General features: G+C 58.8%; 52 protein-coding genes and 2 pseudogenes (1 of these 54 running past the window's edge). 30 read left to right on the top strand and 24 right to left on the bottom strand.

Features of this window, described 5'->3' with window-relative positions; genetic code table 11:
• Positions 1 to 794: the 3' portion of a cytochrome P450 gene (locus GZH79_RS04375; RefSeq protein WP_211642559.1), read on the top strand. 382 nt of this gene lie to the left of the window's left edge; only the last 794 of its 1,176 coding nucleotides appear in the window; its start codon lies off the left edge, out of view; it ends in the stop codon at positions 792 to 794.
• A gap of 16 nt (positions 795 to 810) precedes the next feature.
• Here GZH79_RS04375 and GZH79_RS04370 read toward each other — a convergent pair whose 3' ends face one another.
• Entirely contained in the window at positions 811 to 1,272 is a 462-nt protein-coding gene (locus GZH79_RS04370; protein WP_211642219.1) for an Lrp/AsnC family transcriptional regulator, read from the bottom strand.
• A 136-nt stretch (positions 1,273 to 1,408) separates the two neighbouring features.
• Between GZH79_RS04370 and cysG the strand changes: the two genes are divergently transcribed.
• The 6 genes from cysG to GZH79_RS04340 all read left to right on the top strand — a co-directional run bounded on the left by cysG (position 1,409) and on the right by GZH79_RS04340 (position 6,858).
• Positions 1,409 to 2,806 carry a siroheme synthase CysG gene (cysG, locus tag GZH79_RS04365; protein WP_211642217.1) on the top strand — a complete coding sequence of 466 codons (1,398 nt, stop codon included), beginning with the start codon at positions 1,409 to 1,411 and terminating at the stop codon, positions 2,804 to 2,806.
• Entirely contained in the window at positions 2,806 to 3,105 is a 300-nt protein-coding gene (locus GZH79_RS04360; RefSeq protein ID WP_211642215.1) for a DUF2849 domain-containing protein, read from the top strand. Before cysG ends, GZH79_RS04360 begins: the two co-directional genes overlap by 1 nt.
• Before the next feature lie 3 nt (positions 3,106 to 3,108).
• Positions 3,109 to 4,782: a nitrite/sulfite reductase gene (locus GZH79_RS04355; protein WP_211642213.1), complete on the top strand. Its 1,674-nt coding sequence runs from the start codon at positions 3,109 to 3,111 to the stop codon at positions 4,780 to 4,782.
• A complete protein-coding gene (locus tag GZH79_RS04350) occupies positions 4,772 to 5,506 on the top strand; it encodes a phosphoadenylyl-sulfate reductase (protein ID WP_211642211.1) in 735 nt (244 codons plus the stop codon). The genes GZH79_RS04355 and GZH79_RS04350 overlap by 11 nt, the downstream gene beginning before the upstream one ends.
• 43 nt (positions 5,507 to 5,549) lie before the next feature.
• Positions 5,550 to 5,945 carry a DUF934 domain-containing protein gene (locus GZH79_RS04345; protein WP_211642209.1) on the top strand — a complete coding sequence of 132 codons (396 nt, stop codon included), beginning with the start codon at positions 5,550 to 5,552 and terminating at the stop codon, positions 5,943 to 5,945.
• Positions 5,946 to 6,006: 61 nt separating this feature from the next.
• On the top strand, positions 6,007 to 6,858 hold the full coding sequence (locus GZH79_RS04340; protein WP_211642206.1) for a ferredoxin--NADP reductase: 852 nt from the start codon (positions 6,007 to 6,009) through the stop codon (positions 6,856 to 6,858).
• Between the two features lie 77 nt (positions 6,859 to 6,935).
• On the opposite strand, the gene GZH79_RS04335 is transcribed toward GZH79_RS04340, so the two are convergent.
• The gene (locus GZH79_RS04335) at positions 6,936 to 7,832 is read right to left on the bottom strand and encodes a hypothetical protein (protein WP_211642204.1); all 897 of its coding nucleotides are present in this window, start codon (positions 7,830 to 7,832) and stop codon (positions 6,936 to 6,938) included.
• A gap of 202 nt (positions 7,833 to 8,034) precedes the next feature.
• On the opposite strand from GZH79_RS04335, the gene infC reads away from it, so the two are divergent.
• On the top strand, positions 8,035 to 8,550 hold the full coding sequence (gene infC, locus GZH79_RS04330; protein WP_349291156.1) for a translation initiation factor IF-3: 516 nt from the start codon (positions 8,035 to 8,037) through the stop codon (positions 8,548 to 8,550).
• A 128-nt stretch (positions 8,551 to 8,678) separates the two neighbouring features.
• Here infC and GZH79_RS04325 read toward each other — a convergent pair whose 3' ends face one another.
• The 8 genes from GZH79_RS04325 to GZH79_RS04290 form a co-directional block, all read right to left on the bottom strand.
• Positions 8,679 to 10,676 (bottom strand): OmpA family protein, encoded by a 1,998-nt coding sequence (locus GZH79_RS04325; protein WP_211642202.1) that lies wholly within the window; start codon positions 10,674 to 10,676, stop codon positions 8,679 to 8,681.
• A 106-nt stretch (positions 10,677 to 10,782) separates the two neighbouring features.
• Positions 10,783 to 11,571 (bottom strand): FAD binding domain-containing protein, encoded by a 789-nt coding sequence (locus GZH79_RS04320; protein WP_211642200.1) that lies wholly within the window; start codon positions 11,569 to 11,571, stop codon positions 10,783 to 10,785.
• Positions 11,572 to 11,667: 96 nt separating this feature from the next.
• The gene (locus tag GZH79_RS04315) at positions 11,668 to 14,112 is read right to left on the bottom strand and encodes a xanthine dehydrogenase family protein molybdopterin-binding subunit (protein ID WP_211642198.1); all 2,445 of its coding nucleotides are present in this window, start codon (positions 14,110 to 14,112) and stop codon (positions 11,668 to 11,670) included.
• Between the two features lie 123 nt (positions 14,113 to 14,235).
• Complete coding sequence (locus GZH79_RS04310; RefSeq protein ID WP_349291155.1) at positions 14,236 to 14,721, bottom strand: (2Fe-2S)-binding protein; 486 nt, start codon at positions 14,719 to 14,721, stop codon at positions 14,236 to 14,238.
• A gap of 80 nt (positions 14,722 to 14,801) precedes the next feature.
• Entirely contained in the window at positions 14,802 to 15,824 is a 1,023-nt protein-coding gene (locus GZH79_RS04305; protein ID WP_211642193.1) for a molybdopterin-binding protein, read from the bottom strand.
• Positions 15,821 to 16,786, bottom strand: a complete 966-nt coding sequence (locus GZH79_RS04300; protein ID WP_211642191.1) for an XdhC family protein — start codon at positions 16,784 to 16,786, stop codon at positions 15,821 to 15,823. The genes GZH79_RS04305 and GZH79_RS04300 overlap by 4 nt, the downstream gene beginning before the upstream one ends.
• A 10-nt stretch (positions 16,787 to 16,796) precedes the next feature.
• The gene (locus tag GZH79_RS04295) at positions 16,797 to 18,113 is read right to left on the bottom strand and encodes a VWA domain-containing protein (RefSeq protein WP_211642189.1); all 1,317 of its coding nucleotides are present in this window, start codon (positions 18,111 to 18,113) and stop codon (positions 16,797 to 16,799) included.
• A 64-nt stretch (positions 18,114 to 18,177) separates the two neighbouring features.
• Entirely contained in the window at positions 18,178 to 19,080 is a 903-nt protein-coding gene (locus GZH79_RS04290; RefSeq protein WP_211642188.1) for a MoxR family ATPase, read from the bottom strand.
• A gap of 121 nt (positions 19,081 to 19,201) precedes the next feature.
• Here GZH79_RS04290 and GZH79_RS04285 point away from each other — a divergent pair, with 121 nt between their 5' ends.
• The 11 genes from GZH79_RS04285 to GZH79_RS04235 all read left to right on the top strand — a co-directional run bounded on the left by GZH79_RS04285 (position 19,202) and on the right by GZH79_RS04235 (position 31,741).
• Positions 19,202 to 20,428, top strand: coding sequence for an acyl-CoA dehydrogenase (locus GZH79_RS04285; RefSeq protein ID WP_211642186.1), 1,227 nt, complete (start codon positions 19,202 to 19,204; stop codon positions 20,426 to 20,428).
• Between the two features lie 94 nt (positions 20,429 to 20,522).
• Complete coding sequence (locus tag GZH79_RS04280) at positions 20,523 to 21,476, top strand: hypothetical protein (protein ID WP_211642184.1); 954 nt, start codon at positions 20,523 to 20,525, stop codon at positions 21,474 to 21,476.
• Positions 21,477 to 21,525: 49 nt separating this feature from the next.
• A complete protein-coding gene (gene pyrC, locus GZH79_RS04275; protein ID WP_211642182.1) occupies positions 21,526 to 22,578 on the top strand; it encodes a dihydroorotase in 1,053 nt (350 codons plus the stop codon).
• 218 nt (positions 22,579 to 22,796) lie between these two features.
• Positions 22,797 to 23,474: an orotate phosphoribosyltransferase gene (locus GZH79_RS04270; protein ID WP_211642175.1), complete on the top strand. Its 678-nt coding sequence runs from the start codon at positions 22,797 to 22,799 to the stop codon at positions 23,472 to 23,474.
• Between the two features lie 188 nt (positions 23,475 to 23,662).
• A complete protein-coding gene (locus GZH79_RS04265; protein WP_211642172.1) occupies positions 23,663 to 25,162 on the top strand; it encodes a replicative DNA helicase in 1,500 nt (499 codons plus the stop codon).
• 251 nt (positions 25,163 to 25,413) lie between these two features.
• Positions 25,414 to 26,697 carry a hypothetical protein gene (locus tag GZH79_RS04260; protein ID WP_211642169.1) on the top strand — a complete coding sequence of 428 codons (1,284 nt, stop codon included), beginning with the start codon at positions 25,414 to 25,416 and terminating at the stop codon, positions 26,695 to 26,697.
• Positions 26,694 to 27,473 carry a hypothetical protein gene (locus GZH79_RS04255; protein WP_211642166.1) on the top strand — a complete coding sequence of 260 codons (780 nt, stop codon included), beginning with the start codon at positions 26,694 to 26,696 and terminating at the stop codon, positions 27,471 to 27,473. The genes GZH79_RS04260 and GZH79_RS04255 overlap by 4 nt, the downstream gene beginning before the upstream one ends.
• A gap of 52 nt (positions 27,474 to 27,525) precedes the next feature.
• Positions 27,526 to 28,581: an alanine racemase gene (alr, locus tag GZH79_RS04250; RefSeq protein WP_211642164.1), complete on the top strand. Its 1,056-nt coding sequence runs from the start codon at positions 27,526 to 27,528 to the stop codon at positions 28,579 to 28,581.
• A gap of 323 nt (positions 28,582 to 28,904) precedes the next feature.
• Entirely contained in the window at positions 28,905 to 29,696 is a 792-nt protein-coding gene (locus tag GZH79_RS04245; RefSeq protein ID WP_211642157.1) for a DNA repair protein, read from the top strand.
• A 76-nt stretch (positions 29,697 to 29,772) separates the two neighbouring features.
• On the top strand, positions 29,773 to 31,137 hold the full coding sequence (gene radA / locus GZH79_RS04240) for a DNA repair protein RadA (protein ID WP_211642155.1): 1,365 nt from the start codon (positions 29,773 to 29,775) through the stop codon (positions 31,135 to 31,137).
• A gap of 28 nt (positions 31,138 to 31,165) precedes the next feature.
• Positions 31,166 to 31,741, top strand: a complete 576-nt coding sequence (locus GZH79_RS04235) for a CvpA family protein (RefSeq protein ID WP_211642153.1) — start codon at positions 31,166 to 31,168, stop codon at positions 31,739 to 31,741.
• 12 nt (positions 31,742 to 31,753) lie between these two features.
• Here the strand turns inward: GZH79_RS04235 and GZH79_RS04230 are convergent, their stop codons facing one another.
• Positions 31,754 to 32,887 carry an AI-2E family transporter gene (locus tag GZH79_RS04230; protein ID WP_211642151.1) on the bottom strand — a complete coding sequence of 378 codons (1,134 nt, stop codon included), beginning with the start codon at positions 32,885 to 32,887 and terminating at the stop codon, positions 31,754 to 31,756.
• Positions 32,888 to 33,120: 233 nt separating this feature from the next.
• On the opposite strand from GZH79_RS04230, the gene purF reads away from it, so the two are divergent.
• The 7 genes from purF to GZH79_RS04195 all read left to right on the top strand — a co-directional run bounded on the left by purF (position 33,121) and on the right by GZH79_RS04195 (position 39,256).
• Complete coding sequence (gene purF / locus GZH79_RS04225) at positions 33,121 to 34,605, top strand: amidophosphoribosyltransferase (protein WP_211642550.1); 1,485 nt, start codon at positions 33,121 to 33,123, stop codon at positions 34,603 to 34,605.
• Between the two features lie 159 nt (positions 34,606 to 34,764).
• Positions 34,765 to 35,541 carry a mechanosensitive ion channel domain-containing protein gene (locus GZH79_RS04220; RefSeq protein ID WP_249218976.1) on the top strand — a complete coding sequence of 259 codons (777 nt, stop codon included), beginning with the start codon at positions 34,765 to 34,767 and terminating at the stop codon, positions 35,539 to 35,541.
• Positions 35,538 to 35,810: a hypothetical protein gene (locus tag GZH79_RS04215; RefSeq protein WP_211642149.1), complete on the top strand. Its 273-nt coding sequence runs from the start codon at positions 35,538 to 35,540 to the stop codon at positions 35,808 to 35,810. The genes GZH79_RS04220 and GZH79_RS04215 overlap by 4 nt, the downstream gene beginning before the upstream one ends.
• A 39-nt stretch (positions 35,811 to 35,849) precedes the next feature.
• Positions 35,850 to 36,500 (top strand): SDR family oxidoreductase, encoded by a 651-nt coding sequence (locus tag GZH79_RS04210; RefSeq protein WP_211642147.1) that lies wholly within the window; start codon positions 35,850 to 35,852, stop codon positions 36,498 to 36,500.
• Positions 36,501 to 36,569: 69 nt separating this feature from the next.
• Positions 36,570 to 37,352, top strand: coding sequence for a 5'/3'-nucleotidase SurE (gene surE / locus GZH79_RS04205; RefSeq protein ID WP_211642145.1), 783 nt, complete (start codon positions 36,570 to 36,572; stop codon positions 37,350 to 37,352).
• A 17-nt stretch (positions 37,353 to 37,369) separates the two neighbouring features.
• Positions 37,370 to 37,990 carry a protein-L-isoaspartate(D-aspartate) O-methyltransferase gene (locus tag GZH79_RS04200; RefSeq protein WP_211642548.1) on the top strand — a complete coding sequence of 207 codons (621 nt, stop codon included), beginning with the start codon at positions 37,370 to 37,372 and terminating at the stop codon, positions 37,988 to 37,990.
• A gap of 51 nt (positions 37,991 to 38,041) precedes the next feature.
• Positions 38,042 to 39,256 (top strand): peptidoglycan DD-metalloendopeptidase family protein, encoded by a 1,215-nt coding sequence (locus tag GZH79_RS04195; protein WP_211642143.1) that lies wholly within the window; start codon positions 38,042 to 38,044, stop codon positions 39,254 to 39,256.
• A 9-nt stretch (positions 39,257 to 39,265) separates the two neighbouring features.
• On the opposite strand, the gene GZH79_RS04190 is transcribed toward GZH79_RS04195, so the two are convergent.
• The 4 genes from GZH79_RS04190 to GZH79_RS04175 are packed head-to-tail and all read right to left on the bottom strand — an operon-like array spanning position 39,266 to position 41,741.
• Positions 39,266 to 40,108 carry an ATP-binding protein gene (locus tag GZH79_RS04190; protein WP_211642140.1) on the bottom strand — a complete coding sequence of 281 codons (843 nt, stop codon included), beginning with the start codon at positions 40,106 to 40,108 and terminating at the stop codon, positions 39,266 to 39,268.
• Complete coding sequence (gene tatC, locus GZH79_RS04185) at positions 40,105 to 40,977, bottom strand: twin-arginine translocase subunit TatC (protein WP_211642137.1); 873 nt, start codon at positions 40,975 to 40,977, stop codon at positions 40,105 to 40,107. Before tatC ends, GZH79_RS04190 begins: the two co-directional genes overlap by 4 nt.
• Entirely contained in the window at positions 40,974 to 41,498 is a 525-nt protein-coding gene (locus tag GZH79_RS04180; RefSeq protein ID WP_211642135.1) for a twin-arginine translocase TatA/TatE family subunit, read from the bottom strand. Before GZH79_RS04180 ends, tatC begins: the two co-directional genes overlap by 4 nt.
• 24 nt (positions 41,499 to 41,522) lie before the next feature.
• Positions 41,523 to 41,741 carry a twin-arginine translocase TatA/TatE family subunit gene (locus tag GZH79_RS04175; RefSeq protein ID WP_211642546.1) on the bottom strand — a complete coding sequence of 73 codons (219 nt, stop codon included), beginning with the start codon at positions 41,739 to 41,741 and terminating at the stop codon, positions 41,523 to 41,525.
• A gap of 177 nt (positions 41,742 to 41,918) precedes the next feature.
• On the opposite strand from GZH79_RS04175, the gene GZH79_RS04170 reads away from it, so the two are divergent.
• Complete coding sequence (locus tag GZH79_RS04170; protein ID WP_211642128.1) at positions 41,919 to 42,587, top strand: HTH domain-containing protein; 669 nt, start codon at positions 41,919 to 41,921, stop codon at positions 42,585 to 42,587.
• A 6-nt stretch (positions 42,588 to 42,593) separates the two neighbouring features.
• Here the strand turns inward: GZH79_RS04170 and GZH79_RS04165 are convergent, their stop codons facing one another.
• The gene (locus GZH79_RS04165; protein WP_211642112.1) at positions 42,594 to 43,406 is read right to left on the bottom strand and encodes a sulfite exporter TauE/SafE family protein; all 813 of its coding nucleotides are present in this window, start codon (positions 43,404 to 43,406) and stop codon (positions 42,594 to 42,596) included.
• Positions 43,407 to 43,421: 15 nt separating this feature from the next.
• Positions 43,422 to 44,432, bottom strand: coding sequence for a tRNA dihydrouridine(20/20a) synthase DusA (gene dusA / locus GZH79_RS04160; RefSeq protein ID WP_211642110.1), 1,011 nt, complete (start codon positions 44,430 to 44,432; stop codon positions 43,422 to 43,424).
• A gap of 108 nt (positions 44,433 to 44,540) precedes the next feature.
• Here dusA and GZH79_RS04155 point away from each other — a divergent pair, with 108 nt between their 5' ends.
• The 3 genes from GZH79_RS04155 to GZH79_RS04145 all read left to right on the top strand — a co-directional run bounded on the left by GZH79_RS04155 (position 44,541) and on the right by GZH79_RS04145 (position 47,943).
• Entirely contained in the window at positions 44,541 to 45,719 is a 1,179-nt protein-coding gene (locus GZH79_RS04155) for a site-specific integrase (protein WP_211642108.1), read from the top strand.
• A gap of 836 nt (positions 45,720 to 46,555) precedes the next feature.
• Positions 46,556 to 47,209 (top strand): aspartyl/asparaginyl beta-hydroxylase domain-containing protein, encoded by a 654-nt coding sequence (locus tag GZH79_RS04150; RefSeq protein ID WP_211642107.1) that lies wholly within the window; start codon positions 46,556 to 46,558, stop codon positions 47,207 to 47,209.
• Positions 47,210 to 47,337: 128 nt separating this feature from the next.
• A complete protein-coding gene (locus GZH79_RS04145) occupies positions 47,338 to 47,943 on the top strand; it encodes a hypothetical protein (RefSeq protein ID WP_211642105.1) in 606 nt (201 codons plus the stop codon).
• Between the two features lie 39 nt (positions 47,944 to 47,982).
• On the opposite strand, the gene GZH79_RS04140 is transcribed toward GZH79_RS04145, so the two are convergent.
• The 7 genes and pseudogenes from GZH79_RS04140 to GZH79_RS04110 all read right to left on the bottom strand — a co-directional run.
• Entirely contained in the window at positions 47,983 to 48,183 is a 201-nt protein-coding gene (locus GZH79_RS04140; RefSeq protein ID WP_211642103.1) for a DUF397 domain-containing protein, read from the bottom strand.
• A 188-nt stretch (positions 48,184 to 48,371) separates the two neighbouring features.
• On the bottom strand, positions 48,372 to 52,748 hold the full coding sequence (locus GZH79_RS04135; protein WP_211642101.1) for a DEAD/DEAH box helicase: 4,377 nt from the start codon (positions 52,746 to 52,748) through the stop codon (positions 48,372 to 48,374).
• 377 nt (positions 52,749 to 53,125) lie between these two features.
• Complete coding sequence (locus GZH79_RS04130; protein WP_211642099.1) at positions 53,126 to 54,160, bottom strand: hypothetical protein; 1,035 nt, start codon at positions 54,158 to 54,160, stop codon at positions 53,126 to 53,128.
• Positions 54,157 to 55,659: a hypothetical protein gene (locus GZH79_RS04125; RefSeq protein ID WP_211642097.1), complete on the bottom strand. Its 1,503-nt coding sequence runs from the start codon at positions 55,657 to 55,659 to the stop codon at positions 54,157 to 54,159. The genes GZH79_RS04130 and GZH79_RS04125 overlap by 4 nt, the downstream gene beginning before the upstream one ends.
• Entirely contained in the window at positions 55,656 to 56,741 is a 1,086-nt protein-coding gene (locus tag GZH79_RS04120) for a hypothetical protein (protein ID WP_211642092.1), read from the bottom strand. The genes GZH79_RS04125 and GZH79_RS04120 overlap by 4 nt, the downstream gene beginning before the upstream one ends.
• A 326-nt stretch (positions 56,742 to 57,067) precedes the next feature.
• A pseudogene (locus GZH79_RS04115) lies at positions 57,068 to 57,160 on the bottom strand (DUF2274 domain-containing protein); the annotation flags it as partial.
• A gap of 1 nt (position 57,161) precedes the next feature.
• Positions 57,162 to 57,584 (bottom strand): annotated as a pseudogene (locus tag GZH79_RS04110) (TrbI/VirB10 family protein); the annotation flags it as partial.
• Between the last annotated feature and the right edge of the window lie 87 nt (positions 57,585 to 57,671).

Here is a 57,671-nt window from a genome sequence, read left to right as displayed (position 1 = left end):
TCGATTTGCTGACCGCCTATGCGCAGCCGGTGCCGGTGATCACCATCGCGCGCCTGCTGGGCGTGCCCGAACAGGCCGCAGACAATCTGCTGCGCTGGTCCAACGCCATGGTCGCGATGTATCAGGCCCGTCTGACCCCGCAGATCATCGCCAACGCCGACCATGCGACACGGGCATTCACAGCGTTTCTGCAGCACCAGATCGCAGAAAAGCGCAACAGGCCGGGCACTGATCTTTTGTCGACCCTGATCGCGGCCCGCGATGGCGATGCGCGGCTTTCGGAACCCGAATTGATATCAACCGTGATCCTGCTGCTGAATGCGGGACACGAGGCAACGGTGCATACGCTGGGCAACGGCGTGCGCGCGATGCTGGACACCGGTCTGCGGCGGTCCGACCCCGCCGCGGTCGAAGAAATCATGCGCTACGACCCGCCGCTGCACATGTTCACGCGCTGGGTCTATGAACCCTGCACGGTACTGGGACAGGATTTCGCGCGCGGGGACCGGATTGCCTGCCTGTTGGGGGCCGCAAACCGCGACCCCGGCATCTGGTCCGATCCCAACACATTCATCCCCGATCGTGATGGCCCTGCACATGTCGCATTCGGCGGCGGCATTCATTTCTGCGTCGGCGCACCGCTGGCCCGGTTGGAACTGTGCATCGCACTTGAGGTGCTGTGGGAGCGCTGTCCGCAACTGGTACCGGCGTCGGCCCCAAGCTATGCGGACGTCTATCATTTCCACGGGCTGGACCGGTTGATGGTGCGGGATGCCTCCGGCGGGAGTATTTAGGGCAAGATGATGCCTGTCAGAGCGGCAGGGCAATCGTCGATTTGATTTCTTCCATCGACAACAAGGCGGTGACGGTGTGGACTTTCACCTCTGATATCAAGGCCTGATAGAAGATATCGTAGGCGCGGGCGTTGGCGACCCGGACCTTGAGAATATAGTCGATATCACCTGCGAGCCGGTGCGCCTCTTGCACCTCTGGTCGGGCGGTCAGCGCATTCAGAAACCGGGCCTGCCATGCCGCATCGTGTTCACTCGTGCGGATCAGAACGAAGAAACACGCCTCGAACCCCAGCGCGTCCGCGTCCAGAACCACGGTCTGCGATTTGATCACGCCCGCGTCGCGCAGTTTGCGGATCCGATTCCAGACCGGCGTTTTGGAAGAGCCTATTTCGGTGGCGATTTCATCAAGCGACCGCGAGGCGTCACGCTGAAGCGCTGCAAGGATTTTCCGGTCTGTGTCGTCAATGCGGATCGTCATTCGGGATTTACAGCCTTATCAGAATGAATGCCCATTTCAGCCCGCCGGTCAGAACACTTGTTCTTAACTACCGGCCCACCTGTCCAAATGCCAGAAAAATGTTCTATATCGAGCATCAGAACCGAAAGGACGCACAATGGATCATTTTCCCGTCTTCATGGCCGTCGCAGGACGCCGTATCGTGCTGTCCGGTGGCGGAGAGGCCGCGCTGGCCAAACTGCGGCTGATCCTGAAGACGCGCGCCCATGTCACCGTGTTTGCCAAAGACGCGCATCCTGACCTGCACCGGTTGGCGCTGGATAGCAAACTGAAGCTGGTATCGCGCGCGATGGAACCCGGCGATGCGATGTGCGCCGTGCTGTTCTATGCCGCCAACGAAGACGCCGCAGAGGACGCCCGTGTGGCGGCACTTGCGCATGCGGACGGCGCACGGGTGAACATCGTCGACAATCTGGCCGACAGCCAGTTCATCACCCCTGCCATCGTGGATCGTGATCCCGTCGTCATCGCCATCGGGACCGAAGGTGCGGCGCCCGTTCTGGCGCGCAAGATCAAGGCCGATCTGGAAGAACGGCTGCCCGCATCACTGGGGCTGCTGGCACGGATCGGCAAATCGTTCCGCGCCGCCGTCGATGTGTTGCCGATGGGTCGGAAGCGGCGCGATTTCTGGTCGTCCTATTATTTCGACGCAGGCCCCAAGGCGCTGGAAACCGGGGGCGAAGACGCGATCCTGCCCACCCTGCGCAATCTGCTGGACCGGACCATCGCGGCCCCGGCAAAGGTCGGCCATGTCGATTTGGTCGGTGCGGGTCCCGGCGATCCCGATCTGCTGACACTGCGCGCGCGCAAGGCGCTCGATACCGCAGATGTGGTCATCTACGACCGGCTGGTCACGCCCGAGATTCTGGAACTCGCCCGGCGCGAGGCGCTGATGATCGACGCGGGCAAGGAAGGATTCGGCAGCGCCATGGCGCAGGACGACATCGATGCGCTGATCGTGGAACATGCGCAGCAAGGTCATCATGTCGTGCGGCTGAAATCCGGTGATCCCACTGTCTTTGGCCGTCTGGATGAAGAAATCGACGCCTGCGAGGCTGCCGGGATCAGCTGGCGCATCGTGCCCGGAATTACCGCGGCCAGCGCCGCTGTCGCAGGGATTGGCCAAAGCCTGACGAAACGCGGGCGCAATTCGTCGATCCGTTACATGACCGGCCACGATACAAAAGGGTTCGCCGACCATGACTGGCGTGCGCTTGCCCGCCCCGGAGAGGTCGCCGCGATCTACATGGGCAAACGCGCGGCGCGGTTCATTCAGGGCCGGTTACTGATGCACGGGGCAGATCCAGCCACCCCCGTCACGGTTATCGAAAACGTCAGTCGCGCCGATCAGCGGATTTTGTCCACGACATTGGCACAACTGGAACCGACCCTGACAAAGGCACGTTTGACCGGCCCCGCACTGACGTTTCTTGGCCTTGCACCGCGTGATGCGCTGGACGCAAGCCAATCTATCCCCGCAGAGGAATTCGCATAATGCCAAAGGCTTTTACACCCAAGGTCATCACCGCCAACGCGCTGCTCGAAGGCGACGCCGTCTGGCTGACCGAAGACGACCGCTGGTCGCGGGATATCGCGGACGCCGAACTGCTGACGAACGAAGCCCACGCCGAACTGCGCCTGATCGAAGCCAGCGCGCGGCAATCCGAAATTGCGGGGGCCTATCTGGCCGATGCCAAGCCGGGCGACGCGGGCCCGAAGCCTGTGCATTTCCGCGAAGCGTTCCGCACGCGCGGTCCGTCCAATTATCCCCACGGCAAACAGACGAGGGCCTGATACATGTATAAATACAACGATTTCGACGCCGCATTCGTGCGCGAACGCGTGGCCCAGTTCCGCGGTCAGGTCGAACGCCGCATCGACGGCTCGCTGACAGAGGATGAATTCAAGCCGCTGCGCCTGATGAATGGCCTGTATCTGCAACTGCATGCCTATATGCTGCGCGTGGCTGTGCCCTATGGCACACTGAACAGCCGCCAGATGCGCCAGCTTGCAATGATCGCGGACCGCTGGGACAAGGGTTATGGCCATTTCACCACGCGCCAGAACATCCAGTACAACTGGCCCGAATTGCGTGACGTGCCCGATATTCTTGGTGCGTTGGCCGATGTGGAAATGCACGCCATCCAGACCAGCGGCAACACGATCCGCAACGTGACGGCTGACCATTTCGCAGGGGCCGCCGCGGACGAAGTCGCGGACCCCCGTCCCTATGCGGAACTGCTGCGTCAGTGGTCCACGGACCACCCCGAATTTCAGTTCCTGCCGCGCAAGTTCAAGATCGCCGTGACCGGCGCCGAAGCGGACCGCGCCGTGATCCGCGCCCATGACATCGGGTTGCAGGTCGTGCGCACCGATCTGGGCCAGATCGGGTTCCGCGTGCTGGTCGGCGGCGGTCTGGGCCGCACGCCGATGATCGGCAAGGTGCTGACGGACTTTCTGCCCGTCGACGATCTGCTGCCCTATTGCGAAGCGATTGTCAGCGTTTACAACCTGCTGGGACGGCGCGACAACAAGTATAAGGCCCGGATCAAGATTACCGTGCATGAAAACGGAATTGATCAGATCCGTGCACTGGTGGACGAACGTTTTGCCCGCATCCGCGACGATTTTTCCGGCGTCGATCAGGCGCTGCTGGCTGACATCGAACAGGCCTTTGCCGCGCCGGCGTTCAAGACAGCCGATACCGACGGGTACGAAGCCGCACGTTTGGCAAACCCCGCGTTCCGGTCGTGGTCCGATACCAACCTGACCGCGCACAAGGCCGATGGCTATGCCATCGTCAGCGTTTCGATCAAAAAGCATGGCGCGACGCCGGGCGATGCGACGTCCGACCAGATGCGCGCGCTGGCCGATCTGGCCGAACGCTATGGCCATGACGAATTGCGGATCAGCCACGAACAGAACGTGATCCTGCCGCATGTCCATAAATCCGACCTGCCGGCGGTCTATGCCGCCCTGCGCGATGCGGATCTGGCGACGGCGAACATCGGGCTGGTGTCCGATATCATCGCCTGCCCCGGCATGGATTACTGCGCACTGGCGACCGCACGGTCGATCCCGATTGCCCAGCAGATCGCCACCCGTTTCGACGAGCTGAAGCTGGAACACGAAATCGGGCCGCTCAAGATCAAGATTTCGGGCTGCATCAACGCTTGCGGGCACCACCATGTCGGCCATATCGGCATTCTGGGTCTGGATCGCGCGGGCGTCGAAAACTACCAGATCACGCTGGGCGGTGACGGGTCCGAAGATGCTGCCATCGGTGAACGTGCCGGCCCCGGTTTCAGTGCGGATGACATCATCCCCGCGATGGAACGTCTGGTGCTGGGCTATCTGGATCTGCGCGAAGATGCGTCGGAAACGTTCCTGCAAGCTTACCGCAGGCTTGGGGCCGGACCATTCAAGGCCGTGCTCTATCCCGACAAGGAAGGCGAAAAAGATGCCGCTTGATGATCTAGGCGATCGCGTCGCGTCGCTGAACGATGCCTACAAGCATCATTCAGCGCGGGCCGTGCTGGAACGCGCGTTGACCGACGACCAGACCGGACGACTGACGCTTGTCAGTTCGTTCGGCGCGGAATCGGTCGCACTTTTGCACATGGTGTCGGTGCTGGATCGCAATCTGCCGATCCTGTTTCTGGATACTGAAATGCTGTTCGCGGAAACCCTGACCTACCAGATGGAGGTCGCGGAACGCCTGCGTCTGACCGGGCTGCGCGTGCTGCATCCGGACCGTGATGCGCTGCTGGCCCGCGACAACGAAGGGCTTTTGCACCTGTCGGACCCCGATGGCTGCTGTGCGCTGCGCAAGACCGAACCGCTGTTGCGCGCCCTGTCTGAATTCGACGGCTGGATTACCGGGCGCAAGCAGTATCAGGGCGGCCAGCGCACAGCACTGCCGTTCTTTGAAGCGGATGGCGACCTGCTCAAGGTCAATCCGCTGGCGCATTGGACCCGCGACGACGTGCAGGATTACATGACCGAAAACCGCCTGCCCCGGCATCCGCTGGTGGCACAGGGGTATCCGTCAATCGGCTGCGCACCCTGCACCACCAAGGTTGCACCGGGCGAAGACCCACGCGCAGGCCGCTGGCGCAACCGCGAAAAGACCGAATGCGGCATCCATTTCGTCGATGGCAAGATGGTCCGCATCCCGGCCAACGCCAACGTTTGAGTATTTTGAAAAAGCGGGGGCACATGTCCCGCAGGAGACACCGATGAGCGTGATTGTAACCGACACAGGCTTTGGCACCGATGATTTCGACGGCACTTTTGTGCCACTGGGCGAAGACGGTCCAGCGATCGACGTGCCATCCGACGCCGACCCAGACGCCATGCGCGCACTGACCAATGCGCAGGCTGTGCGCATCGCCTTTCCCAGCTTTTCGGACGGGCGCGGCTTTACCCTTGCCGCAATCCTGCGCCGGGCGGGGTTCACTGGACGCCTGCGCGCCTATGGTCACGTGCTGGCCGACCAATACGCGATGGCCCGACGCAACGGTTTCGACGAAGTCGAAATCGACGACGCGCTTGCCGCGCGTCAACCGCAGGACCAATGGCTTGCCCGCGCCGACTGGACCGCGCATGCCTATCAGTCGCGCCTGCGCGGCTGACTTTCACCCGCCACGTTTTTCCCTTAGACGGAGGGCGGCGCCCGACGCCGCTGATGCAATTATGACAGAGCAACGCCCCGTGACAGATACCGCCACCGCGACCCCCGTACCGACATTGCCGGATGCACAGACCGTCACATCGGTCACGCATTATTCGGACCGGCTGTTCGCCTTTCGCGTGACACGCCCCGCGTCGCTGCGTTTTCGGTCGGGTGAATTCGTGATGATCGGGCTGATGGGCGATCCACACCCCGAAACCGGCAAGCAGAAACCGCTGTTGCGCGCCTATTCCATTGCATCCCCTGCATGGGACGACGAGTTGGAGTTTTATTCGATCAAGGTCGAAAACGGCCCACTGACATCGCGGTTGCAGCACATCCAGCCCGGCGACCAGATCATCCTGCGACCCAAACCCGTCGGCACGCTGGTCCATGACGCCCTGCTGCCCGGCAAGCGTCTGTATATGTTCGCGACCGGCACGGGGTTTGCGCCGTTTGCGTCGTTGCTGCGCGAACCCGAAACGTTCGAGCGGTTTGAAGAAATCATCATTACCCATACCTGCCGCGACGTGGCCGAACTGACCTATGGTGCGGAACTGATCGCCAAGCTGAAGCGGGACGACATGATGATCGAACTGCTGGGGCAGGAAAATCTGGATAAAATCCGCTACTACCCCACCACAACACGCGAAAGCAGCGTAAAGATGGGCCGGATCACCACACTGATCGAAAACGGAGAGTTGTTCACGGATCTGGGTGTGCCGCCGCTGGACCCGGCCACCGACCGCGCAATGGTCTGCGGCAGTCTTGCGTTCAACAAAGACATCGCCGCCCTGATGGAAGCCGCTGGCCTGAACGAAGGCGCCAATTCCGAACCCGGTCAATTCGTGATCGAAAAGGCATTTGTCGGCTGACCCTTACACGTCACCGCGCATGAAAAAGGGCCGCATCCGGATGGATGCGGCCCTTTCTGCGTCGTGTCCCTGTCCGATCAGTTGGTGCCGAATGCATCCTGCAACTGTTCGATCACGATATTCAGGATGTCCGGGTTTTCGCTGACGCGCTGCGTCGCGGTGACCAGAACCGTCTTGCGCATTGCGGGCAGATCGGATTCTTCGATACGGGCGATGATCGCGTCGGCGTCAAACCCTTCGGGTGTCAGCAGTTCGGACAACGGCACCTCTGCCGCGTCATCGGCCGCAACAGTGTCGGTTTCCACGGCTGCATCTGCCTGCGGCGTGTCGATTGTCACGTCAGACTCTGCCGCAGCGTCCAGTTCCGTCGCCGCATCGTCAAGCAATGCAGCCCCCGCGTCGGCCGCGTCGCTTGCTGCGTCCTGTGTGGCATCGACTGCGTCGCTGGTGGCGGCAGCAGCATCGTCTGCCAAGGCATCGATCTCTGCCGCCACGTCGGCAGTGGCAGCTTCAGCTTCGGCGGCGGCGTCAGATGCGGCGGCTTCAGCTTCAGCGGCGGCGTCGGTCGCAGCGGCCTCAGCGTCAGCGGCGGCGTCGGTCGCGGCAGCTTCTGCATCGGCGGCGGCGTCGGTCGCAGCGGCTTCTGCGTCAGCGACGGCGTCAGATGCGGCAACCTCAGCTTCGGCAGCCAGTGCATCAGCTTCTTCAGCGGCGGCGGCGGCAGCATCAGCGACGTCGTCGGCTGCATTTTCGGTCGCAACGGCAGCATCATCCACCGCCTGCTCTGTTGCGGCAGCCGCATCTTCTGCGGTGGCCTCGACCTCGGCAGCGGCGTCTTCAGCGGCATCTTGCGCTGTGTCGGTTTCTTCCACGGTGCCGGTCACGACAGCCTGGGGGTCTTGTCCGTCGACAAAATATTGGTAGCCGAAAAAGCCAAGAACAGCCACGACAACGATAATAACAAGTGCTTGCATGAGAGGTATCCTTCTAAGCGATGCTCACCCTTTGGTGATCAGTTGTCTATCTGGTGGCAGGTCTGGCAAAAGAAAACCCCAAAACGCCGCTGCGGATTGCGGCTTGAAGCGAAACGTGCGGCGCATTACCTATCTAGGCAACCATAACGCAAACGATCGAAGGATAAAGATCATAGGACGCAGACCCCATAACGCACCTCCCGTGCGTGATACCGGCCCCCGCATCAACGACCGCATCCGGGGCGGTGACATCAGACTGATCGGCGCCGAAGGCGAAAACGTGGGCGTCGTGTCGCCCGATCGTGCGCTGGCCATGGCTGAAGAGGCCGGTCTGGATCTGGTCGAGATTTCCCCAAACGCCAGCCCGCCCGTCTGCAAGATCATGGATTTCGGCAAGTACAAGTACGAGACCCAGAAAAAAGAAGCAGAAGCGCGCAAGAAGCAGAAGATCATCGAGATCAAGGAAATCAAGTTCCGTCCGAACACCGATGATCACGACTACGGCGTGAAGATGAAAAACGTCTACAAGTTTTTGGAAAATGGCGACAAGGTGAAGATCACCCTGCGCTTTCGTGGCCGCGAAATGGCCCACCAGGAACTGGGCCGTCAACTGCTGGAACGCGTGGCAGAAGACACCAAAGAACATGGCAAGGTCGAAAACTTTCCAAAGATGGAAGGCCGTCAGATGGTCATGTTGATCGGACCACTGCAAAAGTAAGACTTCTGTTACGACCCGATCATAACGAAAAAAGGGGTCAGCGCATCAGCGATGACCCCTTTTGCTATTGTGTGCCAAACGACCGTCAGCGGTCGGTAGCGCGGGACCGATCCCGCGCCACGCCTTGTTCAGCTATCGCGCAGCAAGTCAGTGATGTTGCGAACCGCCGCACGGCGATTTTCACGTTCATCCTGTAGTGTCTGGACCTTCAGATAGGCTTCACCATAACCCTGCGTGACCAGATTTTCCGGCGGAACGCCAAAATACTGCGTCAGCGCCAGTGCCACCGTTTCTGCACGGCGGTCAGACAGACCCAGATTATAGGCGGCATCGCCAACCGCATCGGTGTGCCCCTCGATCAGGAAGATCGCGGACGGATCGTCCTGAACAATCTGCACGATGGCGCGTCCCAAATCGCTCAGCTCCTCGGCCTGGCTGGGTTGGATGGCTGCCGAACCGCTGGCAAACGTAATCGTGTCCAATTCGATCTGCGGCGCCAGCGCCCGGACCTGTTGCACATCACGCACCTGTTCCAGCGAATAGAACCGGCCCGTCTGCGCCAACAAATCAGCAGTCAGGGCGGCGCGCAGCGCCTCGTCACTTGCGTTGCTCAACTGCGTGTCTGTCCGCTGTTGCAGCGCTGGCAGTTCGGACACCTCGATCGGTGCGACCTGCTCCAGATCGTTGATCAGGTTGACCTGCGTGCCATCCACACGTGTCAGTGTGCGGCGCAGCACGGTCCCGTCTGCTGCCCGGATCGTCGTGACAAAGCTTCCGTCGTCGCGCGTGACAGTCGTCAGCGTCGATCCATCGTCAAAGGTCTGCGTCGCGACCTGCGTTCCGGCCTGACGCAACAAGGTGTTGTCGTCTTTCAGCACCCGCAATTCACCATCGCGTTCCACGATCACGCGATCACCGGAATTCGATACCACCTGGTCACCGTTGTTAAGCACGGCACCGACAGCAGCCGCACCAAGCCCCAGCAGGATCGCCTGCTCGAAACGCGACAGACCGTCATCGTCATCGTCGGATGTGGCCGTATCGCTCAGCACCTGGGTATCAAAATCTTCGTCAGCGGCGCGCACATCATCGGCCTCGACCTCCTCGGTGACGACCTCTGCGTCGCTGGCATCGGCGGTTGCGGCTTCGGATTGCTGACGCGCGGCGGCCCGTTCCGCACGACGCGCATCACGCGCTGCGCGTTCTTCTTCTGTCAACTCTGGCGGGCTGCTGGTTTCGGCCTGCGTTTCCGCTTCGATCTGCGCACCAAGGTCGGCGTCCTCATCAGCCGGCGGCGTGCTCGTCTCGGCGCTCGTCTCTGCCTCGATCTCGCTTTCATCCGGCGCTGTCTGTGTGGTCGGCGCGGATTCGTCTGTCACCTCATCGGTGGCCTGCGGCTGCGCATCCGTCTCTGACTGGGGATCACTGGCCGCGTCATCCACGGCAGGGTCGGTCACGGCGTCGACAGCAGGGGCATCGTCAGGGTCCGTCGCCATGTCAGGCGTGTCTGTTTCTGCCGCGGCCGCAGGTTCGCCCGCGGGCTGGGGGTCTGCCTCCGCTTCTGGCGCCACATCGGTCACCGGGGCAGGTTCTTCAGCCGCAGCAGGTTCTTCAGTTACCACTGGTTCTTCGGTTGCCGCAGGTTCTTCGGCAACAGGAGCTTCTTCAGTCGCAACCGGCTCTTCGGCAACGGGAGCCTCTTCAGCCACGGCAGGTGCTTCCTCTACTTCGTCGTCAACCTCTGCATCCGGCGTTTCGGCAGGCGCGGATTCCGGGGCCGCTACATCGTCAGCATCGACGGGTTCATCCGCCGCCTCGACCGTTGCATCGGTTTCTTCACTCGTCGCCGCTTCCGGATCGGCGGGGGCAGCAGCATCAGCGGGTTGGTCGGGCATCAATACCCGCGCTTCGGTCAGCGCGGCAGGACCACAGATCGCAGGATCGTCATTGCTCATCAGCGCAGCGACACTGGCTTCCTGCGCCAGCACATCCGCAAGATCCTGTGCGGTCTCGATGGTCGTGCCATCGGGCAGCGCGCAGGGAAAGGTCGAATCCTGCGCATGAGCGGGCGAAAGTGACAGCCCCAGCATCAGGGCAGTCGTCGAAGTCAGTGTCAGTCGGGTCATAACGGTCCTCATCAAAAAAGGTGCCCCGGCACACGCCGGGACACCCATTCAACCATTATTGTTCCCCTGCCGTTCCTGCGATTTGCAGCTGGTGGCGACCTTCCGCCTAGCTTGCGTGCTGGACGGCGCGTTTTGTCATGATGTTGCACAGATGGGCGCGGTATTCTTTGGTGCCGTGCAGGTCACCGATCATGCCATCAGGGTCGACCTGCAGGCCCGCCACGGCATCGGGGCTAAAGGTGGCGGTCAGCGCCTCTTCGGCGGCGGTCCAGCGAAAGACGCCGGATTCCGATGCACCGGTGATGGCCACGCGGACGCCATCGGCAAAGCGCGCGACAAACACCGCGACCAGCGGGAACCGGGATGCGGGCTGGATAAATTTCTCATAGGCCGCGGCTTGCGGCACGGGGAACTTCACCTCCGTGACGATTTCGCCCTCGTCCAGCGCTGTGGTGAACATACCCTGAAAATAATCGTCTGCCGCGATGTCGCGGCGGTCGGTACAGATCGTGGCCCCGGTCGCAAGTGCCACCGCAGGATAGCAGGCGGACGGGTCGTTGTTCGCCAGACTGCCACCGATGGTGCCGCGATTGCGCACCGCCGGGTCACCGATCCGGCTGGCCAGATAGCTCAATGCAGGAAAGCGTTCAGCGGTCTCGTCCGCGACAGTCTTGTGCACGGTCGCGCCCTTCACGCAGATGCGGCCCGCACCGTCGGTGCCGATCCCTTTCAAATCCGCGATGCCATGCAGGCTGACCAGCGTTTCCGGCATGGCCAGCCGTGCTTTCAGCGTCGGGATCAGCGTCTGCCCCCCGCTCAGCGCTTGCCCGCCTGCTGCGATGGCGGCTTTCGCCGCGTCCAGCGTTGTTGGCCGTTCAATCTCGAATGCGTACATATGTCTCTCCTTGGGCGATGATCCACAGGTCTCCCTGCTTCTTCTTGCCAGAAATATCCCGGGGTCCGGGGCAGCGCCCCGGTCCCGCATTTTGCATCAGGCGGCGCCGCCGATGGATCGCGCATGCGCCGTGTCCGACGATCCGGCCGCTGGCTGTGCGGCACCGGCATTGGTGCGCGCGCCGTGCATTGCGGCCCAGACCCGCGACGGCGTCAACGGCATGTCGATATGTGCGACGTTCATTCCCCCCGACTGGATCGCATCGATCACCGCGTTCACGACCGACGGCGGGCTGCCGATGGCACCGGCCTCGCCGCAGCCCTTCACGCCAAGCGGGTTATGGGTGCAGGGCGTCTGGCACGAATGGTCCACGCTATAGAAGGGAAGATCGTCAGCCCGGGGCATCGCGTAATCCATATAGGACGCACTGATCAACTGGCCGTCGGCGTCATAGGCGCAGTTTTCCAGCAGCGCCTGACCGATCCCCTGCGCGATCCCGCCGTGCACCTGTCCCGACACGATCATCGGGTTGATGATGTTGCCAAAATCATCCGCCGCAGAAAACCGTTCGATCTTCACATGGCCCGTTTCGGGGTCCAGCTCGATCTCGCAGGCATAGGCCCCCGCCGGGTAGGTAAAGTTGGCCGGGTCGTAGAACGCAGTTTCTTCCAGCCCCGGTTCGATGTCGGTCAGCGGATAGTTGTGCGGCACATAAGCCGCCAATGTCACATCCCCCCAGGCCACGGATTTGTCAGTGCCCGCGACGCTGAAACTGCCGTCCTTCAGTTCGATATCGCCCTCTGATGCTTCCAGCAGGTGGGCCGCGATCTTCTTGGCCTTGTTGATCACCTTTTCCGCCGCGCGCACCATGGCCGATCCGCACACCGCCAGCGACCGCGACCCATAGGTGCCCATCCCGAACGGAATTTTCGACGTGTCGCCGTGCACGATGTGGATCTGGTCTTCGGGAATGCCGATCATCTCGGAAATCACCTGCGGGAACGCGGTTTCATGTCCCTGGCCATGGCTGTGTGCACCGACCATGACACTGATGCTGCCTGTGGCATTCACCCGTACCGTTGCGGCGTCATACAGACCCGCACGCGCGCCCAACTGCCCCACAAGGTTACTTGGTGCGATGCCGCAGGCCTCGATATAGGAATTGATGCCAAGGCCGCGCAACTTCCCGGCCTTTTCGCTGTCGGCCCGCCGTGCGGCAAAACCCGCGATGTCCGCAATCTCGATCAGCTTGTCCATCGTCGCGTGGTAATCGCCGGTGTCGTATTCCACAGCCACCGGCGTGGCATAGGGGAATTCGGTAATATAGTTCTGGCGCCGCAACGCAATCGGGTCGACCCCCAGTTCGCGTGCCGCCATGTCGACGACCCGTTCCAGCTGATACGTGGCCTCTGGTCGGCCCGCACCACGGTAGGCATCGACCGGCACGGTGTTGGTGAACACCGCCTTTACGTTCACATAGACCAGCGGCGTCTTGTAATTGCCGGCCATCAACGTGCCATGCAGCCAGGTCGGCACCGACGGCGCAAAGGTCGACAGATAAGCCCCCATGTTGGCATAGGTTTCCGTGCGCAGCGCGGTAAAGTTGTTGTCGGCATCCAACGCCAGCTGGATCTTGCTGACGTGATCGCGTCCGTGGGCATCCGACATGAATGCTTCTGACCGGGTGGACGTCCATTTGACCGGGCGGTTCAGCGCCTTTGCTGCAAAGGTGCAGAACGCCTCTTCCTGATAGTGAAATATCTTGGTGCCGAATCCGCCGCCCACGTCAGGGGCCACGACCCGCAGCTTGTGTTCGGGAATGCCCAGCACAAAAGCCCCCATCAGCAGCCGGATCACATGCGGGTTCTGGCTGGTGGTGTGCAGTGTATGCATGTCGTCGGCACGATCGTATTCGCCCACCGCAACCCGGGGTTCCATCGGGTTGGCGACCAGCCGGTTGTTCACCAGTTCCAGTGTGGTCACATGCGCCGCCGCCTCAAACGCGGCATCGGTCGCGGCCTTGTTTTCTTCGACAAAACCCCAGTCGTAGCACAGGTTGCCCGTCAGTTCCTCGTGAACCTTTGGCGCACCTTCCGCGATGGCCTTTTTCATGTCCATGACAGCGGGCAGTTCGTCGTAATCCAGCACGATCGCCTCGGCAGCGTCGCGCGCCTGTTCGCGGGTTTCGGCCACGACAGCGGCCACCGGTTCGCCCACGTGGCGGATCTTGCCATGCGCCAGCACCGGATGGCGCGGCTCCTGCATCGGCTGGCCGTGCTTGTCCGTGATCTGCCAGCCGCAGGGGATCGACCCCACCGCTTCGAAATCGGCCCCGGTAAACACCCGCAGCACGCCCGGCATGGCCGCCGCTTGCGTGGTATCGACCCCGTTCAGCACCGCATGCGCCACGTCAGCGCGTAGGAAATGCACGTAGGTCTGACCAAAAATATTGATGTCGTCGGTATATTTACCGGTTCCGGTCAAAAACCGGATGTCCTCGCGCCGTTTCGTGCTGGCGCCAATTCCACTGTCCTTGGGCATCGCTCTCTCCCTGATCGGCGCACCGGAACGAAAAACGGCCCCCTGCGCATCATCTTGCCAAAAATACTCAAATCCCTCCGGCCCGCCCTGATGGCGCACCAGTCAGCGCATCACGTCAGCGCATCATTCCGCAGCCATCGCCGGCATCTCTTGGCCGGATGCGGCCATGATCGCCTTGACGATGTTGTGGTAGCCCGTGCAGCGGCAGATATTACCTTCCAGATACTGGCGCACCTCGTGCTCGGTCGGTTTGGGATTCTCGCGCAACAGGCTTGCCGCTGTCATCACCATCCCCGGCGTACAATATCCGCACTGCAATCCGTGATGGTCCTGAAACGCCTGCTGGATCACTGACAACGTGCCGTCCGGTGCGGCGGCGCCTTCGATGGTCGCGACCTCTGCACCATCGGCCTCGACTGCGAACATTGTGCAGGATTTGACCAGCTTGCCGTCCACATGCACCGTGCAGGCGCCGCACTGCGATGTGTCACATCCCACGTGCGTCCCCGTCAGGCGCAGGTCGTTGCGCAGGAAATCAACCAGCAACGTCCGTCCCTCGACGTCACCGGTCACATCACGGCCATTCACTCTCAAAGATAACTTCATCACGTCCTCCCAAATACGCCTTGGTCAGAGTAAAGCATTCTATATCGCACCTGAGAAGGTATCTTTCCCGCCGCGCCGCAGCATCAGGCCGTGTCGGTGGCACGTCTGCGGGGCAAAGGCCGGGATGGAATCTCCTTGAGCAATCCACCCACCCCCATGGCCGCGATCTGGGACGGCCCGACCGGCAGACCGCAAATCACCCGTTCCAGCACCCAGTCCGCCCCGTTCAACGCAGGCGACCGGGCACAGCCCGGCAACCCGATCACGGGCTTGTCGCCCAGCGCCCCGATGAAAAGCAGGTTGCCGGGATCAACAGGCATCCCATAGTGGATCAGCCACCCGCCCGCGTCCGTCACGGCAGTCGGCGCTGTATCGGCGACATCGGACGTGGCTGACGCTGTCAGAATGAACACAACAGCACCCGGCGCATCATGCAGCGCCGCAGCAATTTCGGGGGCCTTGTGCGACACCACGACGCGTTCGGACAGGGTCAGACCCAGGCGTGACAGACGCGCGGCCAGCGCCCTGCGGCCTTTGGGGTTCGGGGTCGTGCCATCGGTGGTGGTTTCGATCAGCGTGGCACTGGTCATACGGGGTGCATGCAGGCGAAAGGGCATATCCCCCGCCAAATCACAGGCCCGTGCGATGTCACGGTCGGGCACGCCGAATGCGATGATCTTGATCGTGGCGACCAGCGTGTCGGGATCGACCCGCGTCAGCGGCGGCAGGGTTGCCACGGTGATCATGGGACTGACCGCGTTGACCGCGTTGACGATGGCCGCATCGATGCCGATAACACCGGGCCCATCAGCCATGATATTGACCCGGCCCGTGGTGGCCGGTGTCAGGCGCAGGCCCGTCACAGCCGCAGGCACCAGCGCACGGGCCAACCGCAGCGCTGCAGTGTTTTCATCCAGATCGTCAGGATCAAGGCGCGCTACTGTGATCACGTCATGCCCGGCACGACCAAGATCGCCCAGATGCCGGGCGGTCAACACGGTGCCCTTGCGCACACGGTAGTCGCGCCCGGCGTCACCCTGCGCGTCCAGTGAATGCGCAAGGATCGTGCCCAGCGCGTCCGCCACATCGACCGGCCCGAACCTCATGCGGGTTTTCGCAAGGTGGCGATGATCTGCGCCATCACGCTGACCGCGATTTCAGCCGGTGCCCGCCCACCCAGATCAAGACCGACGGGCGCGTTGATCCGCGCGATATCGGATGCGGCGAACCCCGCGTCCTGCAGCCGGGTGACCCGTTTGGCGTGGGTCCGGGTGGACCCCAGACAGCCCAGATAAAAGGCATCCGACCGCAGCGTCTGCATGATCGCGGGATCGTCCAGTTTCGGATCATGGGTCAGGGTCACGACGGCGGTGCGTGTATCGGGCCCAAGTGCCGTCATCGCCTCGTCCGGCCAGTCCTCGATGATGGTCTCGCCCGGAAACCGCTGGGCAGAGCCGAAAACGCCGCGCGGATCGATCAGGACAGGATCAAAGCCGCAGGCGCGCGCCATGGGCAACAGCGCCTGCGCGATGTGCACGGCGCCCACCACGATCATCCGCAACGGCGGGTTGTGCACCGCGACAAATGTGCGGTCGTCGTCTTCGACACCGGACCGGTCCAGCCGGAACCGGTCCGGAAATGCCTCGCGCCGTGCCGTCCGCCGTGTGTCGCCGTCCAGATCGATCACATAGGCCACGGGCCTGCGTGCCGCGATTGCATCGCACAGGGTTTCCAGCAGCGCGACAGGCATTGCGGGGCCGACCGGTTCCACCAGCACCCGGATACGCCCGCCACAGGCCAACCCGACGGCAAACGCTTCGTCATCGCTGACGCCGTAATCCAGCAGGCGCGGTCGACCGTCCTGCACCGCGTCCAGCGCTTCGATGATGACGGCACCTTCGACGCAGCCGCCCGATACCGAACCTTCCATATTGCCGTCGCCGTCGATCACCAGCAGCGATCCGACAGCGCGCGGCGCACTGCCCCATGTTTCGATGACCGTGGCGACAGCGACGGTGCGGCCCGCGCGGTGCCAGTCCAGTGCAAGGGTCAAAAGATGCGGTGTCATGGTGAACCTATCATTGGGTATTGGTCGCGCCGGTAAAGGCAAAAGGGTGGTCGGGCTTGGCCAAACCGGTGTCGGTCATCGCTTTCATCAGGCGGTTCTTTTCGCCCGTATCGTCGGGGCGTGACAAGGCCGCTGCCAGACCTGCAAGCGACGCGATGTTGTGACCGGATCGGAAACTGGACACATGCGGCAGCATCGCGGCGATCCCCTTTGCCTTGGGTGCGAAGCCATCCCAGCGCAACAACGGGTTCAGCCAGATCAACTGCCGGGCCGTCAGTGACAGGCGCTGCATTTCACGGCCCAGATCGGCCGTCGGGTCGCGGTCCAGTCCATCGGTGATCAGCAGCACGACCGCCCCCTGCCCCATGACGCGGCGCGACCAGTCACGGTTGAAATCATGCAGGCAGGCGGCAATGCGTGTGCCGCCTTCCCAATCCTGCGCTTCTGCGCCTGCAGCGGCAAGGGCGGCATCCACGTCACGGGTGCGCAGATGCCGGGTAATGTTCGTCAGCCGCGTGCCGAACGTAAAGGCATGGACCTGCGCCCACCCCTGCCCCTGTGCGTTGGCGACACCATGGACGAAATGCAGCACGGCGCGGGAATATTGCGACATCGACCCCGAAATATCGCACAACACCACCAGATTGGGATAGCGTAGGCGGCGACGTTTGGTGGCGAAATCCATGATTTCCCCGCCCCGCCGCATCGCCAGCCGCTGGGTGCCGCGCCAATCCGGAATGCGCCCCGGCAGGTTCTGCGTGCGCCGCGACTGCAACGGCTGCACCGGCAGCGACATCCGCGCAAGGATACGGCGCGCATCGGCCATTTCCGACAGGCTCATCTGCTCAAAATCCAACGTGCGCAGCCTTTCCTGCGCGCTGATCGTCTGGCTGGCGTCGATATCCAGCAGGATTTCATCTTCCTTTGCATCGTCTTCGCGTGCGGGGATGTCGCGTTCTTCGCCATCCAGCAACGCCTCTGCCGCGCGTTTTTCAGCGGCCTGCGCCTTGCGGTCTTCGGCCACGCCGCGCACCATTGGCTGCATGAAGGACATCATCTGTTCCAGAAAGCGCGGATCACGCCAATACAATCGGAAAATCTGGCCAAAGATTGCCTGTTCTTCGCGTTTGGACACGAAACTGGCGTGCAGGGTCCAGTAGAAATCCATCCGGTCGGTAAATCCCGCCACCTGCACCGCGCGCACGGCATCGATCACCCGGCCCGGCCCGATGGGCAATCCGGCACGGCGCAGCGCCCGCGCGAAATGCGCGATGTTCTGGGCCAGTTTGGGGTTATCTGGCAGTTCAAGGTCGGCGAGTTCTACCATCCGCCGCAGACCGGGGGTTTCACACCCCCGGATCCCCGTGGAGTATTTCGGGCAAGATGATGCATCACGCGGGAATCGCGGCGCGCGCCTCGTCCAGGATCTGCTTGGCCTTGGAGCCTTCGATTTTCTGGATGTCGTCCTGATATTTCAGAATCGCACCCAGCGTGTCGGCGATGACCGCAGGTGACAGGTCGATCACATCCAGCGCCAGCAGGCATTTGGCCCAGTCGATGGTTTCAGCGACACCGGGTTTTTTGAACAGGTCTTCTGTGCGCAGCCGCTGGACGAAAGCCACGACTTCACGCGATAGTGCTGCCGAGGCTTCGGGCGCGCGGGCGTTCAGAATGGCGATTTCGCGGTCGAATTCCGGGTAATCGACCCAGTGATACAGGCAGCGGCGTTTGAGCGCGTCATGGACTTCGCGGGTGCGGTTCGATGTCAGGATCACGATGGGCGGTTCGGGCGCTTTGATCGTGCCCAGTTCCGGTATCGTCACCTGAAAATCGGACAGCGCTTCCAGCAAGAACGCCTCGAAGGGGGCGTCGGTGCGGTCAAGCTCGTCGATCAGCAGCACCGGTGCGCCACCGGGCTGGGGGCGCATCGCCTGCAAGAGCGGACGTTCGATCAGATAGTCTTTGGTAAAGAGTTCGGATTTTAACGCGTCGCGATCCGCACCGCCCGTGGCTTCTGCCGTGCGGATGGCGATCATCTGTTCGGCAAAGTTCCATTCGTAAACCGCAGCGGCGGCGTCCAGACCTTCGTAGCATTGCAGACGGATCAGGCGCCGCCCCAATGCAGCTGCGATGGCCTTGGCAATTTCGGTCTTGCCGGTGCCGGCCTCGCCTTCGAGAAACAGGGGACGGCCAAGTTTCAGCGCAAGGAACGTGACCGTCGCAAGGCTGCGCCCGCAGATATAGTCCTGTTCGGCCAGCCCGGCCTGCACGGCGTTGATGGTATCGAATTGCATTTGAACCCTCCCCGGTCTGGTCACAGACCAACACTGCACCGTGACGGCGTCAAGCGCCCCGTGGACTGTGCGCGCCGAAGGTCGTAATGTACGATAAATGCCGCAAACAGGGATTGATCCGATGAAAGACCAGACACCGCAGGATAGCGCGACAGGATTCGGACCGGATCTGGGCCCGTTTGTATGGGACGATCCACTGCGGCTGGAAGACCAACTGACGCAGGACGAACGGATGCTGCGTGATGCGGCGCGCGCCTTTGCCGACCAGTCGCTGATGCCCGTCGTGACCGCAGCAAACCGCGATGCCACCGTCACACCCGAAATTTTCCGCGCGATGGGCGACGCGGGCCTGCTGGGCATCACGATTCCCGAAGAATTTGGCGGTCTGGGTGCCGGTTACGTGACCTATGGTCTGGTCGCGCGCGAAATCGAACGCGTGGATTCGGGCTATCGGTCGATGATGTCGGTGCAGTCCTCGCTGGTGATGTATCCGATCCATGCCTATGGATCAGAGGCGCAAAAGCAGAAATATCTGCCCGGTTTGGCCGCGGGCACATTGATCGGTTGTTTCGGCCTGACCGAACCCGATGCCGGATCGGACCCCGGCGGGATGAAGACAACGGCCCGCAAGGACGGCGACGGCTATATCCTGAACGGGTCAAAGATGTGGATTTCCAACGCACCCATCGCGGATGTTTTCGTGGTCTGGGCCAAATCCGATGCCCACGACGGCAAGATCCGCGGTTTCGTGCTGGACCGGGACACCCCGGGGCTGACCGCGCCGAAAATCGGCGGCAAGCTGTCGCTGCGCGCATCGGTCACCGGCGAGATCGTGATGAAAGATGTGCGCGTCGGCGCGTCGGCGCTGTTACCGGGCGTTCAGGGGCTGAAAGGACCGTTCGGCTGCCTGAACAGGGCGCGGTACGGCATCAGTTGGGGCGTCATGGGTGCGGCAGAAGCCTGCTGGCACGCCGCGCGCCAATACGGGCTGGACCGCAGGCAATTTGGCCGCCCGCTGGCGCAGACACAGTTGTTCCAGAAAAAACTGGCAGACATGCAGACCGAAATCGCGCTGGGTCTGCAAGCGTCGTTGCAGGTGGGGCGCCTGATGGAAACCGGGCAGGCCGCGCCTGAAATGATCAGCCTGATCAAGCGCAACAACTGCGGCAAGGCACTGGATATCGCCCGGCACGCCCGCGACATGCACGGCGGCAACGGCATCGCAGAGGATTTTCACGTGATGCGCCACATGATCAATCTCGAAACGGTGAACACCTACGAAGGCACCCATGACGTGCATGCGCTTATTCTGGGGCGGGCGCAGACCGGGTTGCAGGCATTTTTTTAACCATGCCAGGCACCGTCCCAAAAGCGGCGCGTAGGAAGCCCAATTTCGCCCCAATGGTCCCGCATGGATCATAAGAGAACTGCGGAGAACTGCCATGACCGATCACAAGCTGGCCTTTGAAACGGACCTTCGGGGTCTGGACATCGACGATTGGCTTCAGGCTTTGGAAGACCTGGTCGAAGAACATGGCTCCTTTGTCCCACTGGGAGAGCAGCACGTGGCCGCTTTTCTGGACGCGGGACCAAAACTGCTGGTCACGTTTGAAAACGCCGCAGAGGTCATGAACCTGTCGGATGCGGCGCCACGCGGCTTTGCCTTTGCGCGGAACGAAGGGTGGTCGCATCTGGCGATCATCAGCAAGGGCGAAAGCTGGTTCCGCGAAGAGCGTATCTACCGCCATTTCGACCGGCTGATCGACGACGGGTTTTTTGAAGACTTTGAAGACGTGCTGTTCTTCGGCGCGCAGTCGGGCGGTTATGCAGCGGCAGCTTATGCAGTTGCGGCACCGGGCGCGCGCGTGCTGGCCCTGCGTCCGCAGGCCACGCTGGACCCCGCCGTTACCGGCTGGGACATGCGGTTCGTGAAAAACCGGGGGCAAAACTTTACCTCTCGCTACGGGTATGCGCCCGACATGATCGATGCGGTGGAACGCGCTTATCTGGTTTTTTCGCCGCAACAGCGGCTGGACGCGATGCACGCGGCCCTGTTTACCAAACCTAATGCGACGATGCTGCGGGTGACCGGGCTGGGCGGACGTCTGGACGTGATGTTCGACACGCTGGGCGTGCTGGACGATCTGATCTACGGCGCGATGGACGGCACCCTGAACCACGCAAAGTTCGGCGCCTTGATGCAAAAGCGCAAGCGATCCGGCCCCTATCTGAAAAACCTGCTGAAACGTTTGCTGGATTCAGGCCATGACCGGCTGGCGGTCATGATGTGCCGTGCCGTGCTGGCGCGCGGCCCCAACGGCTATATTGCAAAGCAGTTGCAGGATATGGGCGAACCGCTGCCCGCCGCGGCCCAGCAGGATGCAGAAACCGCCTGATCAATCAGATCATCTGGTCAGGCCGCGCTGTTCGGTGTAATGGGCTGCCATGCCTGACAAACACCTGACCGACCTGACTATCCGCCGCCCCGACGACTGGCACCTTCACTTGCGTGACGGTGCGATGTTGCAGGCCGTGCTGCCTGAAACCACCCGCCATTTCGGTCGGGCGATCATCATGCCGAACCTTGTGCCACCGGTGGTGACCGCGTCGGATGCCAGCGGCTACCGTGACCGCATCCTGGCCGCGATGCCGCCGGGTGCGTCTTTTACCCCGCTGATGACGCTGTATCTGACCGAAGATACCGACCCTGACGATGTGGAACGTGCCCATCGGGACGGGATCGCCACGGCGGTAAAATTGTATCCGGCGGGGGCCACAACCAATTCCGCATCCGGCGTGCGCGATTTCGACAAGGTACGCCCGGTGCTGGACCGGATGGCCGCCATCGGCATGCCGCTGTGCGTCCACGGTGAAGTCACCGACCCGGCTGTCGATATCTTTGACCGCGAGGCGGTGTTCATCGACAAGGTGCTCAAACCGATCCGCAAGAAAAACCCCGATCTGCGGATCATCATGGAACACGTCACCACCGAAGACGCGGTCGATTATGTGCGCGACACGCCCAAGAATCTGGCCGCGACGATCACGACACATCACCTGATCATCAACCGCAACCACATCCTTGCTGGCGGTATCCGGCCACATTATTACTGCCTGCCGGTGGCCAAACGCGAAAAGCACCGCATCGCGCTGGTGCAGGCGGCGGTATCGGGTGACACGCGGTTTTTCCTCGGCACCGACAGCGCACCGCACACCGATGCGCGCAAATTGCAGGAATGCGGATGTGCGGGCGTGTTCAGCGCCCCCAACACGATATCCTGCCTTGCCGAAGTCTTTGACGTAGCAGGAAAACTGGGCAAGCTAGAGGCGTTTACCTCCCTGAACGGCCCGGCGTTCTATGGCCTGCCCCCGAACACTAACACGATCCGTTTGGTAAAGGGTGATCCGGTCAGCTACCCCAGCCACATCCAGACCAAAGACGGCCCCGTGACCGTGTTCGATCCCGGGTTCGCGCTGCACTGGCGGGTTGAAAGCTAAGCTGTGCTAAATCCATCGTCGCGGGAACATGGGGAAATTAGAACTGATCCCGCGCCAAATCTGACCGCGAAAATCGCTGCACTTTGCCCCAGCAGTTATCAACCCCACGGGGCCGGGTCGGTTGATGCAGCTGTATCGCGGTGGATGCGCAGACATACCCTTAACAACGGGCTACAAACGCCCTAAACCCGCGCCAGCCAAACAGCAGGAGCCGCGCCATGATTCCTTCGTCCTTTCCCGATAAAGCCGAAATGGCGCGCCTGACCGCATCGATGCTGCTGGAAATCGGGGCCATCGATTTCAACGCGACGACGCCGTTCACCCATGCATCGGGCAAACAGGCGCCGACCTATGTGGATTGCCGCAAACTGATTTCCTATCCCCGCATCCGGTCCACGCTGATGGATTTCCTGACCGTCAGCGTGATGCGCGACTGCGGCTTTGAAGCGTTCGACAACATCGCGGGCGGTGAAACCGCAGGGATCCCGTTTTCCGCGCTGGTCGCAGAACGCATGGCCCTGCCGATGACCTATGTGCGCAAAAAGCCCAAGGGCTATGGCCGCAACGCCCGGATCGAAGGCGTCATGACCGAAGGTCAGCGCGTCCTGTTGGTCGAGGATCTGACCACCGACGGGGGATCGAAACTGTCCTTTGTCGATGCGATCCGCGACACGGGCGCGACCTGCAACGCAACTGCGGTGATCTTTTTCTACGGGATCTTTGCCGGGGTCGAGGAATCGCTGGCGGCACACGGGGTCAAGCTGATTTCCCTTTGTACCTGGTGGGATGTGCTGGAAGCCGCGCGCGCCAAAGACAGCTTTGACGCAGCGACACTGGATACCGTCGAATCCTATCTGCGCGATCCCAACGGCTGGCAGCCCGGCGTCATGGTCTGATCGCGCGCGACAGTGTAACGCCGGACCGGGTGCGCTGCCCCCGGACCCCCGGGATATTTTTGGCAAGAAGAAGGACAGGCCGCCCGCGTCCATGGCCTGCGCCACTTATCCACAAAAACATACAATTTGAGACGGCAGCACTGTTAAGTTAGACGCGGCACAAGCGTCAGGGGATCAGGGGACAGCACATGAACGACAGCACGGTATTCAATCCCAATGGCGCCCAAGAAGCACCCGCAGACCAGATGCCCCATTCGATCGAGGCTGAACAACAGCTGTTGGGCGCGATCCTGACCAACAACGACATCTTTGACCGCATCGCGTCCATTGTCGGGCCGCAGCATTTTTATGACCCCGTGCACGCCCGGATTTTCGAATGTGCCGCCGCCCGTCTGGCCAAGAATGCGCTGGCCAGCCCCGTCACGCTGAAAAGCTACATGGAAGACGACGAAGGCCTGAAGGAATTGGGCGGCGGGGCATATCTGGTGCGTCTAGCGGCCGCTGCCATTTCGGCATTTGCGGCGCGCGACTATGCGCAGATGATCTATGATTTTGCGATCCGGCGGCAGTTGATCAAGGTTGGTCAGGACATATCGGCAAAAGCCGGCAAGGTCGAAGTGTCATCTGAACCGAAAGACCAGATCGTCGAGGCGGAACAGGCTCTTTATGCACTGGCCGAAAGCGGGACAGCAGACAGCGGGTTCCAGTCGTTCCTGCGTGCGGTCACCGATGCGGTCAACGTGGCCAACGCCGCGTATCAGCGCGACGGCGGGCTGGCGGGCGTATCCACCGGCCTGCACGATCTGGACAAGAAGCTGGGCGGATTGCATAAATCCGACCTTTTGATCCTGGCCGGTCGTCCGTCGATGGGCAAGACATCGCTTGCGACCAACATCGCCTACAATATTGCCAAGGCCTATAAAAAAGGCACCCTGCCCGATGGCAGCGAAGGTGCGGTGAACGGCGGTGTCGTCGGGTTCTACAGTCTGGAAATGTCGGCCGAACAATTGGCCGCCCGTATCCTGTCCGAGGCGGCAGAGGTGCCGTCGGAACAGATCCGGCGCGGCGATATGTCAGAGGTCGAGTTCCGCCGCTTTGTTGATGCCGCCAAGCAGTTGGAATCCTGCCCGCTGTTTATCGACGACACGCCTGCCCTGCCGATTTCGCAGCTTGCCGCCCGTGCCCGCCGCCTGAAGCGGACGCATGGTCTGGACGTGCTGGTGGTCGATTACCTGCAACTGGTGCGCGGCACCGGCAAGGGTGAAAACCGGGTCAATGAAATTTCGGAAATCACGATGGGGCTCAAGGCGATCGCCAAAGAGCTGAACATCCCCGTGATCGCGCTGTCGCAGCTGTCGCGTCAGGTCGAAAGCCGCGAGGACAAGCGCCCGCAATTGTCCGACCTGCGCGAATCCGGATCAATCGAGCAGGACGCCGATGTGGTGATGTTCGTGTTCCGCGAAGAGTATTATAAAGAACGCGAAAAACCCGGCGATCACGAGATGGAAAAGATCGCCATGTGGCAAGAAGAAATGGAACGCCTGCGTGGTAAGGCCGAAGTCGTCATCGGCAAACAGCGCCACGGCCCCATCGGCACCGTTGAGTTGTCGTTCGAGGGCCGGTTTACCCGCTTTGGCAACCTTGTGAAGCCGTGGCAGGAAAACGGCGGCGGCGACGTCGGATTTTGATATCCGGCCGGTGGCGCTGCGCGGCCAGCGCGATCTCGTCATGCTTTCCCGTTAAGCGCAGGGCGTACTATTGTAGCGCTTAAGAGCGAGAGCCCCAATCTTCCGTTTTCGAATAACACCCCAAAGCGAACCGATAAAACTTCGCGAAATGACGGTTACATAGTCATCACCCAAAACAGTCCCCTACGCCCATGTCAGTTGCATCCCTGACCCCGCTGCCTATCTTGATCTGAACCAGCAGGAGCGACCCGATGCCCGACGACGACCCCCGCCTGTCACGCGCACAGGCGCGCGGCATCCGCAACGCCCGCGACCTGCAATCCCATGTCGACTGGCTGGACAGCATCACAGGCACCGCGCTGGGTGTACTGGCCGTCGCATCCGGCATCTACACTTATCTGGGCGTGTTGTCCCTGCTGGATGACAACGGGGCGCTGTCGGTTTTTGCAGCCCTTGCCTATTCCGTCGCCGTGTCGGTCGGCATTTTTGTGTTCTGGTCCTACATGATGCGCCTGCTGCCCGCTGTACGGACCGGCGCCGCGCGGATCGGGCTGATGTTGTCGATGGCGCTGGGGTCGCTTGCGATCGTGGCCATGTCGTCCTGGCTGAATGCGGCGGCACTGGCGGGTGCAGCGGCTGTGGAACAGCATCTGGCCGAAACGGTGCAGGACTATCAGACCGCACTGGAACGGGCGGACGAGATTACGCAATCCGCCCAATCACTGGCGCGTGACGTTGCCCGCGTCCGTCAGTCATTTGACGATCTGTCCGAACAGGAAGCCACCGGGCAACTGTCAGGTTTTGCCGGTCAGGGTGCCGTTTTCCGCCTGCTGCGCCAGAAATCCGACGAGCTGACCGCCCTCGAAGCGCAGATTACGGCGCAGCAGCCGCTGGTCGAACAGGCCTTTGTCGAAGGGAACGCCATCCTGAGCCGGATGCGCGCACTGACCGTCGAACAAGGCCCGGTCGAGGCACGTTCCGTGCCTTTTTCAGAAGAGGCCGTGCGTCTGGCAAACGTCATCACGCAATTGCGCCAGCTTTCTGTTGCCCCGTTGGTCAGCCGCGCGGCCACAGATCTGGCCGACGCGGTCGTTCTGCCACAACTGGACGGCAGCAACGCCGACACGCGACAGGGACAACAGGCGACCATCGAATCCGTTTTGACCGTGCTGCGCCAGCGGGCGGAAACACTGCAAGCGGCGGCGCAGGACGTTCTGAACATGACGCCCCCTGCCGACATCAGCTATACCCCGATTTCTGCGGCGGATGCCGTCATTTTATATGCGGGTAATTTCGTGCCGAGCTGGGCAGGGGCAATCGCTATCGACCTTTTGCCGGCCGTGCTGGTGCTGATTTTGGCCGTGACCCAGGCCGCGATCCGCCATGGCCGTGAAGGCAGTGCGACCGAAGACAGCATGACGCTGGCAGAGTTGCGCGCCGCGATTTCAGCGCTGCGAGACATGGATACCTCTCTGGACCGGACCCCGCCCAGCGAAAGCCCCGCCAGACCACCCGTGCCGGACCCCGCCGAATGACCACACCACAGGCAAAACCGCATGGCACGCGGCGTTGGCTGGTCTGGATACTGGTGTTGCAGGTCGTGTTCGCCGGCATGATGCTTAGTTCTGATCTGGCCCGTATCCTGCCGCAGATTGCCACGCCATCGAACGCCCCTGCGCTGACGCAACCACTGGGACCGGGCGACCAGACCCGCCGTTACACGCCTGACCGCGTGACACCCCGCGAACCGCGTCCCGGCACCCGGCCCATTCCAGCGACGAACGACATGCCGTCCCGGCTGGATTTCGTCGATACCGTCTGGGACGGCGCACCTGTCATGACCCTGACAGGCTCCATCGCACCGGGCGATGCTGTGCGATTTGTGGATTTTCTGGAACGGATCGACCCTGCACCGGAACAGGCGTTTCTGAACAGCCCCGGCGGATCGGTCGGTGATGCATTGGCAATCGGGCGCGCGCTGCGTGACGCGGGTATCGGCACGCGCATGACGGCCACCGATATCTGCCTGTCCGCCTGCCCCTACATTCTGGCCGCGGGCACCAGTCGCACGGTCGAAGACGGCGCACTGGTCGGTGTGCACCAGCACTACTTTGGCGAAAACGTTGCCCTGCCCGCATTTCTGGCGGTCGAGGATATCCAGCGCGGTCAGGGAGAGGTCATGACCTTTTTGCAAGACATGGGAATCGATCCGCTGGTGATGCAGCACGCCCTGGTCACGCCACCCGATGAGATCTATCTGCTGACACCCGCAGAAATGGAACGTTACCGCGTCACCACGGCGCCGCAATAGCCCGGCAGCACACCGATTGCCCAGCCCGTGAAACAGTGGCACAAGATGCGCCATGAGCACCGGACACCTGACCATCGACCTTGGCGCGATCGCCGCAAACTGGCGCAGCCTGAATGCGCTGACATCTTGCGAAACTGCAGCCGTGATCAAGGCTGACGGATATGGCTTGGGTGCAGGCCGCGTTGCCGCGGCTTTGGCAAAGCAGGGCGCGCGCATTTTCTACGTGGCTGTGGCCGAAGAAGGCGCTGTCGTGCGTGACGCCCTGGGTGAACGGGCGCAGATCCGCGTGCTGACCGGGCACATGAAAGGCGACACAAAACTTCTGGCCGACCACAACCTGACCCCGATCCTAAGCAGTATCGATCAGATCGACCGTCATTTTCAGGAGCTGCCCGACCATCCCTTTGGTCTGCAACTGGACACAGGCATGAATCGGTTGGGTCTGGAATGGGATGACTGGGCCAAGGTTGCGGAACCTGCCCTGCGCCGCAAACCCGTCATCGTCATGAGTCACATGGCCTGTGCCGACGAAGCTGACCACCCGATGAACCCCTATCAGCTGGACGTCTTTCACCAGATGACCGACGGGATCACCACGCCGCGCAGTCTGGCGGCAACGGGCGGCATGTTGCTGGGGGCGGATTACCATTTTGACGAATGCCGCCCCGGCATCGGCCTGTATGGCGGCCTGCCGTTTCAGGGCGCGCGCCCCGTCGCACGTCTGGATCTGCCCGTCGTGCAGATCCGCGACCTGACCGAAGGCGAGGTCGTGGGATATGGCAACAGCTGGCAGGCCGAACGCCCGACACGGCTGGCCACGCTGTCGGCAGGCTATGCCGACGGTTTGCTGCGCAGCGCGTCGAACCGTGCATCGCTTTGGGCCGGAAACAGACCCTGCCCCTTGGTCGGGCGCGTGTCGATGGACCTGATTACTGTCGATATCACCGATTTGCGCGACGATCCTGCGTCGTTGGCATTACTGTCCCCCGAACAGACGGTTGACGATCTGGCGCGCGCTGCAGGCACCATCGGATACGAAATTCTGACCGGCCTGGGCGCACGATACACACGGCGCTATGCCGGTGAAGCCAGTCGATTCGGCGGCTGATCTGGTATTGGGCGGCGGAAATTTGCGGATGCGGTAGCGATACCTTGCCGTTTTTGGCGCAAATCACGAAAAAATTTTCGACGCCGTTCAAATCTATCCACAGATGATCGGTCGTTGGCAAATTTTCGCCTATGGCCTTGAAACCATTCAGTGTTCCGTCGCTTGTTCAGCGCGACTTTCAGGGCAACCGAAACAGTTACAGCCAAATTGTTCCACAGACGGAAACAATCGGCGAAGTCTTGCGCGAAGAACCATAGGATTGGCGGAACTCTATAGCTTAATTTGTCGTTTAGCATTGAGTTGTCTTTACGGGAAACAGTCAGATGTCGCTTTCGATTCGCCTTGTTGTTCAGACATTGCACGCCGTTTCTTTGTTCGTTGTCGCCGTCGTTGCCGTGGCCGCCGTCACCTTTACCATGATGAGCGCGCTGGGTTTTGCGGGCTGGTTGGCAATCGATGCGACAATCGGCGGGGTTGCCTATCCGCAGGCCGGCTTGTGGTTGCAGATCGCAGTGACCGCCATTTTGGTGGCGATGGCATTTTTTCTGCCGACCAACGCGCGTTTGCTGCAGCTTGAACGCAGCCACCGCGATTTTCAGATCAGCATGGATGACGTCAAAATCGCCTATAACGAGGTGCACCACGCAGATCGCAAGGGCGTCTTTACCCTAAGTTCCGAATTCGACGCCGTGCGCGAACGGCTTGCCTATCTGCGGGACCATCCTGATCTGACGCGACTGGAACCCCAAGTGCTGGAAGTCGCAGCGCAGATGGGACAGACATCGCGGCATCTGGCAGAAGTGTATTCCGAAGAACGCATCGCCCGCGCCAAGGCATTTCTGACCGCCCGTCAGAAAGAAGCCGAAGACCAGCAGGAACAAATCCTTGAAGCGTTGCACATCTGCGAACAAATCCGCAGTTGGTCCGCGCAGGTCGAAATGGAAGAATCCCGCGTGGCCAGCCAATTGGCGCATCTGGACGAATCCCTGCAGAATGTTCTGCCGTTGCTGGGCTACGCCCTTGAACATGACACGTCGCTTGACCGTGACGATGGCGACAGCGCGGGCCATGTCAGCAATATTGTCCCACTTGCCCAGAAACCCGCCGCAGAATAACGCCTGCCTGCCCTGACCCTGCCTGCCCTGACATTGTAGCGTTGCCAGCGACGCCGCTTTGGGGCAAAAGGTGAACATGGCAAAGGATCTGACATTCAACTGCACCGCCTGTGGCGCAAGCACGGCAAAATGGTCGGGGCGGTGCGACGCCTGCGGTGCGTGGAACAGCATTGTCGAGGACGCAGGCCTGACCTCTGGCCCGAAAAAGCACGGGCTGGGCAAACAGCGTGGCAAATCCATTCCGCTGACCGATCTGGCCACGCAGGAAGCCGAACCGCCACGCACGCAATCGGGGGTCACCGAACTTGATCGCGTGCTGGGGGGCGGCCTGACAAAAGGGTCGGCCCTGCTGGTGGGTGGCGATCCCGGCATCGGCAAATCCACACTGTTGCTGCAAGCGGCGGCACGTTTTGCGCGTAACGGCTTGCGTGTCGTCTATATCTCGGGCGAAGAATCGAATGCGCAGGTGCAAATGCGCGCGCGGCGTCTGGGTCTGGAAAAATCCCCCGTACAATTGGCCGCCGAAACCAACCTGCGCGATATCATGACGACCTTGGACAACGACACACCGGACCTGTGCGTGATCGATTCGATCCAGACCATGTGGTCCGACAGCGTCGAAAGCGCGCCGGGCAGCGTCAGTCAGGTCCGGTCCTGCGCCCATGACCTGACCAGTTTTGCCAAAAAGCGCGGCATGTCGGTCATCATGGTGGGTCACGTCACCAAAGAAGGCGCGATCGCCGGCCCCCGTGTCGTCGAACACATGGTCGACACCGTGCTTTATTTCGAAGGCGAACGCGGCCACCAGTTCCGCATCCTGCGGTCTGTCAAAAACCGTTTCGGTCCCGCCGACGAAATCGGCGTGTTCGAAATGACAGGCAGGGGTCTGGCAGAGGTCAAGAATCCCTCTGCCCTTTTCTTGTCGGAACGGGGCGAGCCTGCGCCGGGGTCGGTCGTTTTTGCGGGCATCGAAGGCACGCGGCCTGTTTTGTGCGAAATTCAGGCACTTGTCGCACCGTCACCCCACAGCCAGCCGCGCCGGTCCGTGGTCGGCTGGGATGGTGGGCGACTGGCGATGATCATGGCCGTGCTTGAATCGCGCTGCGATGTGCCATTCACCGGCTTGGACGTCTATTTGAACGTCGCAGGCGGTCTGCGGATCAACGAACCCGCCGCCGATCTGGCGGTCGCCGCAGCGCTTGTGTCGGCCCGTGAAGACGCCGCATTGCCAAAAGAAGCCGTCATTTTCGGTGAAATAAGTCTGTCCGGCGCGTTGCGGCCCGTGATCCAGACCGAAAATAGATTGAAAGAGGCGCAGAAACTTGGTTTTACCTCGGCGATCATGCCGCGCGCGCCCAAGGGTACGCAAGGCGCCGGGCTGGATCTGCGCGAAATGCAGGACTTGGCCGGTTTCGTTGAACAGGTCTTTGGCGCCCGCTAGGTCGCACCGGACCGGCGGGGGACGCTAAATGGACGGCTTTACCATCATCGACGGCATCGTGGCCGCCACCATCGTGATATCGGCCCTGCTGGCCTATTCCCGCGGCCTGGTGCGCGAGGCGATGGCGATCGCAGGCTGGATCGGCGCCACAATCCTTGCGTTTATCTTTGCCGATCAGGCTGAACCGCTGGTCCGTCAGATTCCGGTGCTGGGCGATTTCATCGGCGATAGCTGCGAATTGTCGATCATCGCGGCCTTTGGTGTAGTCTTTGCCGTGGCGCTGGTGATCGTGTCGATCTTTACGCCGCTGTTTTCCAGTGTCGTCCAGCGGTCGGCGCTGAACGGCGTGGATCAGGGACTTGGGTTTTTGTTCGGCGTTCTGCGCGGCATGCTTTTGGTGGGTGTGGCATTCTTTTTGTATCAGACGGTGCTGTCCGCACAGGATATCGCCATGGTCGAAGACAGCCGGTCCGCACGTATTTTCAACCAGTTCGGCGGCGCATTCGAAAACCGCAACCCCGAAGACGCGCTGGGCTGGATCACGATGCAATACAGCCAGCTTGTCGGTGAATGTGGCGCGGCAACGCCCGTCGTCGTCGAATAACGAGTCGATTGGTCAATCGTCCGCAACAGACCCCGTGTCGTCGAATGCGGCAGGGGCCTGTCGCAGTTCGCGCATTTCCGATTTTTCGGTCGACCCGGACAGAAAGTTGCTGACGATCGACAGGCTGTCGATGTTTTCGGCGACGACCTTGAACACCACCAGAAACGGCACCGCGACGAGTGCGCCGGGGATGCCCCACAACCAGGCCCACAGCACGACGGTCAGGAACACCGCCACGGTATTCATCTTGAGTGATCGACCCAGCAATGACGGCGTGACAAAATTGCCTTCGATCGTGGTGCAGGTGAAATAGATCAGGGGCGACAGCAGCGCAAAGCCGATATCGTCAAACGTGATGATGGAAAAAGCCCCGACCAGCACCACGCCAGCCACGGCACCCAGATAGGGCAGAAAGTTAAACAGGAACGCAACGATCCCCCAGATCCAGCCATAGGGCAGCCCCAGCAGCGTTAGGGCAATCCCGATGGTCAGTCCCAGCCCAGCGTTGATCAGGGCAATCGTCAAAAGATAATTCGATACCTGCCGTTCAATATCGTAAACCATTTGCAAGGCGCGTTTCTTGCCGCTCATGGTTTCGAATGATTGCACCAGCTTGATGTAGAACAAATTGCCCGACGACAGCAGAAATACTGCCAACACCAGCGACACCGCGACCGTCGTGCCAAGCGTGCCAAGCGCGTCAAATGCACTGTTCAGCATGGTGGGCTGTTGCACGACCACCTCTTGCGTGCCGGGATCGTCGTCTCCATCGGCCATGTCGGCGACGTTTTCGCCCGCCTCGCGGACCGATTCAAGCTGTCGGAACAAATCGCCCATCTTGTATTGCAGCTCTGCCGCCATCTGATCCGCGCTTGACATCCAGTTGCCCACGGTGCCCGCACCGAAAAAGACGATCAGCGCAATTAAAACCGCAACGATTGAAATCAGCCCCACACCAGACACCCAATGCGGCACGCCAAGGCGCGCCATCCCGCGCGACAGCGGCGACAGTGTCAGCGCGATCAGGAAACCCAGAAGCACCGGCAGGATCAGGTCACGTGCAAAATAGCAGGTCACGAAGATCGATATCAGCATCATGACGTTTACACTGCGCCGGATCGCTTCAAGGTGGGTGGATGCTTTCATAGAAGACTTCTTTTCGGACAAGCGGAAATAGCCGGCGCGATGCACCGGCGGTGCTCACTAACACGTGACTTTGTATTTGGTTCCCATTGGCCACGGCCCTGCTGCGTCGAAAGCGAACATAAAACTGTTACATGGCCTCGTATCGGTGACAGCCACGTGACTCTGCCTGCGGGATTGGGTAGACGCAGGCGCAATCGCCCCCGGAACCGGAGCTGCTTGTGCGCAATCCCATCCTGCCCGCCCCCGCTAAATCGCTGCCATCGCATCCGTTTGATCCCGACGACGACAAGCTGCGTGAAGAATGCGGCGTTTTCGGCGTGGTGGGGGTGTCGCAGGCATCGAACTTTATCGCGCTTGGCCTGCATGCCCTGCAACACCGCGGACAAGAAGCTGGCGGCATCGTCACCTATGACACCACCAGCGGGTTCAATCAGGCCCGCCGCATGGGTCTGGTGCGCGACAATTTCACCAGCGCCGAAACGCTGGAACTGCTGCCCGGTGGCATCGGCATCGGGCATGTGCGCTATTCCACCGCCGGATCGAAAGGCCAGACCGCGATCCGTGACGTGCAGCCGTTCTTTGGCGAATTTTCGATGGGCGGCGCGGCCATCGCGCATAACGGCAACATCACGAACGCCGTCGCCCTGCGGCGTGAACTGATTGAACGCGGTTCGATCTTTCAGTCGTCATCAGACAGCGAATGCATCATTCACCTGATGGCCCGCAGCATGGGCCGCACCATCCCCGACCGCATGGAAGAAGCGCTGCGCAAGGTCGAAGGTGCGTTTTCGGTCGTCGCCATGACCCGCACAAAACTGGTTGGCTGCCGCGATCCGCTGGGCGTGCGCCCGCTGGTGCTAGGGCAGTTGGGCGATGGCTGGGTGCTGGCGTCTGAAACCTGCGCGCTGGACATTGTCGGCGCGGATTTCATCCGCGAAATCGATCCGGGCGAAATGGTCGTGATCAGTGCCGAAAACGGGGTGCAAAGCCATTTCCCGTTCCGTCCGCAGAAATCCCGCTTTTGCATCTTTGAACACGTCTATTTCAGCCGCCCTGATTCGTCGCTGGGCGGCCGGTCGGTGTATGAGACACGCGAAGCCATTGGCCGCGAACTGGCGAAAGAAGCGCCAGTCGATGCCGATCTGGTCTGCCCGGTCCCTGATTCCGGCACCCCCGCCGCCATCGGCTACAGTCTGGAATCGGGCATTCCGTTTGCGATGGGAATTGTGCGGAACCAGTACATGGGCCGCACGTTCATCGAACCCAGCGAACAGATCCGCAACATGGGCGTTCGGCTGAAACTGAATGTGAACCGCGCGCTGATCCGGGGGAAACGCGTGATTCTGGTCGATGACAGCGTCGTGCGCGGCACCACCAGCCAGAAGATCAAGGAAATGATCCTCGAAGCCGGCGCAGCAGAGGTCCACTTTCGCATCGCCTCTCCGCCGACCATGTGGCCATGCTTTTACGGGGTCGATACGCCAGAGCGCGAAAAATTGCTGGCTGCCCGCATGACAGAGGCAGAGATGACGGCACATCTGGGCGTCGATTCACTGAAATTCATCACGATTGACGGGCTTTATCGCGCGGTCGGGGAACCCGGTGGCCGCAACGCCAGCGCGCCGCAGTATTGTGACGCGTGTTTTTCCGGCGACTACCCGATTGCGCCAACCGACAAACTGGTCGCGGGCTTCAAAACCAAAGTCGCGGCGGAATAAAATCCGCCGCGCATTGTTCCATGTCAGGTTCGGGTCATATCCGGCCGGAATTTATAGCATGGGATTAAAAGACAGAAGGAAGACATCGACGCCAATCCAGGCCTCATTTTTGCAAAACTAGACGCCTGGATCGACGGTCTCAAAGATATCCTGCAAAGCATGCTAGCGGGTATCCTGATCCTGTTGCGCCAACCGTTTGAAGTGGGCGACCAGATCGTCAGCGGCGGCCACGAAGGCACGGTCGAACGCATCGAAACCCGCGCCACGCTGATCAAAACCTATGACGGTCGCCGCGTCGTGATCCCCAATGCCGTGATCTACACTGACAGCGTCGTCGTGCTGACCGCCTATGCCACGCTGCGCAGCGAACTTGATATCGGGATTGGCTGTAACGACGATTGGAAAGCGGCGCGCAAGATTCTGGAAGAGGTCTGCGCCGGAATCGCAGGTGTGATGACCGACCCGGTCCCCGAAACCATCCCCGTGGCACAGGGCGATTTCGCAAACATCATCCGACTGCGCTGGTGGACCAAATCCCCGAAAAAGACCGCATCCACATCCGTGGTGAGGTCATTCAGGAAACCTATATCGCGCTTGATAAGGCCGGGATCAACCTGCCCTATCCAACGCAGGTGCATCTGTTTCACGACCAGACCGAAGCCAGTGACGGCATCCGGTCGCAACAACGCGAAGGCTGGCCCACAAACGGCGACGATCCCGAACCGCGCCGTATCGCGGACGCAATCCGCGAACGGCCAGCCCAAACCTGACATCACGGCATGGGACGGCGTGGGGCGCTGCGCAGATTTCCGCGCAACGGCAATCGTGTTTCGGCAAGAAACGGCGCGGTTGCCGCAGTGCGGCGATCACCCCTGTTATCCCGCCGCAAACACGCGCAAAGCCCCGTTGTCTTTTGATCAGGAGCCTTGCAAATGACCGATGCCAGCACCGATGCCCCCCTGCCCGCAGAAGTGGCTGAAATCGCCAAAGCCAAAGAAACGCTTGATCTGAACCGTCTGGCGTTGATCGGGCTAAGACTGGCGCCCGACGGCAATCGCGCGCTGGTGCGCACGGCGGCAGGCGAAATTGCCAGCCTGTCGGTCGGTGATCAGGCCGATAACCTGACAGTTACCGCCGTCACGGAAACCGGGTTGCACCTGATCGACCGCAAAGGCTTTGCCCGGACGTTGACGATGCCCGGCTGACACTGGACAGCGCACGCGCGCTGCGGCAAACGGGTGCGCATGACTGACCAGAAAATTGCCCTTGTCACCGGTGCCTCTCGCGGGCTTGGCGCGGCGCTTGCCACCGCTCTTGCCCCGACCCACCATATCGTCGCCGTCGCCCGCACCGTGGGCGCGCTCGAAGAGCTTGACGACGCCGTGCGCGCCGCAGGTGGCCAAGCAACACTTGCGCCCATGGATATCTGTGTCGATGCGGCGATGCAGCAGTTGTGCCGTGGGATTCACGACCGCTGGGGCAAGCTCGACCTGTGGGTGCATACAGCGATCCATGCCGCCCCGCTGGCGCCCGCAGGCCATATCGGGCCAAAGGATCTGCAAAACTCTATCGACGTCAACGTGACGGCAGTCGCCCGCTTGATTGGCTATGTGAACCCGTTGCTGGGCGCGCAGGGACATGCGGTGTTCTGCGACGATACCCGCGCCGGGCAGAAATTCTTTGGCACCTACGGCGCAACAAAGGCGGCACAACTGGCCTTGGTCCATAGCTGGGCTGCCGAAACAGTGAAAACCGGTCCGCAAGTGCGCCTGATCGCACCCGCGCCGATGCCCACAGCCCTGCGCGCCCGTTTTTACCCCGGCGAAGACCGCAGCGCCCTGACACAGCCCGCCGCCGAAGCCGCGCGTCTGCTGCCCGAAATCCTGGCGCCGTGACGCGGGGCCATCGCTTGCCCCGTCTGCGCACGTAACCTAGTGTGCAGCCAAGTGTTTCAGGGGAACGGCATGCGGATATTGATCACCAACGATGACGGCATCAATGCGCCCGGCCTTGCCGTGCTGCATGCCATCGCCACCGACATCGCCGGACCCGACGGGGACGTCTGGACCGTCGCACCCACACAGGAACAATCGGGCGTCGGGCATTGCATCAGCTACGTCCAGCCCACGATGATCACCCAGTTCGACCCACGCCGCTTTGCCGCGCAGGGATCGCCTGCCGATTGCGTGATGGCGGCGCTGTTCGATCTGATGCCCGAACCGCCCGACCTGATCCTGTCGGGTGTGAACCGGGGCAACAATGCCGCCGAAAACGTGCTGTATTCAGGCACCGTCGGTGCCGCCATGGAAGGCGCATTGCAAGGCCACCGCGCCATCGCGCTGTCACAGTATTACGGCCCGCGCAATTTCGACGAAGAACGCCCCTTTTCAGCCGCCATCGACCACGGTGTCGCCACCGTCCGCCGCCTGCTGGATGCCGATGTCTGGGATGACGCGGATTACCGCCTGTTCTGGAACGTGAATTTCCCCCCCGTACCTGCCGCCGACGTGGCGGGGTTTACGGTGACGTCACAAGGGTTCCGCAGGGGCGGTCATCATCACGTCGTCCGCGCCGAAACCCCCGGACACCGGCATTTCCTGTGGGTCAAGGGTGGCGACCAGCAGCGCCCGACCGGCGCTGGCACCGATGCGCAGGCCAATATCGACGGCTATATTTCTGCCACGCCGATGCGGGCCGATCTGACGGCGCATGACGTGCTGGACCGCATGCGGGACCGGCTGGCTTGACCGATCCACAGACCCAGATGCAGTTTTTGTTCGCGCTCCGATCCAAGGGGGTCACGGATGGCCGCGTGCTGACGGCAATGGAACGTATCGACCGGTCGCGGTTCATCAACAAGGGCCTGTTCGCCGCCCGCGCGTTCGAAGACATGCCCTTGCCCATCGCCTGCGGGCAGACCATCAGCCAGCCATCGGTCGTCGGGATCATGACGCAGGCGCTGAACGTGCAACCCCGCGACAAGGTGCTGGAGGTCGGCACCGGCTCTGGCTATCAGGCGGCGATCCTCAGCCAGCTTGCGCGCAGGGTTTATACCATTGACCGGTTCCGGCGGCTGGTAAACGAAGCGCAGGCCGTCTTTGACGCGCTTAACCTGCATAACATCACGTCGGTCATCGCTGACGGCAGCTTTGGCCTGCCAGAACAGGCCCCGTTCGACCGGATCCTGTTGACAGCCGCCGCAGAAGACCCGCCCGGCCCCCTGCTGGCCCAGCTACGTGTCGGCGGGATCATGGTTCTGCCGGTCGGTCAGTCGGACACGGTGCAGACCCTAATCCGTGTCACCCGCCAACAAACCGGCTTTGATTACGAGGAATTGCGCGACGTGCGCTTTGTTCCCTTGATCGAAGGCCTTGGAGAGGACTAAAACCATGCCCAAGCCGCACAAGACGGACCCCGCAGTGGACAGGAGCCTTCCATGACGCAGATACCCCGCACCACCGCCGTGCGTTTGACCCTGACCTGCGCCGGTTTCGCATTACTGGCCGCCTGCGAAGGTGGGCTGCCCGACATTGATCTGCGTGACCGCGCGGGCGGGTTCGACACCTCTCCGGCGTCGGCGGCTCTGCCGGACAGACCCTCTCCGGATCAGCGGGGCATCATCACTTATGCGGATTATCAGGTGGCTGTCGCACAGCGCGGCGATACCGTCGGCAGCGTGGCGTCACGCGTCGGCGTGGATGCCGCCGCGCTTGCCAGTTTTAACGGGATCGAACAGGGCGTGACCTTGCGCGATGGCGAAGTGCTCGCACTTCCCACCCGTGTGCCCGGCGCGCAGACGACCGTGCCGCTGGATGTGACCGCTGTGGCCACCACGGCACTTGACCGGGTCGATGCGACGTCGGGCGGGCTTGCCCCGCTGCCCGGCAGCACGCCGGCCACGACCACGGCAACACAACCGATCCGGCACAAGGTCCAGCGCGGCGAAACCGCGTTTTCGATCAGCCGTCTTTACAATGTGCCCGTCGGCACGTTGGCCGAATGGAACGGGTTGGACGGCAGCCTGGGCGTGCGCGAAGGCCAGTTTCTGCTGGTGCCGCAGGGCGGAATGCCTGCGGACCCTGCAGGTGGTCCGCTGGTCGCCCCAGGCGCCGGTAGCCTGTCGCCAGTGCCGCCCTCTGCCGCAGCGCCCTTGCCTGCCGTCAGCGCGCCGGTTGCCGCCCCCGTGGCCATACCGCCGGCACCGGATCTGACCACCGCGCCACCACGGGTCGAAGAAGTCGCAGCCGCGACACCACCGCCCCCGGCCCCAGCAACGCCCCCCGTGCCCTCAGCGCAAAGCGATGCGCGATTTGTCCGGCCCGTCGCCGGGTCCGTCATCCGCGATTATAACCCAGGCAAGAACGAAGGCATCGACATCGCAGCCGACGCAGGAACCACGGTCCGGGCCGCTGACGGCGGAACGGTCGCTGCCGTGACCGAAGATACATCCGGCACGGCCATCGTGGTGATCAAACATCCCGACAACCTGCTGACGGTCTATACAAACCTTGATAACCTCAGCGTCGCCAAAGGTGACAGCGTCGCAAAAGGCGGCAATCTGGGCAAGGTCAGCGCAGGCAACCCGTCGTTTGTCCATTTCGAAGTGCGCCGTGGTCTGAATTCCGTCGATCCAAACGACTTTTTGCCGTAACACGGGCGATCAGTCGATACGGACACCCCGGCGACCCGCCAGATCGGTGAAAAACTGCCACGCCACGCGGCCCGACCGGCTACCGCGTGTCGCCTGCCATTCGATTGCTTCGGCGCGCAATGTCGCGTCGTCGATATCGATGCTGGCAGCGTCGCAGTAGCCCCGGATCATGCGCAGATAATCGTCCTGATCGCAGGGGTGGAACCCCAACCACAGACCGAACCGATCCGACAATGATACCTTTTCCTCGACCGCTTCGCCCGGCGTGATCGCGGTGGCGCGTTCATTTTCGATCATGTCACGCGGCATCAGATGGCGGCGGTTCGATGTGGCATAGAGCACCACGTTTTCAGGCCGTCCTTCGATTCCACCATCCAACACCGCCTTGAGCGATTTGTAATGCGCGTCGTCATGGCTGAACGACAGATCGTCGCAATACAGCACAAATCGCGCATCGGCGTCGCGCAAAAGATGCAGGCAGCGCCCGATGCTGGGCAGATCCTCGCGCTGGATTTCGATGATCTTGAGCTGCGGATAAGTCTGGTGAAGTTTACCATGCACCGCTTTGACAAGGCTGGATTTTCCCATGCCCCGCGCGCCCCACAACAGCGCGTTGTTGGCTGGCAATCCGCGCGCGAAACGGGTCGTGTTATCCATCAGCGTATCGCGGGCGCGGTCGATGCCGACCAGCAAATCCACATCCACCCGTGACACCCGCGTAACGGGGTCAAGCCGGTCGGGATCGACATGCCAGACAAATGCCCCCGCTGCATCGAAATCAGGGGCCGTCGCCGGACCGGGGCGCAGCCGTTCAAGCGCAGCCGCGATCCGTTCCAATGCTGCGTCGGTCATGTGCGATCGTCGCCGTCAATCGGATTGCCGTCCAGATCCTCATCTTCGCCCACGATGCCTTCGGCCCGCATCTGCGCCAGGCGCTGCCGTTCAACACGCGCAACCAGCTGGATCGACACTTCATACAGCCCGTAAACCACGATAAACAGGATCACCTGGCTGACAACATCCGGCGGTGTGGCCAATGCCGCCACCAGCAGGATACCGACGACGGCATATTTGCGCGTGTTCCGCAGACCTGCAGCACTGACCAGACCGGCCTTTCCCATCAGGGTCAGCAGGACAGGCAGTTGGAAACACAGACCAAAAGCCACGATGAATTTGATCGTCAGGTTCAGATATGCCTTCGCAGAACCCTGAAACAGCAGACCTGCGGCCTGCGTGCTCGGGCCTTCGGGTCCGTCGGTCAGGGTGTTGCCCTGCTGAAAGCCAAGGAAGAAATCGAACGCCAGTGGCGTGATCACATAGTAGGCAAAAGCAGCGCCCAGAAAGAACATGAAAGGCGACGCGATCAGGAACGGCAGGAACGCGCCCTTTTCGGTTTTGTATAGTCCCGGCGCCACGAACCGCCACATCTGGTAACTGATGACCGGAAACGCAAGCAGCAGCCCACCCAGCAATGAGATCTGGATCGCGACAAAGAAACCTTCTTCCAGTGCGATAAAGATCAGGCCGCAATCCTGCCCTTCGAGTTCAAGCGCGCGGCACAGCGGGCGCGTCAGAAAATCAAAGATCGGGTTCCAGATGGTGAAACAGATCACCATGGCGATGATGAACGCGACCAACGACCGGATCAGCCGGTCGCGCAATTCGGTCAGGTGTTCAATCAGCGGTGCCGCGCTGTCGTCCAGATTGTCAGACGCGCTCATGCCTTGGCCTCATCCTTGGATTTTGGGTCTGGGGTTGCATCAACATCATCCTGCAACGCTTTGGCGCGCGGGGGTTTTTGCGGCGTCGGGGCAGGTTCGTCCATCGTATCCGCTATGTCGTCATCCATTTCCGCCTGCATCTCTACGGCCGCTTCGCGGGCGCGGCGTTCTTCTGCGACCTTGGCGGTGGCGGCGCTGATCTTGTCCTTGGCGGCCTGACGTTCAGCAGACAGTTTCGCGGTCGCGGGCCCGGATTTCGATGTCAGGCCAGCGGCCTCACGCGCCTTGTCCAACCCGAAGGACGACGGGTTCGCCGCCGCCTTGATCGACTTGGAAATATCCTTGACCCCGGAATCATCTGCCGCCGCTTCCATGGCGCGGGAAAACTCTGCGGCCATCGCCTTGGCCTTGCCCGTAAACTGCCCCACAGAGCGGAACAGGTTTGGCAGATCCTTTGGCCCGATCACGATCAGGGCCACGACCCCCAAAAGGATCATTTCGCTCGCACCGAGGCCGAACATGGGCAGCGCCCCCTATCAAGTGGCTTAGGTTTTGTCTTTGTCGACCGTCGATTCGGGCGTCACGTCGCGCGCGTCGGCAAAGCTGTCGTCCAGCTCTTTCTTGCCGTCGTCGACCCCGCGTTTGAACGCGGTGATGCCCTTGCCGACTTCGCCCATCAGCGACGAAATCTTGCCACGCCCAAACAGGACGAGGACCACGACCGCGATCAGCAGAAGGCCGGGCAGTCCGATGTTGTTCAGCATTTCAATTCCCCTTTGCGGTGTCGGAATGGTCACATCCCGCTTGACTGTCACGTTCGACATAAAGCGCGCCGCCCCCGTTGGGAAGGGGGATCACGTGATTGCCAACTGGCAATCAGCCTATTTTTGCTGGACTTTCGGCAACTTGCGACAGAAACCTGTCAGGAGGAGGTTTCGCCCATGAAACGTGCCGACCGATTGATGCAAATCGTTCAACTGCTGCGCCGTGGTGGGCTGCACCGGGCAGAGACGCTGGCGCAGGCGACAGGCGTGCATGTGCGCACGATCTATCGCGACATGGATACGCTGGCCGCATCCGGTGTTCCGGTCAGTGGCGAACGCGGCGTCGGTTACAGGATCACTGCCGCCGTCACCCTGCCCGCGCTGAATCTGACCATGGCAGAGGTCGAAGCGCTGACCGTCGGTCTGGCCATCGTTGGGCAAAGCAACGACGTGGCACTGTCCCGTGCGGCACAGGCGTTGTCGGCGCGGCTGGATCATCTGCTGCCAGAAGAAACCGGCGAACCTGCGCATCACGCGCTGGCGATCTATCCCTTTGCCGATGCGGCACGCGGCTTTCAGCACCTTGCCGCCTTGCGCCAAGCGGTGCGCGCCCGGCAACGGGTGCAGGTGACATTACAGGGCCGCACGATATCGTTGCGCCCGTTGCGACTGGATTACTGGGGGCGGCTTTGGACATTGACGGCGTGGAACGAAACCAGCCGCCGGTTCGACGATCTGCGGCTTGACCAGATTACCGGACTACGCCTGTTACCCGGCCTGTTCGTGGATGAACCGGGCAAAACACTGGACGATTACCGCGCCGGCCTGTCAGGGTCCGCACCATAAGAGCTGTCAGATCAGTACTTTGCGCAGCATGTTCAGCGCCACAATGATCAGGAACCCGCCAAAAACCCGCTTTAGCGGTTTGGCGTCGATCCTGTGGGCCAGTGCCGCGCCCATCGGGGCTGTGATCAGCGTCATGGCAATGACCAGCAGGAACGCGATCCCGTTGACCGATCCAAACGTGAACGGCGGCGCGTCGCGCATCGGCGTCAGCAGGAACCCTGCGACCGACGGGACTGCGATGATCACGCCGAACCCGGCTGCCGTGGCTACGGCACGGTGAATTGGCACGCCATAAAGCGACATCACCGGCACGCCGAACGATCCGCCGCCGATCCCCATCAGCACCGACAGAAACCCCAGAAGCGGCGACAGGATGACCCGTGGCAGCCCTGTCGGCATACCGTCGCCCAGACGCCAGTGATTGCGCCCAAGCATCATATAAACGCCCACGACGATTGCAAGAATGCCGAAAATGGCCTGCAACGCACCCGTCGCCAGTTGCGACACCAACAAGACGCCCAAAACCGACCCGACCACGATCCCCACGGTCCAGGACCGCAGGATGCCCCAATCGACCGCGCCTTTCCTGTTGTGCGACAGCACGGACCGGACAGACGTCACGATGATCGTCGCCAGCGACGTCCCAAGGCACAAGCGCATCACGTCAGGCCCGTCGAACCCCAACGCCACAAAGGCATAATAGAACGCCGGGACAAGCACGATGCCGCCGCCGACGCCTAACAGGCCCGCCAAAACGCCGGCAAAGGCGCCGATCGCCAGCAGCAAAGCCGCCATTTCCACAAGCAACATCGTATCCATGACGGTGTGTCCTCCCTATTGGGCGGCAACCTGCGTCACGAATTGCAGCGCGTCCAGCACCGTTTGCGATGTCGCATCATCCTTGGGCGCATTTTCCGACAAATGCCTGCGCCACATCCGCGCGCCGGGACGCCCCGGAAACAAACCCAGCATATGCCGCGTGATCTGGTGCAGCCGCCCCCCCTGCGCCAGATGCGCGTCGATATATGGTATCATCGCGTGCACCGTGCCCTCTGCCGTGGGGGCATGATCACGGCCAAAGGTACGCGCGTCGGCATCCAGCAAAATGGTCGCCGGGTCGTGGTAAGCGGCCCGCCCGACCATCACCCCGTCCAGACCGCGATCCAGAAAATCCTGAACCGTATCAAGGCTGTTCACGCCACCGTTGATGCTGAGATGCAGGTCGGGGAACCGGTCGCGCATTGCCAACACAAGGTCGTAATCCAGCGGTGGAATATCGCGGTTTTCTTTTGGGCTTAGCCCCTGCAGCCATGCCTTGCGCGCGTGAATCGTGAAACGTGCGACCCCGGCATCAGACACCCGTTGCAAAAAATCCGGCAGTACGGTCGTGGGGTCTTGATCATCGACGCCGATCCGGCATTTCACCGTGACCGGCAGATCGGTCGCATCCTGCATTGCGCGCACGCAGGCCGCAACAAGGTCCGGTTCCGTCATCAGAATTGCCCCGAACCGACCCGATTGCACCCGGTCGGATGGACAGCCGCAGTTCAGATTGACCTCGTCATAGCCTGCTTCCGTCGCGATCCGCGTGGCCTGCGCCAGCAAAGACGGGTCGGACCCACCCAATTGCAGGGCGACAGGATGTTCTGCCGCATCGAACGCCAACAAGCGCGCCGCGTCCCCATGCACCAGCGCCGGTGCCGTCACCATTTCTGTGTACAGCAAAGCATCACGCGACATCAGCCGATGAAAATACCGACAATGCCTGTCGGTCCAATCCATCATCGGCGCGACGGATAAACGGGACGCATTGAGAACGTTATATTTTTTATCTTTATCAGCCATTTACCGCTTATTCAACCACCCCGTTCTTGTCTCATATGTTGTAATTCTCGCCCATTTTTGGCATGGTTTACAACAAATGTTGTAACTTAGGCCTCATGTTGTAACTTCATGGGTACCATCATCAAGCGAAAGCGGAAAGACGGCTCCACTTCCTGGCTCACCCAAATCGCGATCCGGCGAGCAGGAAAGACGGTTTTTCGCGAGAACCGCACCTTCGAGCGCCGCTCGATCGCCGCGGCCTGGCTCGAGAAACGCGAGAAGGACTTGGCGAAACCCGGTGCGTTGGAGGACTTCCGCGCAGGCGACCACAAACGCCGTGATGTAACCCTCGCCGACGCCATAGATAAATATGTCGATGATAGCGCAAAGGCAATCGGTCGGACCAAGTCCCAAGTACTCAAGAGCATCAAGAATTTCGACATCGCGGGCAAGCCGTGCGCTGAGATCGACAGCGCGGACATCGTCGCCTTCGCACAGGAAAAACTGAAATCGGGTGTGACGCCTCAGACGGTGTCAAACTACATGTCGCACATGAGCGCCGTCTTCACCGTTGCTGGACCCGCCTGGAACTATCCCCTCGACGAGAAAGCAATGCGCGACGCCCTGATTGTCGCGAAGAAGCTCGGCCTGACCCAGAAGAGTCGACATCGGGACCGGCGGCCGACGTTGGACGAGCTTGATCGACTGATGACGCACTTCCTCGACCGGTCGATCCGACGCCCCTCCTCCGTACCGATGCACCGCGTCATGGCCTTCGCGATCTTCTCGACCCGCCGGCAAGAGGAAATCACGCGCATCAGTTGGGCCGACCTTGACCAGGACGGCAAACGTGTGCTGGTTCGGGACATGAAGAACCCGGGCGAAAAAATCGGCAACGACGTGTGGTGCGACCTTCCTGATCCAGCTCTCGCTATTATCGAGGCGATGCCCCGGCATTCGGAACAGATATTCCCCTACTCGACCGACGCGATCAGCGCTTCCTTCACACGCGCAAACCAGTTTCTCGGCATCGAGGATCTGCGCTTCCACGACCTGAGACATGAAGGCGTCTCCCGCCTGTTCGAGATTGGCTACAACGTCCCGCACGCCGCTGCGGTTTCTGGGCACCGATCTTGGGTATCACTCAAGAGGTACACGCACCTGCGTCAGACGGGTGACAAGTACAAAGGCTGGGGCTGGATAACAGAAGTCACCACACACGACCCAAAGCAGCGCGAGAGAAGGCCAGTTCGACGTCCGGCTACCGTCCGAATCCGAACGAAGTCGGCTCGAAAGCACGGGAATTAATGCTTTAAGATAGATGCGTAATACACTGTTATAAAAATAACTTAACCTCAGGATACTTGGAGATCGCTCGTCTACTATTCGCCACTCGTATCATTCGTCTGGTGCGATCTACTCCTCAAGAAACTCCAGCGGATCGAGCGTCCACATCATAGATCGGGCCAGCGGCTGGTTCGCAAACATAGTTGGTTGCGGGGGCTTGCAACCAACGATTTCTGCGGTTGGTAGAGAGCGGAGTTCCGCAGTTTGCAGCGTGAGACAGGCGAACGCCTCTGGCAATCACATTTTTCTCAGTCGTCGCGTCGGTTTCCCTTGGACTCGATCCTTGCATGTACCCAATGCAAACAGATTGCACAGACCCGCCATCTAACCGGTTGATCTAAGGTCCGCTTCGCTCCAATCCTCCATCGGCCACAGGGCGTATGACCCGAACACGCTTGGCAAAACCGGACCGTCGATTCGTAGGCAGCAAATGCTCCGATTGAGCCAGTTTTCTTGGAGAACCCCTAAACTTAGGTGTCGCGATTTTACGGCACTTGCAGGATAGGTGGGGTTTCACTTGATACAGTCGTAGGTGGTACATTGATCGCTGGCGGGCGGATCACACGTGAATAGAACCAGATTACTGATCTGCGCGGCTCTGCCTGCCTAGTGGTCGAAAAAAACTATTGACACATTCACGATCCGAGTAGGTAATTGCCAATAACAACCGGAGATACCCCGTACAAGTGATATTACCAGAAAAAATTATTAATGAACTCAGAGCTTTGGAATTCAAAGCAAGGCACAATTTTCAAGAGGTTGAAATCCGCCGGTGTCTTCGTTTCATAGCGGATTTGTTGAGCGATGATCACAGCCTCTCGACACGGGAAAGAAGCGAACATTGGTACCCAAACATGCGAGTAAGGGGAGTAGATGCTCGTCCAGTGTTTGATATCTCAGAGTTTGGTAGTGTTGAGCACCTGCAAGAGGTTGGTAACGAAATTTCGGCAGAAATCCTCGAGGTCGAGCAGAAAATTACCGCCGAGTTTGGGTGCGATTTCGCCGATTTATCTACAGGAGGAAGATGGGAAAACTTTAATATCAAGTCCGGCGATGAGTGGAATGAAAATGCGAAAAAGCTACTTCCGATTACTCATGAATGGCTAAGCAGTTTTCCGCGACTCGGCGAATTGTGTTTTATTTCAAGATTGCCATCAGGGTCGACAATAAAACCACATTGCGGACCTTGGAATATCCGCGCAAATCTTCATTTAGGAGTAACTATCCCAGAGGAATGTGGAATTTCAATTGCGGGCCATGCGTTGAAATGGGAAGAGGGAGGATGGTTAGCATTCGACGATAGCTTCGAACACCATGTCTGGAACGACTCATCGACCACACGTTTGGTGTTAGTAGTTAATGCATGGCATCCTGATCTCACCGAAGCGGAGATTTCAGTTTTCCAATCCATTTCAAATATTCTAGTCACATGCGAAGAAGAATTGGTCTAGGCTATGCGACAATGACACATGTCCACAATAATGGCCACACCGTAGAGTTCCGGTTCAACAGCAGTTTAGTGAGTAAACCTCCGGAACCCATTGTGTGTCGGGACTGTTTGCCGAACTGGTTTCTTTCAATGTCCGCGACAGAAATTTCCCCGAGCGAGCATGAGTTGCCGACGGCGAAAAAGTGTCCGCCTTTTTTGGATATTCTTCAAACCGGATTCTACCTGCGTTCGGTCGGCGATATCGAAGTTACGGACGAGGGTTTTCAGTTCGAAACTCGTCAGGAAATTCCTGATGAACTTTCCTATCTTCGAAGTCCAATGAGTTTTCATGATTTAGCGCAATTGCGTGGATGCACAATCGATCAATTCGAGGGGGAGGTGGTCAAGTTTCACAACTACTACACCATTAAAACCGCACCCGGTTACTCAACGATGTTCACACATCCCGCAAATGATTTTAGTTCACCATTCAATACAATTTCTGCCATCGTCGATACTGATAGATACTACCACGTCCCAGTCCAGATACCTGCTATATGGCGCAACACAAGCTTTAGGGGCATAGTTCCGACAGGAACGCCAATCGCTCAATGCTACGTTATACGACGAGAGACATTCTCACTGCGCGTAGCCGAAATGAGTTATGAAGAAGAAGAAAAACTCCTCGAAGAATCGAAAAAAAATTCTCTTACCGACGGATTATATCGAAAAATGTTTAGATCGAAACAAAGGTAGGTATGGGTCGGCGGCGTTGCCGACCCATGGCTCAAGCCCCTAGAGATCGAACTCGTTCTTTTTGACGCCGCCAACAAATGCCTCCCACTCATCGGCAGTAAACTCCACCTTGAGGTCTGGCGCCGTAGAATTTCTGACCGCTACTGCGTCACCCTTAATAGCAACCTCAACGCACAGGTTTTTGGTAACACCCGAAAGGCTTGACTTGAAAAAATCTTCATCATTCCACTTATCTTGCATTGCTTTCCTCCTTTTGAATGGAGGTATGTTACCTGGTTCAAGTCAACTTGCAACAATTGAAAGAGCCGCGGGCATGTTATGGAGAAGATGCTTGGTATCAAAGTGAGGGAGGTTTCGGGGGGCAGGTCAGCTGCAAACCTGTCCGAAACGATGGAACCACTTCAAACTAAGGGGTCCGCTCAATAGCATCACTCAAACCAACGAATTATCTTGGAAAAGAGCGATTTGTCTTCCACTTTGGGCTTCTGCTCATTACTTTTGGCGACGTCCGCTGCAGGTCTCCTTGGTTTTGCTGTCTCTTGGAAGCTTTTTCTGACAGCACTTGCAGGGGGCTGACGAGAAGAGGATTCCACCTTCGTTGCTTTTTTCGTGACTTTCGGAGTCACCGGCTTGATCCCTTTAGGCCTCGTTCCATCGACAACAACAGTTGGCACTATCGCTTCAACAACACGACCTTCGGCTCCCCACACCTGCTTAGATGCTAACTCAAAGAAGGCTTCAACTGCAGTGCGCGTAGGTCCTCGAATGATCCATTTCGACCTTCCACCAGGGTTTTGTGCATCACATCCGGTCACCTCTCTCATCGGGTTTATATATTTTCCTTTCGTACCAATGAGAAATTTATTTTTCCCCTCTGGAACGTGAAGCTCTCCAACCACGACCGTGGTTGCAGATTTGATTTTTTCAACAGCTGACTTGACTGCCGCTGCCGTTTCACCAAGCACAGTTACGTTGCTACCATCTCTCCATATCCAAGCAATTTTGGAAGATGACTCTATCTCTGTTAGTTGAGCGAACGAAAACTGACGCGACTCTTTTGGTAAATCAATCGAGATATACTTTAGACCAGCAAGCCTTTGAAGCTCGTGCTCTGCGTCATCGACAACCTTTGGATCGATATCGGACACCTTGATGATGTTGCCAGAGGCAAGATTAACCCGAGCCCCAAGTTTCTGGCCAACATCCCGAGCACGGCTTTTTAAAAGAGAGGCTACTACGTTACTGGTGACTATCTCTACCGTTTTCGGCGCTGGACGAACGTCACTTACGTTTAGACACAGGCTTTCATCATAGAACTGCCACACTGATCTTTGCCAATCGATATCTGGATGGATTTTGAGCAATCGCTTGATAGAAGACAACATCAATGGTTTGTTTTTTTGTGCAACGATGCTGTCATTCAAAACCGAAAAACCACTGTTATTCTGCTCCGCAAAGGCAATTGCTTCCTCAGACAGTTCTTCTTTCAGTTTTACTCTTCTAGGATCTGTCTCAGCCTTAAATGCAACTAAAAGCCTTTGACCGATTTCATTCGATATCAAAGAGTGTTTGTTAATCAAAGCCTCATGAACCTCAAACTTGTGAACATCCTTTTGCCCATCGCCACCCAAATCCAACTCTAACGTAATTTTACCATGCTCATTTGCTTCTGAAACTATCGTTACCTCAAAAAAGGGGCTCGATTCGTTGAACGATTTCAGGGTCGCAGCAACATTTACTTCCAGCTGTTGCTTAGCCCAACTCCTCAAAGACACCGTTGCAGGATCTTCGTACTTTCGGACTACTCGTCCAGTCATTCGTGTACCAATCGCCAAGCGTCCAATATAGTCTGAATCAAACCTATAAAGGCCACCACCCCGATTGCATGGAAGAAAAAAACGACCGGCCTTATCAATCCTATCAACCTGCAGATACTCCGAATCGTTTTCTATTACCTTTCCCCTCACAACAAGATTTACCTCCTGCCATGGTTCTAGCCCATGCGGGTTCGCTGGATCATCATTAACAAATTCATCGGAGACTGTTTCGACGATCAACACGATGTTGTTGTCATCTAGGATCCGATAGCCGGCCACTAGAACCCTACACTCAGACTCCAATGTAACTTCATCAAATAGTGCTTCGACAAACAAAGATGGAAGAGCGACGTCGGGTGTCTCCCCGCCTATCTCCGAAGACTGCTTCTTTTTCTTTGCTAAAGTATCGTTGATTTCGCTGGCACGTGGGTCCAAAACAACGAGCTCAAGCTCTTCCGGGGGTATCTCGGGTGCTCTTCTATGCCAGAGATCATATTCATTCGCATTTTTGTCAAATTCTTCACTATCCGATGATGCGGCAAACTCAGGCTTTGCAAAAGGCGCACTCACAAGTGCTGATGTTTCAAGAGGTTTGTGACCTTCTTCGGAACCGCCTAGAGTGATCTCCATAACAGAACCAATTGGTATCGTTTCTCTCACAGCGCGAAGCGGATCGGCGTCGTATTTCAGCGAACCATCCCTGCCCCGACTCTGGTCAGCGATTTGGATCGCCATTCGAAAAGCCAGCTGATCTCCTGCCGAGCCCTCAAAGTTAATCCACGGAATGCAGTTGATCGTATGCGAGACGATTGGCAAACGTGTGTCTTCGCCTCCGATCGCGGGCAGGCGATATCGCTGAAGCGCCATGAACCTGTTGGAAGGTTGAGTAAGAGACGATCTGCTTAGAGCTACGCTTTCAGCATCATCGACTCCTGCTTTTCTAAAGGTACCTACTTCGTCCGGTTCGAACTGATGGCCTGACAAAGCGCGCGTAAGAACGGCTCTCGCTCGAACGGTGAGTTGATCATCAACCGATCTCCAGGCCTCATTTTTCATACCAGGAGACATCGTCTGGAGTGTTACTCGTACGGCTTTTTCAATCGTTGAAAGCGCTGAACCATTGACCCACCAAGTTTGACACCAATGATTTGGATCTTTGGCATTTTGCCAACTAGACAGAACGCGCATGAGAAGATCGAGATCATCTTCACAACCAATGGCGAGCCCCCGATGTCGCTGTGCGGCTGTCACGCGCCATGCGGATGGCCACTGCCTACTGATCTGCAGGATACTGTCATCACGCGATCCATATAGGAGCCCATTTGTCATCACTTCGATTGCGAATGATACCTCATGAACACATGCCAATTGGTCGGCAAGCATCAAAGCAAGTCCGTGCGTCCCATCCCCACTAAAACGCTCAAGGTCACGGCCGAATTCTGTCAAATGACCGTCATCATCAACAGCGCCCATTTTCGACAAGTTTGTTCGGGCTCGATCCAATTCCATTATGAACTTGTGAATGTTACTTTTCGCATCAGAGTCTAAGGATGAACCTTCTGGAACAAATCCTGCCGGTAGAGGTGTATTCTCTAGATCTATGCCAGCTGCGATTAATTTCGCGCTGAATGACTCAAGGTTTATTCTTGTTGAACTCGGAGATGTATCAACCGAAAACGATTGAAATTGCTCAAGACTGTAAAGCGGAAACACCCAACCCGGTCCATCACGGCCAACACGACCCCATCTTTGACGCAGGCCTGATTGACTGTGTGTTTTTGTCGGTAATGAACCCGTCGCAAGTTCATGGTCCCATGTGGACTGACAGATTAGTCCAGAATCGACCACGTATCGCACTCCGCTCACTGTAAGTGAAGTTTCTGCGAGATTTGACGACACTACGATTTTGCGCTTGTCGCCCCTATCGCGAGCCGCAATCGCCTTATCAATTGTGCTCTTGGGCTCAGACGCCAATAGCGGGTATACATCAAAGTCCAAATCGTCTGAAGCCAGATGGTCTCGGATCTTTTTCACAGCATCAACAATGAGATCCTTGGTTGGTAGAAATGCGAGTATATCTCCCCACTCAGTACCTTTGGCGATTGCTGAAACTTGTTTGGCAATCGCGGCTGGCATCTTTGCGATCGCATCTGCCTTTGAAATGCTTTCTTTCCAATCCTCATAAGGCATTGGGTCAATGCATCGCAGGTTAAGGAGCTCTTTGGTGTGCTCAAGCAAATTCTCACATTCACCGAACTCATCCACCGGTCCCGCTTCAGCCCAACCTGGAAATGAAATATCGCGTTCTTGGCTTTCCAGAGAGGAGCTGACGCTCAAACCCTCTACGAGTGTGTTCTTGTCAAAGTCGCAACCAACGAACAGCGGCACACCATAGCCAAAGCTTTTTTTCTCTGGGACTGCATAATGAAAAACCTGCTCTGATCCACCAAAGTACGAGATGAAGAAATTGCAGTCGATGGTAGCGGAGGTTATTATCACTCTAAGGTGCTTAAGCTCTTGAATTTTTTCACGTAATTGGGCAAGGATTATATCGATGTTCTCACTACGCTCATGCGCTTCATCAATAATAACCATTCCAATCTTGGACAGACTTCCATCGCGCACCCAATTGATCATTGTCCCATCAGTGACATAAACTAAGTCACAGGCAGCGTCCCAATTTTTATCGCCACTAACTTGGTATCCGACGGGATATCCCGGCCCTATATGGTGGTAACAATTCCGACTGTTGTGACCGAAACACAATTCCTCTCCAACAAATCTTGCAACTCCAGTTGCGGCAGCACGCCGAGGCTCTGTAACAATGATTGGCCCGACTTTGGTTAAGTCCAGTTGTGCACCCGGAGGAGGATTCATAAGTCGGAACGGCATAAAAGTAGATTTTCCTGTGCCTGTTCCAGCTTCGATGACAGCCACACGTTTGTCAGCTAAACCGTCTAGAATAGCTAAGACATCTGCGTCACTCATTCCGAAACCGAATTTCGACAAGTCCACTGACCGCTCTTCGCGATTGTGCACTATTGGAAGGGGCCCCAATCCACCCAATGGTCCAGAGGGGCTTGCTGGATTACTCACCTCCCTTATTACTTTCAAATCTATATAGGGAACCGCTAGTGCTGTAATCGCTTGACGATGCAATTTGCGGTGTCTATCGCACCTATCTGATCTCGTGTTACCAATATCAGCAGTCCTATGTGCAAAGCTATCGGAATACTCGAATTGAAGTTCTGGATCGCGAAGGGATTTTCGCTTCGTTCGTGCCCATTGCAGCTGCTCAGCCGCGCAGTCTTTGCAGGATGCCTGCCATACTGACGTCGTTGATATCCCTCTTGTATTTTCTTCGCTCATGCAGCCCAGATCCTTTCGCTAGGCTCAAAGCGATTGCCGCCAATGAAGAACATAGGCTTAACAGCTAAAGTGCCTGGATGCTCGATCAAGTGAAGAGCGACGGCTCGGTAGAATCCGATGATCGCAGTCTCTAGCCCCGTTTGATACATTTCGATGAGAGTTGGTGTCTTGAGATCAAGGGAACGAATCTGCTTTCTAGACTGCTCGAAGACAATTCGATCAGTCAATCCAGCCTCTCTGGTTCTGCTAATGCGGGTATTTCGCAACCAAGCTCCGTCGACGAGTGAATCCATTTCCACATGTCTAATCGAAAGGAGCGTGAACCGCAAAGTACGAACATTTCTCCAACTTGGTTCGCACATGGTTAATGCACCTAGTGGAAAATCTGGACCACAGGATCCGTCTCGGTAGACCACTGGCACATCTCGTCGAGTGTGAGTGGTCTGAAACTGACAATATTTATGCAAGGTGTCAGTCAGAACGCGATTTGAAACGCCTGACGGAGAGATCGAAGCCTTAAGATCAACATCCTGAAGGGCCGAGATGATTGTGTCTTCGAACCGTTCCTTGACTGCCGCACGAACACCACGGGCAGACGATTTCCATCGTTTGGCGAGCGGGATCGGAGAAGCGGCTTTGGCGGCAATTACATCATCCCTGCCCTGGCCATGGGGCAAAAGAAGTTCAACCGCAAAACTCCCAGTTGAAATCCAACTGCGAACTTCCGATGGAAGGCTTTCATCTACGGCATCTTCTTTATGAAGGACAGCCACCCCCGCCTTTTCAGCGGTCTTTGCGACCACTTCACTGTCGTTCGATGTTATACAGCTTGCTTCTGAGTCCAGCATAACTGCAATGGCTATCTGATCGATTGTTGCGTGTAGGTTCTCAAAGCGTACGGCTTCTGTTCTATCACCTGGCGGTAGTTTTGTATTTCTCACCAAACTCGCTTCTGCGCCTTGTACAAGTTGCGAAATCGGTACTGATAAACTGCCTGGAATGCGAACGTAAGCTACGTATTCTCTACTCATGACCGGCCCACCCTCAATGATGATAGTCGACGTTCTGCATCCTGATCTATCTCGCCCATACGAAGCGGACACGTCAATAAAGGTGTTTCAGCTGGGACCAAGGAGGTCATGTCCGACGGAGTTAAGATAGCAACAACCATCGAATTGTATTCTGACTTGAGCCGCGACACTAAGGCAAAATCAGCAACCGTCGGTAGTGATCTGGGAACAACTATCAATCCCTGATCTGCTTTCAGAATAACTCTGTCATCAACAGGGTTTGTCCAAGGTAAACGACCCACCCAAGACGTCGCTATCGCAATAACTCCATCATCTTCGGAAATCGACCAGCCAGATCTATCCGTCCCATCTTCGAAAACTCTGACGTTGGTATCAGCTCCGGCAGCAAGATCACTGTTATCCAAACGTTTTACGAGCATTCCCGACATTATTGCGGATCTGCATATCTCAATCTCTGCAAGTCTAGCTCTCCTATTTTCGGTGCCGCACCCTCCCTTCATGATGGACGTAACTCTGGACGATGTAGCTAGGATGTAGTCGAGCTCTACGGCTGACCAGATGCCAGACATCAAGCTATAGCAGAGACGTTCGGGGCTTATCACTCCACAATCGATAGCTTCCATTGCACGACCTTCAAGATCCTCAGGCATGGGCGTTACTGCCAAGAACAACTGCCTAGATTCACGGGGGGTAATCGCGAACTCGTCTTCGTATCCAATTTCCACCCCTTGCGACCGAGCATAGCTCATCAGGCTCGGTGGAACTTGTGCTTCTTTATAGTGTGGGCCAAATCTGACCTCCATCGTCCCACCATTTTGAAACGCATCACACAACAGCAAGGCAGCCAATGCTCTATCACCTTCATTTGCGGCCAAATGTGGAACTTGGCAGGTAGTATAGGCTGGAACCCGGAGGCCATCAAAAAACTGATCCTGACATAGTGAAGCCAAGCCAATGATGACGTTCTGACTCGCCAATTGTACCGGTCTCATGTCGGTCGATTTTGGTCGTGTGCCATTGGCGATGAAGTCTACATGGTACTTCTCAGCCAATTTCATGACACTGCTTATGTTGTCCTCTCGCTTGGCTATCGCCTTGTATGCCGATTCCAAGAACAAGAAGGCGTCAACATCAAGTAGCTCACCTTGGTATTGCTGAGGCACCCTTCCAATATGCCAACGCACCACCTTGAGTGCATACTCGGCCTTTTCGTCTGCATCGACCTCATCCACATAGAGACCAACGGCGCACGCCACGGATGACTCGTCTATCCTCATGATAGGGATCAGGTTTTTCGGTATGGGATCAATTGCATCCTCAAGCACTTCCACGATCCAAGACAGACCTGTTGTATCGGTATTTTCCACACCTTCAGTAAATGTGTACTCAGAATAATCTGAGCCATCAAATATTTGGAGTGCTCCAACCAAGGTGCTTGGGAAGACTAAGGATCGTGACCGACAGTACTCTGTGTATGTGAGCAGTGAGCTATCCTTCAACTTGCTTTGCCGTCGGACATGGGGTCGTTGACGAGTGTGGACACATATTCGTGCAATCCTATCGGGTCATTTCCAGACGCGACGAGATCATCATTCACCTTGTCTATTGCTTCTTTAAACGGTTCAGAGAAGCGTCCATTGGTAACGAAATGGTACTCATGTAAATCTCCGGACTGGATCGCCTTCGCAACATTTTCGATTTGACTGACGTCACGGCCACCTCTTCGGTCTAGGCTCTTGCTACCTGCGTTCTTTACATGCTTGAAATCGACACCAATTTCCCGATAACCATCAGGTGTCTTTCGCCCAATCTGAATGTCACTTTCGATTGTCTTCCGAGTACTGGCGACACGTGTCTTACCATCCGGGAAGCTGGAATTTATATGTGATTTTGCCCCAAATACTACATGATCTTTTCCGACGTTTATCCTCAGGCTTGGAGCTGAATGCTTGGAGTTGCTGGCTATGGATGTTTTGTCTCCTAGGGCGGCAGTTCCCATCAATTCGTAGGCGCTACCAATCGCTTTGTTTCCCCGACTTGCGATGTCTTTCATAAGTGTCATGCCCTCCTTCTGACCTCGAAAGGTCAGCGCCTTGACAATTCCGGCTGCTCTTGGGCAAATCTCCAGAACACGAGCTACATCCGTCACCAACTGATCCCGGTAGATTGAGCCAAGCTTTTCTTGACGATCGACAATCTTGAGAATTTGCTGCTTAACTTCTTCGTGTTGATAGTTTGACGTCGACTTAATCGCTCTAATGATCGGCTTTGAGTTCCGTTGTGCCGCACTCTCGGAGAACTGTTTGAAGGCCAATTCTGTATCAACTGGTTGGAATCCTTCCACTTTCCGATCTGCCGGCCCGCTTACATTGGCCCGCATCCTCTCCCTTGTAAGGCCTCGCAAGTTGTCAAATTGCGCTCTTAATCTGTTGATAGTTTTCTGATTTGCCCCTGAAGCGACTGCACGTTCTAGTGCTCTATTGGCCTTATCCATAACTTGATCAATCAAGTCTCCTGGAGCTAAACGAGCAATCTTCTGCCTAGCATCCTCAAATGTCTCGGTGGCATGATGAACTGCCATGTTGCCAGAGTTGGCAGGGGGAGTAACTCGACTCGGATCTGGAGGTTTTCCGCAGGCCACTCTTAAAAATCCCTAACGTCTCAAATCAAAACAAAAGGCGCATGTGCTCATATCCAGACCCTATTGCTTTCACTCGGCACATGCTTAGAGCCAATACTCCACTAGTACGAAATCAAGCATATGTTGGACGCAATTTTCTGCTCTGGCAAGTCTGCCAAACTTCTTAGATCAAACAAGTTCAAAAAACGCCGAGTTGGTAACACAGGTATGTGGAGCATGTCTCCGCAGAGCACGTGGCACTCCGGCGATAACAGTTAGATATCTTAGGCGACGAGATCGCGATGGAGGGACGCGGGCAGTTCCAAGGTCAGTTTCACCGGCTTGTCGTTTGGAATGATGCCAAGTTTCAGCTTGGTCATGTCATCCTCCAGAAGGCGCGAGGACAAGGTCGCGGGTGACGATCACGCGGATCGGGAAGCCGGGACGGATTGTGAGGGTCGGCGGGACCTGCAGTTGGCGTTCGACAATGCGCTGGCCGGCCTCGTTGATCGTGTCGAGGGCCCCGTCGCGGAGCACACGGGCGAGGCGGTCTTCCTCGTCCGTGGCCAGTTCGGCGCCGACGGCCAGCAAGGTCGAGAGGCCGGCGGCGCGCAGGATGCTGGCCCAGTGATTGTCGACGCGGTCCTCGAGACCGGCATAGCCTACAGTGTCCGCCCCAGGCTGGCGTTCGAGGACCATAGACCGTCCATCCGGGAAGATCAGCCGTGTCCAAACTAGAAGCACGCGGCGCTGCCCGACGGTCACACCGTCATCGTATTCGCCGATAAGACGAGTGCCTTGCGGTGTTGATTTTCACTCAGAACTGAGCCGGTTTTTTCACCGAGAAGTGAGCCACCTCTGATTATGGATTTTGGTTCATGTTGGGGTCAA

This window comes from Loktanella sp. SALINAS62 (genome assembly GCF_018263905.1).
In the GTDB taxonomy this organism is placed as follows: Bacteria; Pseudomonadota; Alphaproteobacteria; order Rhodobacterales; family Rhodobacteraceae; genus Loktanella.
Note: the sequence above shows the minus strand (reverse complement) of the source record. Positions and strands in the feature narration are given on the sequence as shown.

Bases quoted from the DNA above. Each gene is read 5' to 3' on its own strand.
- GZH79_RS04370 (WP_211642219.1), bottom strand. From the start codon at position 1,272: ATGACGATCCGCATTGACGACACAGACCGGAAAATCCTTGCAGCGCTT.
- cysG (WP_211642217.1), top strand. From the start codon at position 1,409: ATGGATCATTTTCCCGTCTTCATGGCCGTCGCAGGACGCCGTATCGTG.
- GZH79_RS04360 (WP_211642215.1), top strand. From the start codon at position 2,806: ATGCCAAAGGCTTTTACACCCAAGGTCATCACCGCCAACGCGCTGCTC.
- GZH79_RS04355 (WP_211642213.1), top strand. From the start codon at position 3,109: ATGTATAAATACAACGATTTCGACGCCGCATTCGTGCGCGAACGCGTG.
- GZH79_RS04350 (WP_211642211.1), top strand. From the start codon at position 4,772: ATGCCGCTTGATGATCTAGGCGATCGCGTCGCGTCGCTGAACGATGCC.
- GZH79_RS04345 (WP_211642209.1), top strand. From the start codon at position 5,550: ATGAGCGTGATTGTAACCGACACAGGCTTTGGCACCGATGATTTCGAC.
- GZH79_RS04340 (WP_211642206.1), top strand. From the start codon at position 6,007: ATGACAGAGCAACGCCCCGTGACAGATACCGCCACCGCGACCCCCGTA.
- GZH79_RS04335 (WP_211642204.1), bottom strand. From the start codon at position 7,832: ATGCAAGCACTTGTTATTATCGTTGTCGTGGCTGTTCTTGGCTTTTTC.
- GZH79_RS04325 (WP_211642202.1), bottom strand. From the start codon at position 10,676: ATGACCCGACTGACACTGACTTCGACGACTGCCCTGATGCTGGGGCTG.
- GZH79_RS04320 (WP_211642200.1), bottom strand. From the start codon at position 11,571: ATGTACGCATTCGAGATTGAACGGCCAACAACGCTGGACGCGGCGAAA.
- GZH79_RS04315 (WP_211642198.1), bottom strand. From the start codon at position 14,112: ATGCCCAAGGACAGTGGAATTGGCGCCAGCACGAAACGGCGCGAGGAC.
- GZH79_RS04305 (WP_211642193.1), bottom strand. From the start codon at position 15,824: ATGAGGTTCGGGCCGGTCGATGTGGCGGACGCGCTGGGCACGATCCTT.
- GZH79_RS04300 (WP_211642191.1), bottom strand. From the start codon at position 16,786: ATGACACCGCATCTTTTGACCCTTGCACTGGACTGGCACCGCGCGGGC.
- GZH79_RS04295 (WP_211642189.1), bottom strand. From the start codon at position 18,113: ATGGTAGAACTCGCCGACCTTGAACTGCCAGATAACCCCAAACTGGCC.
- GZH79_RS04290 (WP_211642188.1), bottom strand. From the start codon at position 19,080: ATGCAATTCGATACCATCAACGCCGTGCAGGCCGGGCTGGCCGAACAG.
- GZH79_RS04285 (WP_211642186.1), top strand. From the start codon at position 19,202: ATGAAAGACCAGACACCGCAGGATAGCGCGACAGGATTCGGACCGGAT.
- GZH79_RS04280 (WP_211642184.1), top strand. From the start codon at position 20,523: ATGACCGATCACAAGCTGGCCTTTGAAACGGACCTTCGGGGTCTGGAC.
- pyrC (WP_211642182.1), top strand. From the start codon at position 21,526: ATGCCTGACAAACACCTGACCGACCTGACTATCCGCCGCCCCGACGAC.
- GZH79_RS04270 (WP_211642175.1), top strand. From the start codon at position 22,797: ATGATTCCTTCGTCCTTTCCCGATAAAGCCGAAATGGCGCGCCTGACC.
- GZH79_RS04265 (WP_211642172.1), top strand. From the start codon at position 23,663: ATGAACGACAGCACGGTATTCAATCCCAATGGCGCCCAAGAAGCACCC.
- GZH79_RS04260 (WP_211642169.1), top strand. From the start codon at position 25,414: ATGCCCGACGACGACCCCCGCCTGTCACGCGCACAGGCGCGCGGCATC.
- GZH79_RS04255 (WP_211642166.1), top strand. From the start codon at position 26,694: ATGACCACACCACAGGCAAAACCGCATGGCACGCGGCGTTGGCTGGTC.
- alr (WP_211642164.1), top strand. From the start codon at position 27,526: ATGAGCACCGGACACCTGACCATCGACCTTGGCGCGATCGCCGCAAAC.
- GZH79_RS04245 (WP_211642157.1), top strand. From the start codon at position 28,905: ATGTCGCTTTCGATTCGCCTTGTTGTTCAGACATTGCACGCCGTTTCT.
- radA (WP_211642155.1), top strand. From the start codon at position 29,773: ATGGCAAAGGATCTGACATTCAACTGCACCGCCTGTGGCGCAAGCACG.
- GZH79_RS04235 (WP_211642153.1), top strand. From the start codon at position 31,166: ATGGACGGCTTTACCATCATCGACGGCATCGTGGCCGCCACCATCGTG.
- GZH79_RS04230 (WP_211642151.1), bottom strand. From the start codon at position 32,887: ATGAAAGCATCCACCCACCTTGAAGCGATCCGGCGCAGTGTAAACGTC.
- GZH79_RS04220 (WP_249218976.1), top strand. From the start codon at position 34,765: ATGCTAGCGGGTATCCTGATCCTGTTGCGCCAACCGTTTGAAGTGGGC.
- GZH79_RS04215 (WP_211642149.1), top strand. From the start codon at position 35,538: ATGACCGATGCCAGCACCGATGCCCCCCTGCCCGCAGAAGTGGCTGAA.
- GZH79_RS04210 (WP_211642147.1), top strand. From the start codon at position 35,850: ATGACTGACCAGAAAATTGCCCTTGTCACCGGTGCCTCTCGCGGGCTT.
- surE (WP_211642145.1), top strand. From the start codon at position 36,570: ATGCGGATATTGATCACCAACGATGACGGCATCAATGCGCCCGGCCTT.
- GZH79_RS04200 (WP_211642548.1), top strand. From the start codon at position 37,370: ATGCAGTTTTTGTTCGCGCTCCGATCCAAGGGGGTCACGGATGGCCGC.
- GZH79_RS04195 (WP_211642143.1), top strand. From the start codon at position 38,042: ATGACGCAGATACCCCGCACCACCGCCGTGCGTTTGACCCTGACCTGC.
- GZH79_RS04190 (WP_211642140.1), bottom strand. From the start codon at position 40,108: ATGACCGACGCAGCATTGGAACGGATCGCGGCTGCGCTTGAACGGCTG.
- tatC (WP_211642137.1), bottom strand. From the start codon at position 40,977: ATGAGCGCGTCTGACAATCTGGACGACAGCGCGGCACCGCTGATTGAA.
- GZH79_RS04180 (WP_211642135.1), bottom strand. From the start codon at position 41,498: ATGTTCGGCCTCGGTGCGAGCGAAATGATCCTTTTGGGGGTCGTGGCC.
- GZH79_RS04175 (WP_211642546.1), bottom strand. From the start codon at position 41,741: ATGCTGAACAACATCGGACTGCCCGGCCTTCTGCTGATCGCGGTCGTG.
- GZH79_RS04170 (WP_211642128.1), top strand. From the start codon at position 41,919: ATGAAACGTGCCGACCGATTGATGCAAATCGTTCAACTGCTGCGCCGT.
- GZH79_RS04165 (WP_211642112.1), bottom strand. From the start codon at position 43,406: ATGGATACGATGTTGCTTGTGGAAATGGCGGCTTTGCTGCTGGCGATC.
- dusA (WP_211642110.1), bottom strand. From the start codon at position 44,432: ATGGCTGATAAAGATAAAAAATATAACGTTCTCAATGCGTCCCGTTTA.
- GZH79_RS04155 (WP_211642108.1), top strand. From the start codon at position 44,541: ATGGGTACCATCATCAAGCGAAAGCGGAAAGACGGCTCCACTTCCTGG.
- GZH79_RS04145 (WP_211642105.1), top strand. From the start codon at position 47,338: ATGTCCGCGACAGAAATTTCCCCGAGCGAGCATGAGTTGCCGACGGCG.
- GZH79_RS04140 (WP_211642103.1), bottom strand. From the start codon at position 48,183: ATGCAAGATAAGTGGAATGATGAAGATTTTTTCAAGTCAAGCCTTTCG.
- GZH79_RS04135 (WP_211642101.1), bottom strand. From the start codon at position 52,748: ATGAGTGACGCAGATGTCTTAGCTATTCTAGACGGTTTAGCTGACAAA.
- GZH79_RS04130 (WP_211642099.1), bottom strand. From the start codon at position 54,160: ATGAGTAGAGAATACGTAGCTTACGTTCGCATTCCAGGCAGTTTATCA.
- GZH79_RS04120 (WP_211642092.1), bottom strand. From the start codon at position 56,741: ATGGCAGTTCATCATGCCACCGAGACATTTGAGGATGCTAGGCAGAAG.